General features: G+C 36.4%; 54 protein-coding genes (1 of these 54 running past the window's edge). 16 read left to right on the top strand and 38 right to left on the bottom strand.

The features are described 5' to 3' along the window. The 16 genes from D1003_RS06830 to D1003_RS06755 all read right to left on the bottom strand — a co-directional run. Window positions 1–1,398, bottom strand: partial view of a S9 family peptidase gene (locus tag D1003_RS06830; RefSeq protein WP_153936336.1) — the 5' portion only. It extends 651 nt beyond the left edge of the window; only the first 1,398 of its 2,049 coding nucleotides appear in the window; it begins with the start codon at window positions 1,396–1,398; its stop codon lies off the left edge, out of view. Between the two features lie 101 nt (window positions 1,399–1,499). Beyond that, window positions 1,500–2,243, bottom strand: coding sequence for a uroporphyrinogen-III synthase (locus D1003_RS06825; RefSeq protein ID WP_052910893.1), 744 nt, complete (start codon window positions 2,241–2,243; stop codon window positions 1,500–1,502). A gap of 20 nt (window positions 2,244–2,263) precedes the next feature. Then, window positions 2,264–2,908, bottom strand: coding sequence for a DUF4271 domain-containing protein (locus tag D1003_RS06820; RefSeq protein WP_052910894.1), 645 nt, complete (start codon window positions 2,906–2,908; stop codon window positions 2,264–2,266). 55 nt (window positions 2,909–2,963) lie between these two features. Continuing rightward, the gene (locus D1003_RS06815) at window positions 2,964–4,058 is read right to left on the bottom strand and encodes an acyltransferase family protein (protein WP_153936239.1); all 1,095 of its coding nucleotides are present in this window, start codon (window positions 4,056–4,058) and stop codon (window positions 2,964–2,966) included. 121 nt (window positions 4,059–4,179) lie between these two features. Next, window positions 4,180–4,509 carry a hypothetical protein gene (locus D1003_RS06810; RefSeq protein WP_153936238.1) on the bottom strand — a complete coding sequence of 110 codons (330 nt, stop codon included), beginning with the start codon at window positions 4,507–4,509 and terminating at the stop codon, window positions 4,180–4,182. Between the two features lie 86 nt (window positions 4,510–4,595). Beyond that, a complete protein-coding gene (locus D1003_RS06805) occupies window positions 4,596–5,450 on the bottom strand; it encodes a neutral zinc metallopeptidase (protein WP_153936237.1) in 855 nt (284 codons plus the stop codon). 18 nt (window positions 5,451–5,468) lie between these two features. Beyond that, the gene (gene ribH / locus D1003_RS06800; protein WP_052910904.1) at window positions 5,469–5,954 is read right to left on the bottom strand and encodes a 6,7-dimethyl-8-ribityllumazine synthase; all 486 of its coding nucleotides are present in this window, start codon (window positions 5,952–5,954) and stop codon (window positions 5,469–5,471) included. A gap of 28 nt (window positions 5,955–5,982) precedes the next feature. Further along, window positions 5,983–6,696, bottom strand: coding sequence for a hypothetical protein (locus D1003_RS06795; RefSeq protein WP_014937690.1), 714 nt, complete (start codon window positions 6,694–6,696; stop codon window positions 5,983–5,985). A gap of 67 nt (window positions 6,697–6,763) precedes the next feature. Then, a complete protein-coding gene (locus tag D1003_RS06790) occupies window positions 6,764–7,300 on the bottom strand; it encodes an adenine phosphoribosyltransferase (RefSeq protein WP_038693633.1) in 537 nt (178 codons plus the stop codon). 5 nt (window positions 7,301–7,305) lie between these two features. Continuing rightward, window positions 7,306–8,478 carry a hypothetical protein gene (locus tag D1003_RS06785; protein ID WP_153936236.1) on the bottom strand — a complete coding sequence of 391 codons (1,173 nt, stop codon included), beginning with the start codon at window positions 8,476–8,478 and terminating at the stop codon, window positions 7,306–7,308. Between the two features lie 85 nt (window positions 8,479–8,563). Further along, window positions 8,564–9,895, bottom strand: a complete 1,332-nt coding sequence (locus D1003_RS06780) for a hypothetical protein (RefSeq protein WP_014937693.1) — start codon at window positions 9,893–9,895, stop codon at window positions 8,564–8,566. A 14-nt stretch (window positions 9,896–9,909) separates the two neighbouring features. Continuing rightward, the gene (locus tag D1003_RS06775; RefSeq protein ID WP_153936235.1) at window positions 9,910–10,596 is read right to left on the bottom strand and encodes a cytochrome c; all 687 of its coding nucleotides are present in this window, start codon (window positions 10,594–10,596) and stop codon (window positions 9,910–9,912) included. After that, complete coding sequence (locus D1003_RS06770; protein WP_004916120.1) at window positions 10,589–11,110, bottom strand: DUF3341 domain-containing protein; 522 nt, start codon at window positions 11,108–11,110, stop codon at window positions 10,589–10,591. The genes D1003_RS06775 and D1003_RS06770 overlap by 8 nt, the downstream gene beginning before the upstream one ends. Then, the gene (gene nrfD / locus D1003_RS06765) at window positions 11,097–12,494 is read right to left on the bottom strand and encodes an NrfD/PsrC family molybdoenzyme membrane anchor subunit (RefSeq protein ID WP_004916117.1); all 1,398 of its coding nucleotides are present in this window, start codon (window positions 12,492–12,494) and stop codon (window positions 11,097–11,099) included. The genes D1003_RS06770 and nrfD overlap by 14 nt, the downstream gene beginning before the upstream one ends. A gap of 17 nt (window positions 12,495–12,511) precedes the next feature. Then, complete coding sequence (locus D1003_RS06760) at window positions 12,512–15,562, bottom strand: TAT-variant-translocated molybdopterin oxidoreductase (protein ID WP_153936234.1); 3,051 nt, start codon at window positions 15,560–15,562, stop codon at window positions 12,512–12,514. A 24-nt stretch (window positions 15,563–15,586) separates the two neighbouring features. Next, window positions 15,587–16,936, bottom strand: a complete 1,350-nt coding sequence (locus D1003_RS06755; protein WP_153936233.1) for a c-type cytochrome — start codon at window positions 16,934–16,936, stop codon at window positions 15,587–15,589. A 215-nt stretch (window positions 16,937–17,151) separates the two neighbouring features. Between D1003_RS06755 and D1003_RS06750 the strand changes: the two genes are divergently transcribed. Next, entirely contained in the window at window positions 17,152–17,688 is a 537-nt protein-coding gene (locus tag D1003_RS06750; RefSeq protein ID WP_153936232.1) for an SPOR domain-containing protein, read from the top strand. Between the two features lie 149 nt (window positions 17,689–17,837). Here D1003_RS06750 and D1003_RS06745 read toward each other — a convergent pair whose 3' ends face one another. The 4 genes from D1003_RS06745 to aroQ form a co-directional block, all read right to left on the bottom strand. After that, the gene (locus tag D1003_RS06745; protein WP_153936231.1) at window positions 17,838–20,201 is read right to left on the bottom strand and encodes a penicillin-binding protein 1A; all 2,364 of its coding nucleotides are present in this window, start codon (window positions 20,199–20,201) and stop codon (window positions 17,838–17,840) included. Between the two features lie 12 nt (window positions 20,202–20,213). Next, window positions 20,214–20,684, bottom strand: coding sequence for a gliding motility lipoprotein GldH (locus D1003_RS06740; protein ID WP_153936230.1), 471 nt, complete (start codon window positions 20,682–20,684; stop codon window positions 20,214–20,216). Beyond that, complete coding sequence (locus tag D1003_RS06735; protein ID WP_153936229.1) at window positions 20,671–21,945, bottom strand: regulatory iron-sulfur-containing complex subunit RicT; 1,275 nt, start codon at window positions 21,943–21,945, stop codon at window positions 20,671–20,673. Before D1003_RS06735 ends, D1003_RS06740 begins: the two co-directional genes overlap by 14 nt. 112 nt (window positions 21,946–22,057) lie before the next feature. Further along, entirely contained in the window at window positions 22,058–22,474 is a 417-nt protein-coding gene (aroQ, locus tag D1003_RS06730) for a type II 3-dehydroquinate dehydratase (protein ID WP_041320658.1), read from the bottom strand. Between the two features lie 108 nt (window positions 22,475–22,582). On the opposite strand from aroQ, the gene D1003_RS06725 reads away from it, so the two are divergent. Genes D1003_RS06725 through D1003_RS06715 form a run of 3 tightly spaced genes read left to right on the top strand, consistent with a single transcriptional unit; the run spans window position 22,583 to window position 24,301 of the window. Continuing rightward, window positions 22,583–23,062, top strand: coding sequence for a heme-binding domain-containing protein (locus D1003_RS06725; RefSeq protein ID WP_153936228.1), 480 nt, complete (start codon window positions 22,583–22,585; stop codon window positions 23,060–23,062). Window positions 23,063–23,068: 6 nt separating this feature from the next. Continuing rightward, window positions 23,069–23,476: a thiol-disulfide oxidoreductase DCC family protein gene (locus D1003_RS06720; protein ID WP_153936227.1), complete on the top strand. Its 408-nt coding sequence runs from the start codon at window positions 23,069–23,071 to the stop codon at window positions 23,474–23,476. A 27-nt stretch (window positions 23,477–23,503) separates the two neighbouring features. Continuing rightward, window positions 23,504–24,301, top strand: coding sequence for a GLPGLI family protein (locus tag D1003_RS06715; RefSeq protein WP_153936226.1), 798 nt, complete (start codon window positions 23,504–23,506; stop codon window positions 24,299–24,301). A gap of 225 nt (window positions 24,302–24,526) precedes the next feature. On the opposite strand, the gene D1003_RS06710 is transcribed toward D1003_RS06715, so the two are convergent. The 5 genes from D1003_RS06710 to D1003_RS06690 form a co-directional block, all read right to left on the bottom strand. After that, on the bottom strand, window positions 24,527–25,594 hold the full coding sequence (locus D1003_RS06710) for an FISUMP domain-containing protein (protein WP_153936225.1): 1,068 nt from the start codon (window positions 25,592–25,594) through the stop codon (window positions 24,527–24,529). 140 nt (window positions 25,595–25,734) lie between these two features. After that, window positions 25,735–27,339, bottom strand: a complete 1,605-nt coding sequence (locus D1003_RS06705; RefSeq protein WP_153936224.1) for an FISUMP domain-containing protein — start codon at window positions 27,337–27,339, stop codon at window positions 25,735–25,737. Window positions 27,340–27,521: 182 nt separating this feature from the next. Beyond that, window positions 27,522–27,908 carry a hypothetical protein gene (locus D1003_RS06700; protein ID WP_153936223.1) on the bottom strand — a complete coding sequence of 129 codons (387 nt, stop codon included), beginning with the start codon at window positions 27,906–27,908 and terminating at the stop codon, window positions 27,522–27,524. Between the two features lie 394 nt (window positions 27,909–28,302). Beyond that, entirely contained in the window at window positions 28,303–29,166 is an 864-nt protein-coding gene (locus D1003_RS06695) for a mechanosensitive ion channel family protein (protein ID WP_153936222.1), read from the bottom strand. Window positions 29,167–29,240: 74 nt separating this feature from the next. Then, window positions 29,241–31,361 carry a carboxy terminal-processing peptidase gene (locus D1003_RS06690; RefSeq protein ID WP_153936221.1) on the bottom strand — a complete coding sequence of 707 codons (2,121 nt, stop codon included), beginning with the start codon at window positions 31,359–31,361 and terminating at the stop codon, window positions 29,241–29,243. Between the two features lie 134 nt (window positions 31,362–31,495). Here D1003_RS06690 and surE point away from each other — a divergent pair, with 134 nt between their 5' ends. Next, window positions 31,496–32,263, top strand: coding sequence for a 5'/3'-nucleotidase SurE (gene surE, locus D1003_RS06685; RefSeq protein WP_153936220.1), 768 nt, complete (start codon window positions 31,496–31,498; stop codon window positions 32,261–32,263). 20 nt (window positions 32,264–32,283) lie between these two features. Here surE and D1003_RS06680 read toward each other — a convergent pair whose 3' ends face one another. The 5 genes from D1003_RS06680 to D1003_RS06660 form a co-directional block, all read right to left on the bottom strand. Next, window positions 32,284–33,186, bottom strand: coding sequence for a glycosyltransferase family 2 protein (locus tag D1003_RS06680; RefSeq protein ID WP_153936219.1), 903 nt, complete (start codon window positions 33,184–33,186; stop codon window positions 32,284–32,286). After that, window positions 33,186–34,148 carry a glycosyltransferase family 9 protein gene (locus tag D1003_RS06675; protein WP_153936218.1) on the bottom strand — a complete coding sequence of 321 codons (963 nt, stop codon included), beginning with the start codon at window positions 34,146–34,148 and terminating at the stop codon, window positions 33,186–33,188. Before D1003_RS06675 ends, D1003_RS06680 begins: the two co-directional genes overlap by 1 nt. A 9-nt stretch (window positions 34,149–34,157) precedes the next feature. Continuing rightward, window positions 34,158–34,577 (bottom strand): SufE family protein, encoded by a 420-nt coding sequence (locus D1003_RS06670; protein WP_153936217.1) that lies wholly within the window; start codon window positions 34,575–34,577, stop codon window positions 34,158–34,160. Between the two features lie 21 nt (window positions 34,578–34,598). After that, the gene (locus D1003_RS06665) at window positions 34,599–35,564 is read right to left on the bottom strand and encodes a Gfo/Idh/MocA family protein (RefSeq protein ID WP_153936216.1); all 966 of its coding nucleotides are present in this window, start codon (window positions 35,562–35,564) and stop codon (window positions 34,599–34,601) included. 73 nt (window positions 35,565–35,637) lie between these two features. After that, entirely contained in the window at window positions 35,638–38,142 is a 2,505-nt protein-coding gene (locus D1003_RS06660) for an ATP-dependent Clp protease ATP-binding subunit (RefSeq protein WP_153936215.1), read from the bottom strand. Window positions 38,143–38,287: 145 nt separating this feature from the next. On the opposite strand from D1003_RS06660, the gene D1003_RS06655 reads away from it, so the two are divergent. From D1003_RS06655 to rnr, 4 genes are all read left to right on the top strand, one after another. Further along, on the top strand, window positions 38,288–38,500 hold the full coding sequence (locus D1003_RS06655; protein WP_014937720.1) for a YgjV family protein: 213 nt from the start codon (window positions 38,288–38,290) through the stop codon (window positions 38,498–38,500). Continuing rightward, complete coding sequence (locus D1003_RS06650) at window positions 38,497–39,600, top strand: glycosyltransferase (protein WP_153936214.1); 1,104 nt, start codon at window positions 38,497–38,499, stop codon at window positions 39,598–39,600. Before D1003_RS06655 ends, D1003_RS06650 begins: the two co-directional genes overlap by 4 nt. 83 nt (window positions 39,601–39,683) lie before the next feature. Further along, window positions 39,684–40,115: a ribose 5-phosphate isomerase B gene (gene rpiB, locus D1003_RS06645; RefSeq protein ID WP_153936213.1), complete on the top strand. Its 432-nt coding sequence runs from the start codon at window positions 39,684–39,686 to the stop codon at window positions 40,113–40,115. A 65-nt stretch (window positions 40,116–40,180) separates the two neighbouring features. Next, on the top strand, window positions 40,181–42,346 hold the full coding sequence (gene rnr, locus D1003_RS06640) for a ribonuclease R (RefSeq protein ID WP_153936212.1): 2,166 nt from the start codon (window positions 40,181–40,183) through the stop codon (window positions 42,344–42,346). 78 nt (window positions 42,347–42,424) lie between these two features. Here the strand turns inward: rnr and D1003_RS11260 are convergent, their stop codons facing one another. Both D1003_RS11260 and D1003_RS06630 read right to left on the bottom strand, forming a co-directional pair. Beyond that, window positions 42,425–42,829 (bottom strand): hypothetical protein, encoded by a 405-nt coding sequence (locus D1003_RS11260; protein WP_260393349.1) that lies wholly within the window; start codon window positions 42,827–42,829, stop codon window positions 42,425–42,427. Window positions 42,830–42,853: 24 nt separating this feature from the next. Then, window positions 42,854–43,612, bottom strand: coding sequence for a helix-turn-helix transcriptional regulator (locus D1003_RS06630; RefSeq protein ID WP_153936211.1), 759 nt, complete (start codon window positions 43,610–43,612; stop codon window positions 42,854–42,856). 341 nt (window positions 43,613–43,953) lie between these two features. On the opposite strand from D1003_RS06630, the gene D1003_RS11255 reads away from it, so the two are divergent. Further along, window positions 43,954–44,154 carry a hypothetical protein gene (locus D1003_RS11255; RefSeq protein ID WP_260393348.1) on the top strand — a complete coding sequence of 67 codons (201 nt, stop codon included), beginning with the start codon at window positions 43,954–43,956 and terminating at the stop codon, window positions 44,152–44,154. A gap of 208 nt (window positions 44,155–44,362) precedes the next feature. On the opposite strand, the gene fabG is transcribed toward D1003_RS11255, so the two are convergent. The 3 genes from fabG to D1003_RS06610 are packed head-to-tail and all read right to left on the bottom strand — an operon-like array spanning window position 44,363 to window position 46,675. Then, on the bottom strand, window positions 44,363–45,106 hold the full coding sequence (gene fabG / locus D1003_RS06620) for a 3-oxoacyl-[acyl-carrier-protein] reductase (protein ID WP_153936210.1): 744 nt from the start codon (window positions 45,104–45,106) through the stop codon (window positions 44,363–44,365). 48 nt (window positions 45,107–45,154) lie between these two features. Continuing rightward, window positions 45,155–45,829, bottom strand: a complete 675-nt coding sequence (gene rsmI, locus D1003_RS06615; protein WP_153936209.1) for a 16S rRNA (cytidine(1402)-2'-O)-methyltransferase — start codon at window positions 45,827–45,829, stop codon at window positions 45,155–45,157. Between the two features lie 3 nt (window positions 45,830–45,832). Then, a complete protein-coding gene (locus tag D1003_RS06610) occupies window positions 45,833–46,675 on the bottom strand; it encodes a hypothetical protein (protein ID WP_153936208.1) in 843 nt (280 codons plus the stop codon). Window positions 46,676–46,738: 63 nt separating this feature from the next. On the opposite strand from D1003_RS06610, the gene D1003_RS06605 reads away from it, so the two are divergent. Together D1003_RS06605 and D1003_RS06600 are read left to right on the top strand one after the other, a co-directional pair. Then, window positions 46,739–47,326, top strand: a complete 588-nt coding sequence (locus tag D1003_RS06605) for a thymidine kinase (protein WP_004920607.1) — start codon at window positions 46,739–46,741, stop codon at window positions 47,324–47,326. A gap of 5 nt (window positions 47,327–47,331) precedes the next feature. Continuing rightward, window positions 47,332–49,776: a bifunctional UDP-N-acetylmuramoyl-tripeptide:D-alanyl-D-alanine ligase/alanine racemase gene (locus tag D1003_RS06600; RefSeq protein WP_153936207.1), complete on the top strand. Its 2,445-nt coding sequence runs from the start codon at window positions 47,332–47,334 to the stop codon at window positions 49,774–49,776. Between the two features lie 2 nt (window positions 49,777–49,778). Here D1003_RS06600 and D1003_RS06595 read toward each other — a convergent pair whose 3' ends face one another. From D1003_RS06595 to D1003_RS06585, 3 genes are read right to left on the bottom strand one after another with little or no spacing between them, the layout of a single operon-like run. Continuing rightward, on the bottom strand, window positions 49,779–51,086 hold the full coding sequence (locus D1003_RS06595; protein ID WP_153936206.1) for a GDSL-type esterase/lipase family protein: 1,308 nt from the start codon (window positions 51,084–51,086) through the stop codon (window positions 49,779–49,781). 9 nt (window positions 51,087–51,095) lie between these two features. After that, the gene (locus D1003_RS06590; RefSeq protein ID WP_153936205.1) at window positions 51,096–52,754 is read right to left on the bottom strand and encodes an MBOAT family protein; all 1,659 of its coding nucleotides are present in this window, start codon (window positions 52,752–52,754) and stop codon (window positions 51,096–51,098) included. Further along, window positions 52,754–54,097, bottom strand: coding sequence for a hypothetical protein (locus tag D1003_RS06585; RefSeq protein ID WP_052910939.1), 1,344 nt, complete (start codon window positions 54,095–54,097; stop codon window positions 52,754–52,756). The genes D1003_RS06590 and D1003_RS06585 overlap by 1 nt, the downstream gene beginning before the upstream one ends. Before the next feature lie 180 nt (window positions 54,098–54,277). Here D1003_RS06585 and D1003_RS06580 point away from each other — a divergent pair, with 180 nt between their 5' ends. The 4 genes from D1003_RS06580 to D1003_RS06560 all read left to right on the top strand — a co-directional run bounded on the left by D1003_RS06580 (window position 54,278) and on the right by D1003_RS06560 (window position 57,274). Next, a complete protein-coding gene (locus tag D1003_RS06580; RefSeq protein WP_014937735.1) occupies window positions 54,278–54,751 on the top strand; it encodes a glucosaminidase domain-containing protein in 474 nt (157 codons plus the stop codon). Window positions 54,752–54,823: 72 nt separating this feature from the next. Next, on the top strand, window positions 54,824–55,675 hold the full coding sequence (locus D1003_RS11250; RefSeq protein WP_260393347.1) for a carboxypeptidase-like regulatory domain-containing protein: 852 nt from the start codon (window positions 54,824–54,826) through the stop codon (window positions 55,673–55,675). An 8-nt stretch (window positions 55,676–55,683) separates the two neighbouring features. Beyond that, window positions 55,684–56,322 (top strand): MBL fold metallo-hydrolase, encoded by a 639-nt coding sequence (locus D1003_RS06565; RefSeq protein WP_014937737.1) that lies wholly within the window; start codon window positions 55,684–55,686, stop codon window positions 56,320–56,322. A gap of 727 nt (window positions 56,323–57,049) precedes the next feature. Beyond that, window positions 57,050–57,274 (top strand): hypothetical protein, encoded by a 225-nt coding sequence (locus tag D1003_RS06560; RefSeq protein ID WP_153936204.1) that lies wholly within the window; start codon window positions 57,050–57,052, stop codon window positions 57,272–57,274. Window positions 57,275–57,671 lie beyond the last annotated feature (397 nt).

Genomic DNA, 57,671 nt, shown 5'->3' with positions numbered 1-57,671 from the left:
GGAAAACGAAGCATCTATCGTATGCCCATAGCTTCCATAGCCATAAAGCAACAACGGCGTATCCTTAGAAAGCACCGTATCTTTTCTGTAAACTAAAGATATAGGTATTTGTGTAACACCGTCTCTTGAAGATGCCCATAACCTCTCCGAAGTATAGTTTTCTTTCAAGAATTTACCACCTAAAATTTCTTGCTCTTTAAGAAGTATTTGGGTTTGATGCGTCATATCAAATTCAAAAGTAGCAGATGGCTGAACAAGAGATGAATACCCATATCTTAATTTTGTTGAATTAAAATCTAAATTCAATCCAATATACGCCGTATAGGTTTCCTCTTGAAACGGAAGATAGTATTGTTCACCCGTTTCCCAATGCCTGATGCTAATTTGAAGTAAACCTTCTCTACGCTCTTCCACCACGAGGTAATCTTTGAAAATTTCAAAACCTTCTAACAAAGTATCCTCTCTGTGAGGAATTATCGTTTGCCAATTTTCTTTCTGCGGCTTAGCTACTGGTGTTTTCACTAATTTAAAATTGGTTGCTCCTCCCTCATTGGTAATGATATAAAAATGATTCTGATAATGCTCTACCGCATACTCTAAGCCTTCTTCCCTAGTTTGAACAATTTGCCACGGTGCAAACACATCATCAGCTGGAATAAAACGATGCTCATCTGAAACTGTACTAGAACTGGCAATAAATATATATTCTAAAGATTTAGTTTTAAATAAATTAATATCAAATGAAGTATCTTTTTCGTGGAAAACTAAAACGTCCTCGCTAGGAGAAGTGCCTAGTTTATGTCTAAAAATCTGATATGCTCTAAGACTTTTATCTTTTCTAATATAGAAAAAATGCTCGTTATCATTAGCCCAAACAGCTTTACCTGTGGTGTTTTCTATAACTTCGTTGGAGACTGCTCCCGTTTCCAAATTTTTAATAAAAATACTGTAAATACGTCTTCCTGTTTCGTCTGTAGAATAAGTAGCTAATTGATTATTAGGACTCACCGCCATACTTCCCACATCTAAAAACTTCTTACCTTCCGCTAGTTGATTGGCATCTAACAAAAGTTCTTCCTCCGCTTCTAAAGTTTGATACTTTCTGAAAAAGAGTGGATAATCTTTCCCTTTTTCAAATCTTACAATATACCAATACTCATTAAAAAAATACGGCAACGAAGCATCATCTTCTTTATACCTCGCTTTCATTTCCTCAAAAAGGTCTTTTTGAAAATCTTCGGTATCCTTTAATATAAATTCTGTATAAGCATTTTCTTGCTCAAGATATTCTAAAACCTCAGGAGCATCTCTTTGGTTCAACCAAAAATAAGGGTCTATCCTTTCATCGTTATGAATAACTAGCTTCTGTAGTTTTTTTATTGCTTTAGGTGGTTGCATCATTTTTTATTTTTACTAAAAAGGTCATCTTCATTTCGTTACATTGAAAGATGATGACCTTTTATAATGGGTTTAATATGTTATATTATCTATTTTATCTCCTACTTATTGGCTTTTTTGATGAAGTTTTCTAATGCCATTGTCATAGACGGATTTTCTTTGGTAGGAGCCATAATATCTACTGTTAATCCAGCTTTTTCCGCTTCTGCTTTAGTAGAGTTACCAAAAACAGCTACTTTAAACTTAGACTTTTTATAATCTTTAAAGTTCTCTACCAAAGATTTTATTCCTTGTGGGCTGAAAAATACTAATACATCATAGTTATTTATATTCAAATCAGACAAATCGCTATTAACCGTACGGTACATAATAGCTCTGGTCCAATCCACTCCAGATTCGTCCAAAACCTTAGTTATCCCATCATTGAGAATATCAGAAGAAGGTAAAAGATACTTCTCTGATGGATATTTCTTGAGTAAAGGAATTATATCTGTAGGCAATTTTTCACCAAAACTAATTTTCCTTTTTCTATAAACGATGTGTTTCTGCAAATAATTAGCGATAGCTTCTGACTGGCAAATGTACCTCATAGAATCTGGCACCGAAAAGCGCATTTCTTCTGCAATACGAAAGTAATGGTCTATGGCATTTCGGCTCGTAAAAATAACACCTGTATATTTAGAAAGGTCTATTTTCTGTGTTCTCAAATCCTTACCATCTGCCCCTTGAACATAAATAAACGGACGAAAATCTATTTCTATTTTTTCCTTTTTCGCAAGTTCTAAATAAGGAGACGACTCCGCAGGCTGAGGCTGAGATACTAGAATAGATTTAATTTTTGACATTTTAAAATCTTAAAATTTAATTAAAAGAATAAAAATTTCCAAACCACCAAAAAAGGCAAAATTTGGAGCGTGCAAATATACAAAATTTTATAATACCACTCATCTGGCAGTATAGCCTTATGATGAAATAGATAAACCAAATTTTTAAAAATAAAAGACATACAAAAAAAGACGATATACATATATATCACCCACGCTTTTTCTGTAAGCAAATAATTCTGAACAAACACTAGTCCTATTAGGGCTAAACTATAGCCTAAAAAGAATTTTGTAGTCAAAAAATAAAAACTTTTCCATCGCTCTACTTCCCCTATACTAGCTAAAAAGAAATAGGTAGATACTGTCCTAAAAAAAAACAGAAAAACTAATGCTAAAACAATACTGCCTACTTTATTAGGAGTATATCCAAAAATATTAAAATATTTGGCAAACAAATGTGGATTTATGGGAAGAATATCAGATAAAGCTACAGACGCCAAAATAGTAAACCCTACACTGGTTATAACCCAAGACTGAATAGTATTATTAGCAAATTCTTCTTTAAGAGTAAAAAATTTAATTAAACTTATATCTCTTAAAAGAACACGAAACATTACCACATACAAAAAACCAACTCCTAAAAGAGAGTATATAATCCAATCATTATTTTCTACAATTCTTATCAAGATTATTTTTTTGCAAAAATACTCTTTATTAGATTTCTACAAAAGTAAATTTTATTTAACCAGCACTTGCCGTCTTTCTTCTCAACCAAATTAAAGTATTCCAACCTAAAGCATCTATCTTTTTAAGTAGCTCTGCAATAAATATAGCCAAAACCACATTAACCAAATAAACCATTAAAATTAAAACTCCCCAATGGATATTATCCTGCAAAGAAACCACCATAAAATAAACCAATGATGAACTAATACCTTGTGCAAAATAATAAAAAATGGCATTCTTACCAATATAATTTATAAAATTATCCTTAGTGATTTTAAGCCTGTTATAAAGTACAAATACTGTTATCAAAGAAAGGAACGACCACACAATATACGGTATTCTTGGAGGAAATTTTTGTTTATTTATTTTATAAAAAATATCCGCTCCATAGAACCAAAACATCCATACTAAAATCAGAGCCAAAGCTCCATACAACAGCGGAATATAATTATTCTTTATCCTCTTACCTTTCATTTTATGAGCCACCAAAAATACACCAAGATAAAAAGAAACATATCCCACCTGACCCGTTGGATAATAATGTGGGAAAATATTAAACAATAAAGTTAAACCAAAACATAATATTATAAACCAATTGATATGTTGATGGAAAAACCTTAGTACTAACACTCCTAGTACCGTTAGAATATAATAAACTTTAAGATACCAAAAACTCCCCATAACTACTGGAAAAGTATCACAAGTAGAATATTGATGTAAATACCAATTTCCTAAATTTTCCCATTGAGGAAAATAAGCTATGGATTGTGGTACAAACTTGCTTCCAAAAGTAGCATAAAAACCTTTCAAACTCTCTAAACCAAAAAAGTAAAGCCCAAAAACTTTAAAGAAATAATCTACAAAAAACAATAGTGTTACAAAAATCATATAGGTTACTTGGAGTTTAAGTAGCCTATAAAGTGTTTTTTCTACATTTCCGCCAGAGGTAAGACCACTAAGTGCAAAGAAAATAGGAACATCAAATAACAATGACAGTACTCTAAGTTCCGTAGGAATATAATACTGTCCGCTCCAAAAAGTGGTATGTATAAAAATGATGGATAAAGTGGCTAATCCTTTAGCAAAATCAATGTATAAATCTCTTTTCATTTTCCAGTATTTAATTAACACCTCAAAGATACGTCTTAAAATACAGGAATGGAATAGATGTACACAAAAAAAGTTCGGATATTTCACAACCGAACTTTACTCTTTTTAAAGAAATAACTCCTTATTCTTTGCCTTTTTCTTTATCCTTAAAACGCTTATCTAGTGTGCCGTCTTTTTTAAGTTTACGGTTTTCCTTATAGCGTCTATCTAGCGTACCATCTGCTTTTAATTTTCCTTTATGTTCTCCTTTTTCAAAAGTCTTTTTTCCTTCTTTACCATTTTCAGCAGATTCAGAGTATTCCTTTTTAAAATCTTTTTTTGGGCTTTGCATCTTTTGCTCCTTTCTTATAGCTTTTTCTTGAGCTTTAGATGTTACTGAACCTTGTACTTGTTGAGAGTAAACTGTACTCAATCCTAGTACGAATGACATTGCGATAAGTATTTTTTTCATTTTAATATTATTTGTTCAAGCTAGTATCAAAAACCAGACCCACTTTACCCAAACAATACTAGGATTCAGTTAATATTTTCATAAAATTACTTTAGTAAAACATCAAAGGTATTTCCTTGGCGAATATCACCAGTTTGGTAACCTTTCAAAAACCATTCTTTCCTTTGTGCAGAGCTACCGTGAGTAAAGCTTTCCTGATTAATATACCCCTGTCCTCTTTTTTGAATATTATCATCACCCACAGCTTCAGCAGCACTAATTGCACTCTCTATATCTCCTGGCGTTAAAATACCTTCTCTTTCATCTGTTTTTTTTGCCCACAGCCCTGCATAAAAATCAGCTTGAAGCTCAGTAGCTACAGATACTCTATTCATCTCTGCTTCTGAATATTTCCCACTAGCTCTAAGCAAATTTACCTTTTGAGTAGTTCCCAAAATAGTCTGTACATGGTGCCCTACCTCATGTGCCAAAACATAGGCTACAGAAAATTCGGTAACCTTAGCACCAAATTTACTCTGAAGCTCCGAGAAAAAGCTCATATCCATATAGATAGTTTCATCTGCAGGACAGTAGAAAGGTCCCATATCAGACTGTGCTGTCCCACACCCTGACTGTGTTACGCTTTCAAAAAGTACTACTTTAGGCTTCCGATATTGCATACCATTTTCTGAAAAAATTTTCTGCCAAGTAATATCATTCTCAACAATTAACATCTTAATAAATTCTCTTACATGTAATTCCTCTTGGGTTAATTCTCTCTGCTCCGTTTGTTGAGTACTTCCTAGACTACCTCCTCCTATAATTGAAGAAGGGTCGCCCCCTAGAAAAAATACAATAGCAGCTATGATTAAGGTCCCTATGCCTAGACCACCACCTACAACCATTCCACCTCTTCCTCTTCTATCTTCTACATTATCCCCTCTATTATTAGTCCATCTCATTTTTAGTACTAATCTAAATTAAATATTTTTCTTAAAGTCTATCATTTTTAGAGCTGTAACAGCAGCCTCTACGCCTTTGTTACCTAAATCTCCTCCACTTCGTGCTATTGACTGCTCTCTAGTATCATCTGTAAGTACACAGAATATTGTGGGTGTATCTGTTTGTGTATTACACGCCGTAATACCTTGTGTAACGCCTTGGCAAACATAATCAAAGTGTGAAGTTTCTCCTCGTATTACGCATCCTATAGCTATAACAGCATCAAAATAGCGTTGTTTAGCACATAATCGCATCGCCGCATAGCTGAGTTCAAAAGCCCCTGGCACATAGTAAATCTTTATTTTATCTTTTTTAACACCTTCCTTAAGCAGAGTTTCCACAGCTGCATCACGAAGATTAAAGGTTACAAAATCGTTCCACTCAGAGACAACAATGCCGATGTTGAACTCATCGGCATTTTTAATATCGAGTGGCGTATAATCGGAAAGATTAATAGTTGCCATATTTTTTATTTTAGAGTTACAATGTAATTTAGTAATATTTTACCATTTCTATATAAGCATCTGAAGCTCCACCATCATAATCTTGATATTTCTCATCTATAGTCTCAAAATATTTTTTAGCCTCAGCATTTTTCTTTAGTGCAATTGCTACTAAACCTGCTTTTCTTGTAAAATAATAAGATGTAAATGGATCCTCAGAGATAGATGATGCTTTATCATACTGAACCATAGCATCATCAGCTTTATTAAGATTAGACAGACAATCTCCCATAGCGCCATATTTAAGTGCCATTAGTATCTTATTATCGGATTTGAAAGCTTCTAGTAGGTCATAAGCTTCTTGATACTTTCCTTCTTTGAATTTAAGTAGACCTGCATTGTATGCTGAAAGTTTTCCTGCCTTAGTACCTGAAAATTCTTGGTATGTTCCTAAAAAACCTGGGTTAGCTGCAGATTTACCTCCTAATGCAAGTTCGTTATTGCTTTCTGACAGGTTTTTCTGTGCTGCTAAATACCCTTTTATAGCCTCCTCATTCTTAGGTGCTACTATAAATTGTTGATAAGCAAAATATCCCAATATAGATACCAGTACCAAAGCAAATACACTAACCAAATGTTTAGAATATTTCTCCAAAAATTTTTCAGACTTTAGTGCAGTTTGATCCAATTCCTGAAATATTTCCACAGTCTCCTTTCCTTCTTTTATTTGCTCTTCACTTAATTTATTGTATTTTCCTGACATTTTGATTATTATTTAGTTCGCAAATTTAGTTTTTTCTTTTCTGATACACAAAACTTAATCCTTTCTTTTAGTATTCTAACACTTGATAAATTTCCGAGTTAAATTTCTTTAATTTATCCTCTCCTTTGAGAGCCTTAAGCCCAATTAAAAAACTAAACTGTGTTACCTTTGCGCCTTGTTTCTCCACTAGCTTTGCTGCAGCTTCAGTAGTTCCACCTGTTGCTAAAAGGTCATCGTGAATTAGAACTCTATCTCCAGCTTTTAATTGTCCTTCTTTCATTTCTATCTCTGATGAGCCATACTCTAAATCGTATTTTTGAGAAATAAACGGAGGTGGAAGTTTACCTTTCTTACGAATTAAAACAAAAGGAACTCCTAACTTTACCGCCACAGCTATTCCAAAAAGAAAGCCTCTGCTTTCTATACCACAGACTACATCTACCTTACCTTTACTGAACTCTACCAAATCATCTATGACCTCTTCATAAAGTTCTGGATTAAGAAAAATAGGTGTGATATCCTTAAACTGTATCCCTTCTTTAGGGAAGTTTGGAATGTTATCAATGGTTTGTTCTAATTTTTTAATGAGTTCTTGAGTTGCCATTAGCACTATTGTTTTTGTGTAGAATTAATTTTATAGTTTGTAATTTTCCAACTATTTCCGTCTGATTTAAGTGTATAAGTAACCTCTAATGCCGAAGTATTACCATTATTATCAGTTACATTGTAACTTGCATTTACTATTGCAGAGTTATCAGAACTAGATTGGGTTGAAATATTTTTTACTGTAATATTTTTCACAGATCCAAAACCAGATGTTGGATTAGAAAACTGGTCATAAGAACCCCATTTTGGATTTGAAGAAATCTCATAAGCTGCTCTTAAATTATTACTCCCCAAATTGTTTAAAAATTTGCTAACTACAGACTTAGGCTCAGCCTTAACTTTGGAAGTATTTTCTTTTGATTGAGTTATTGTTTCATCTTGTTGTTCTTGTATTTCTCCATCTATACTTTCTGTAGGTGTAGTTTCATCAACTACCGGCTGTTTTAAAACTTTAGAATTTATAGACATTCCTCGTCTTGCCATTTGTAAAAACTTCTGTGCCGTTCTTACAGTTACTTTAATATCTATTACTCCACCTGTTACTTTTTCTTGAGGGATAGATGCTAGGTTTACGTAAAAACCTTTAAAATTATTATCCGTCATCAGCCTTTTAGAAGTTAATAGCTTTATATCATTACTGTAAATCTCCAATGTTGTCTCTAACCCCGCATTAGAAAAGTCTACTAAATTACCTCTTGTATCTAGCAACCTTGGAACAACTTGTAAAGCCTTAGCTCCTAATACACTATCAACAGAAACAGGATTTATCTGTAAGCTAATAGACGAAGCCTTAACATCGTTGGGGTCTATAGCCGCAGGCTCTTGACTTTGGAAAATATTCATATTTCCTAAAGATGGCGGCGAGGTACTAGACCATTCTAACTCATTTTTAGCTGCTACTTCATTAGCCATCGCTAAAATTTCAGGCACTTTTTTACCATCAAGTAATTTTGACAATGCATTCAACTCTTGTATATCTCCATCTGCTTCTACTCCAAATGTTTTGAGAATGTAAAGTGCTTCATTGAACTTGACTTGCTCAAGCGTAGTTAAGGACGAGGACATATCATTGATGCTCGACTGAAATGCTCTTATGTTACTACCATCTACTTGCTCTTTTTTACAACCTGTAAAGAAGAGCAAGAAAAGTATTGGTAATAGTTTTAATTTATTCATTATTTAAGATTTATATCTTCACAAAAATAATAAAATCCCGACAAATACATCGGGATTTTCATTTTATTTTATAGTCCTTTTCTAATTAGAAAGGATATTCATAGATTTCAGATTCGTGTAAGTAAGGGTTTCCTTTAGGAATAAGTTTCATCTTAGAAAGTTGTGTCATAGTTACGAATACGAATAAACCTACTACAAACAAAACAGAACCTAAAACTAGCAATAGAACTGTAAAGTTATTCCAGTGAGGACCTACTGTTCCTGGCATTACCATATTGAAGTAATCCACAATGTGACCAATAATTACAACCACCGCCATAGTAGTTACCACTTTATAATTTCTCTTAATACTACTACTTACCATTACTAATAAAGGTATTAAGAAGTTAAGGATTAACATTGGCAAGAAAGTCGGTGCATAGTACTCAAATCTTCCAAAGAAATAATTTACTTCTTCAGGTACATTTGCATACCAATAAAGCATAAACTGTGCAAACCAAGTATAAGTCCATAGCATACTTGTAGCGAAAAGATACTTACCTAAATCATGTAAATGATTATCATTAAACTGAGGCAAGAAGCCTTTCTTCTTAAGGTAAACACTTACTAGGATAATAGCAGCTATAGCACTTGCTAAACAACTCACCATAGAATACCAAATATACATAGTAGAGTACCAGTGAGGATCTATAGACATTAACCAATCCCACGCCCATAATGCAGAAGCAAATCCGAAGAAAGCAATATAACCTACACTCCATCTATAAAGCATTTGGTAGTCTCTTAAAGATTTAGTCTCATCTACTTTCTTAGACATAGATCTAAGTTTCCAAGCGAAGAAAGAAGCTCCAAGTACATATATAATATTTCTTACAACATAGAAAGGAATATTCAAAAACTTCTTCTTTTCGTATAAAATAACATCAAAATGAGGACTGTTTGGATCTGTAAGTTCAGAATCCATCCAGTGAAAAAGATGCCCATTATGAGTTACATTTAAAATCATTATAATGATAAGAATCGCCCCACCGTAAGGAATGTAAGCTCCAATAGCCTCCATTACTCTAGTAATGATAATAGACCACCCTGCATGAGCCGCATGCTGAACTGAGTAGAAAAACATTACACAGCAACTAAGTCCGAAGAAGAAAACCGCCACAGAGTGAATAGCTGCTAAAGGCTGATTGTGCACTTGCATTTTTGCGTGTTCTAAATGAGTTGCATGATCCTGAGGACCTACAAGTTCACTAGAATGAGTAGGATTATGGTGACCTGAAGCATGTACTGCTTCCATCATATGCTCTATTTTAGCCTCATCTATTCCATGATTCATAAAATACCCTGCACCGAAAAGCACCAATCCCAAAATGATGAATACGATAGAATATAATCTTAATTTTGGTGAAAAACTATACATTTTCTTTAGTTTTATTATTTAGTATTGTTTTTTGTTTGATCTGCAGATGCTTCTGCAGGTGCAGGCAATGCTGCTCCTTTAAATGCATCCATTACATACATAGAAACTCTCCATCTATCACCTGGCTTTAGCTGCCCTGCATAAGACCCCATAGCATTTCTACCATAAGTTAATACATAGTGAACAGATCCTACTGTAATTTGTCTATCTGCATACTTAGGCACTCCCAAGTAAGCTCCAGATTGAACTATTGGTCCTTGACCATCTCCTGCTGTACCATGACAAGCAGCACAAGTTATTTCATATAAATGCTTTCCTCTTGCTAAATCTTTAGCTTTATTTGCTGGATTTAATGGAGACTCTACTATTGCTTTTGATGCATCATATCCTGCATTATACTCATCTGCCGTCATTGCAGCCCCAGGGGTGCTTTCTGCTAAACCTTCTGGATTTTGAGATACAGTTCCCTCTACTGTTGCTAAAGCCGTAGCACCGTTATTCTTAACAAAAGCAGGAATTTCATTCTCATGCTTAGAATAAGGATCTGCTGCTTTCATTAGCGGATCATAAGCCACTGGAAAATACATATCTGGGAAATACACCAACGGTGGATTTTCTTTAGGTCCGCAAGAATTCAAAACCATTGCTAACACACCAAAGATACCTGATAATTTAAAAATATTTTTCTTCATTTTAAGCATCTTTTACAGTTATTTCTTCTACTCCTGTATCTATAAGAAGTTGTTTAATAGTCTCTACATCAGAAGACACAAACTCCATCATAAACTTATCATCTGTCGTCCTTGGATCTGGGTTTTGTGGCTTAGCTCCTGGGTACATCTTATTTCTAAATAAGAAAGTAAGAGACATTAAGTGTGCCGAACAAAATACCATTAACTCAAACATTGGTACCACAAAAGCTGGCATATTATGAGCCCAGTCAAAAGCTGGCTTACCACCTATGTTTTGAGGCCAATCATGGTTCATAGTATACCACGTTGTAAGAGCTCCTATCATCACACCATAAACTGCGTAGATGAATGCGGCATCTGAAATTCTAGTTTTCTTTAAACCTAGTGCCTTATCTAAACCGTGTACTGGAAAAGGGGTATAAACCTCCTCTATTTCAATACCTCTTTCTCTGAAAGCCTTTACGCCGTGCATTAAATCATCATCATCGCCGTAAAGTCCGTATATTCTTTTAGTGGTGCTCATCTCCTTCTTTTGCTTTATAAGTTTCACCTGAAATTTTCAAAATACTCTTCAATTCAGCCTGCGCAATTACAGGGAATGTTCTAGCGTATAATAAGAACAATACAGAGAAGAATCCTATAGTTCCTAAATAAACGCCTACATCAATAATGGTTGGTTTAAACATTGTCCAAGAACCAGGTAGATAGTCTCTAGAAAGGTTAATAACAATGATATCAAAACGCTCAAACCACATACCTATGTTAATTACTAATGCAATAATAAATGTTGCAAAAATATTAGTTCTTACTCTCTTGAACCAGAATAATGCAGGAATCACTAAGTTACATATAATTAGTGCCCAAAATGCCCACCAATAAGGTCCTGTAGCTGCACCTGGCGTTAAGTATGCAAAGTCTTCGTAACGACTTCCAGAATACCAAGCGATGAAATACTCTGCTGCATAAGCCACAGTTACCATACCACCTGTAACGATGATAACGATGTTCATTATCTCAATGTGGTACATTGTAATGTACTCCTCTAAGTGGCATACTTTTCTAGCTACTAATAATAGAGTTTGTACCATTGCAAACCCTGAGAAGATAGCTCCTGCCACGAAGTAAGGAGGATAAATGGTTGAATGCCAACCCTTAATTACCGAAGTAGCAAAGTCAAAAGATACCGTAGTGTGTACCGAGAATACCAAAGGTGTTGCTAAGCCCGCTAACACAAGTGATAATTCTTCAAATCTTTGCCAGTGCTTAGCCTTACCACCCCAACCAAAAGCTAATATTGTATATATCTTCTTAGTAAATGGTGTTTTAGCTCTATCTCTAATCATTGCAAAGTCAGGAATAAGTCCCATAAACCAGAATACTACCGATACAGAGAAATAAGTAGAGATAGCAAATACGTCCCAAAGTAAAGGAGAGTTAAAGTTTGTCCAAAGAGAGCCAAACTGGTTAGGTAACGGGAACACCCAATAACCAACCCAAACTCTACCCATATGTATCACTGGGAAAATAGCTGCCTGAACTACCGCAAAGATAGTCATCGCTTCAGCGGAACGGTTCACAGACATTCTCCATCTTTGTCTAAATAGTAAGAGTACAGCTGATATAAGTGTACCTGCGTGCCCGATACCTACCCACCATACGAAGTTGGTAATATCCCAACCCCAGTTGATAGTTCTATTGAGCCCCCAAGCACCGATACCAGTACCAATGGTATAAGCTATACAGCCAAATCCATAAATGAATAACACTAAGGCTGCGTATAAAGACGCCCACCATAACTTACCTGCTCTTTCTTCTATAGGCTTTACGATATCTTCTGTAATATCGTGATAAGTTTTATGCCCTATAATTAAAGGTTCCCTAATTGGAGCTTCGTAATGTCCTGACATTTTTTACCTATTTATAATTAAATTTTATTTTCTTCTTCTTTTCTATTTCTAACTTTAGTATGATAGAATACATTCGGTTTAGTTCCTATCTCCTCTAGTAAGAAGTATCTTCTTTCATCTTTGAATAACTCTCTTACTTTAGAAGATTTATCATTCATATCACCGAAAGTCATAGCTCCTGTAGAACAAGCCTTAGAACAAGCCGTCTGGAACTCTCCATCTTGTACTTTTCTACCATCTTTCTTAGCTTCTAGAATTGTACTTTGTGTCATTTGGATACACATAGAACACTTCTCCATAACCCCTCTGGTTCTTACCACAACATCTGGATTTAGTACCATTCTTCCTAAATCGTTATTCATATTGAAGTCAAACTTATCGTTCAAATTGTAAGTAAACCAGTTGAATCTTCTTACTTTGTATGGACAGTTGTTTGCACAATATCTAGTACCAATACATCTGTTGTAAGCCATTTGGTTTTGCCCTTGTTTACCGTGAGAAGTCGCAGCTACTGGACAAACCGTTTCACAAGGTGCATGGTTACAATGCTGACACATCACTGGTTGGAAAATCACATCTGGACTCTCATTTGGTTGGATAAGAATATCATAAAGGTTAGGAACATCTAGACCTCTATCTAGACCTTCTTTAACCTCAATTTTTTCTTTTGCAGAGTAGTAACGGTCTATTCTCAACCAGTACATATCTCTAGACATTCTTACCTCTTCTTTACCTACTACTGGTGTATTGTTTTCTGCTTGACATGCAATTACACAGGCTCCACAACCAGTACAAGCATTTAAGTCTACTGATAAATTGAAGTGTGGACCATCTGTATCATCATAAGCGTCCCAAAGCGTAATTTTACCTGCTGGTAAAGCACCGTTGATAGTGTGGTATTCCAAAGGCTTATTCCAACCTTTAAGGTGGTCATCAAAAGGAACATTAAGGAAAGTATCTAAAGAAACTTCTCTAGCAATTTCATAACGCCCCATTAGAGTGTTTTGAAGCTGCATTCCAGCAAACTCATGCTCACCAGAAACTTTCTCTATTTTAACATTAGAAACCGCTAAGTTATATCCGTCAAATAAAGGATAAGCATTAACACCTGTCTCAGCTACCTTTCCTGAATCTTTTTTACCATACCCTAAAGCTAACCCTACAGAGCCATCAGCCTGTCCTGGTTGAATGAATACAGGTACATTTTCTATAGTAACTCCATTAACGGTAACATTAACTTTAGAACCGTCTAACTGCATTCTTCCGTTAAGTTCATTCTCTAATCCTAGTCTTTCCGCGTCTTTAGGAGATACCGTTAGATAGTTATCCCACGACAATCTAGAAATAGGGTCTGGTAACTCCTGTAACCAAGGGTTATTGGCTTGAGTACCGTCTCCCATAGAAGTTTTTGTATAAAGCACCAATTCTAAATCACTTGATTTGAATTGTGATAATTCTGCTACTGCTCCACTTGCATTACCACCTGCGTACGATAAAGTACTACCTACAGCAACACTATTAAATGCATTATATAAACCTTTATTGAAAGAAGTCTCTCCTAAAATAGTTGAGGCATTAGCCTTAAGATAAGCATAGTAGTTATTAGCAGGATGATTTTTACCATTAGTCCATACTAATAAAGACTCTTCTATTTGCCTTGATTTATAAATTTTCTGAATTGTAGGCTGCATTAAAGAGTATGCTCCTGTCTCAGGCATTATATCTCCCCAAGACTCTAGCCAATTAGCAACAGGAATAGCTGCTTTAGCTACTTGATACATCTCATCTTTCTTCTGTGTTACAGCTATATGATAAGGTACTTTCTTAATAGCTTCCTTAAGCTTAGCACCTGTTTTGTAAGAATAGATAGGATTAACATTATTAGAAATAAGCACCCCTACCTGACCAGAGTTAAGCCAAGTTACAAACTCATTAAATTTCTGAGTATTATATTCTTTTAGATAATTAGCCTTTCCTGTAAACGCTACAGAAGCTAATTTCTGGTTGATTAAATGGGCTAAAACATAAGCTGCTTTAGAACCATCTGCAAATACAACAGCTTTGCTACCTTTTGCCTTAAGTTCTGCAACAATCTTAGCAGCTACTTGGTTAGAAGTAGAACCATTAAGTCCGTTGTAAACCTCTACCAATGTCTTATACACTTCGCTAGGTTTCATTCTCAACCTAGTATCCGCGTTAGCTCCAGTAAGAGACATATTAGACTCCACCTGAATATGACGAAGCATATTAGCGCCTGGTTTTCTAGCAACTGCATAAGAAGTCTCTAAAGACCCTGCATTATAATCTCCTAAGAAATCTGCTTGGAAAGATACTACCAATTCAGTTTGAGACAAATCATAAACAGGTAATGCTCTTTGTCCGAAAACTTCCTCTGCGGCATCTAAAGCTGCTGCGTAAGGTATAGCATCATATGTTACTAATTCTGCATTAGGATATTTTGCTTTGAAATCGCCAAATAACTTCTTAAAAGTAGGACTCGCAAAAGAGTGAGATAGTAAAACAATTTTCTTGTTTGAAGCCTTAGCTTCCTCCAATCCTTTGATAACAAAATCATCTACTTTATCAAAAGTTTCATCTTTACCATCTAGCTTCGGCTGTTTTAATTTATCATTATCATACAGTGATAACAATCCTGCCTGAACTCTAGCGTTAGTTTTCCCCAAAGAACCTGCTACTGGATTCGGTTCTATTTTGATAGGTCTTCCTTCTCTTGTTTTTACCAAAACACTTGCAAAATCATATCCATCAAAGAATGAAGACGCAAAGTAGTTAGGCACCCCAGGAATAATATTATGAGGTTTTACAACATAAGGAATTGTTTTGATTACCGGAGACTCACACGCAGCTAAAGTAACCGCAGCAGTAGAGAATCCTAATAGCTTAAGAAAGTCTCTTCTACTCGTTCCGGAATTATTCATCTTATCATCATTGCCCAAGAACTCATCTACGGGAATTTCGTTCTGAAATTCCTTCTGAGCCAACTTATTATTAAGCGTTGGGTCTTTTAATTCGTGAATACTTCTGAATTGTATTTTATTTGAAGCCATTTTGATACTTCTAGTTTTCTGTTATTAATAATGACATTTACCACACTCTAGTCCACCGATAGCATCTACTGTAATTTTAGTGCCTTCGCCGTACTGCTTTTTCAACTTATCATGTAAGTTTTTGAAATACTCTTTGTTGTAATCGTTATTCATATCTACTTCTGTACTTCTATGACAATCGATACACCATCCCATAGTGAAATCATTTGCCATTTTAGCCACATTCATAGTATCTATAGCACCGTGACAGGCCTTACAAACCACATCTACATTTTTAGCCTTTTTAATCGCCGCTTCCCCTGCTACTACGTGCTGTGCGTGATTAAAGTAAACAAAATCTGGCATATTGTGAATTCTCACCCATTCCACAGGTTGAGTTTTACCTGTATAAGACTGAGTAGTTTCGTCCCAACCTACTGCAGCGTAAATCTTTTTAATTTCAGAAGTATAGAATTCTTTAGACTTACCTGGTTCAATGTAGCTACCTTTATATTCTGAAATGTTCTTATGACAGTTCATACAAACATTAAGTGATGGAATTTCTGAAACTTTACCATACTTAGCACTTGAGTGACACAACTGACAGTCTATCTTATTTTCGCCTGCGTGAATTTTGTGAGAGAAATAGATAGGCTGCTCAGGTTTATATCCCTTATAAACACCTACCCACATCAGCCAGTTCCAAACACCGTAAACCGCCAATATAGCCAGTACCGCTAAAACACCCTTACCTACATAATGATACTTCTGGTAAAGCTCTCCAAAAGATTGAGTTCTAGTCGCATTAAGTTCTGACAACTCGTCACTTTGGCTAAGTTTAACCAACTGTCTAAGTCTTAATAACAACCATACTAACAATGTCGCAATAAATAGTAATGATACCAAAACTATTGTAGAGTTAGTACGCTCCTGTTGTGCCTTCTTTATAGTATCTAAATTATTAGCTTCTGTTTCTGGACTAGGAGCAGGCTGTTCAGCCACAGGAGGATTTGTTGTATACGCTAAGATATCATCAATATCTTTTTCTGAAAGCCCTGGAAATGTAGTCATTTCCGTCTTGTTGAACTTTTCAAAGACTTCATTAGCATACTTGTCTCCCGATGCCCTGAGAGCCTTGTTGTCTTTTATCCACTTGTGTAACCAATCTGTACCTAACCCTTGTTCGGTCTGCAGTCTATCAACCACACCTCCCAGAGCAGGACCTACCATTTGTTTATCTAACGCATGACAGGCAGCACAATTGGTTTTAAAAAGCGTTTCCCCATTCTTTGGGTCGCCACTTGCAGCATCCTGTGAGTACACAGAAGCACTAGTTGATAGCAATAATCCTATGGCTATCAATCCCTTTTTGTAATGCTTTCTCCAACTAATCATTTATATAATCTTGGGTTATTAATAAAAATGAATTTTATATTCAGTTGGGCAAAAATAAGACATTAACACAAATTTAACAGACTAGAACTAATGCAAATTGTCATATTTAACTAATTTATAATTATTCTAAACTAATTATTAAGATTTAAGTGTAAGTTTTAGACTTGTATATTTTTTAGTTTTACTATTTTTGCCGAAGATTTTAACCAATTCAAATGAAAAGTTTAACGGATTCGATACTTTGTACCTCTTTATTTCTAGCATTTTCTTTTGGTAGTGCACAAAATACTATCATCAAAAAAGACACATTAGATGGTACAGAACTCAGTATTACTACAGATAAAAATATCAGCTCTCTTCTAGATAATTTGGAAAAAGGGTGTGCAACAAAGGAAGGTACGACGAAAAGAAATGAAAAATCTGATTACGCCTCCGCTTCTAACACGACAAACGCTAGTAGAAACCTATCTAACGCTGAAATTTGCAGAAAAAACCCTAGGATACTGGGATATAAGATACAACTCGTAGTAGTGAAAAGTAAGAACGAAGCAGACGAAGTAGCCCTATACTTTAGAAGAAGATTCCCATATATAAAAGTACAACTTGATGCTTCGCTTAGACCAAATTACAAAGTATTAGCTGGTAGTTATTTTACTAAAGAAGCTGCAGCAAGTGATTTGAGGAATATAAGAAGCTACTTTAAATCTGCTACTCCAGTGAAATACATGATTTTCTGTACTGACGCTCTTTAAAAAAGGTAATAACAAAATAAATAAAACTCGTTTTGAATAAGCTTCAAAACGAGTTTTATTTATTTAATAATAATCATTGTGTAAAGTAAAATGTTACTATATTACAAAAAAACGCCCCTTTTTTAGGAGCGTTTTTTTAAGATATTTTCTTATTGATTAAAATCTATTTCCTCTGAAGAGTTTAATTTCTCATTTATATTTTCTTCCCGCCCTGTAGAAGAGCCTTTAGGCTTAGCCTCTACTGGTTTAGGATTTCTTAACTCATCTAAAGTTTGTAGCCCTCCTTCGTCGCCATAGCCTCCCATACCTCTAAGATCATCACAACCATTCGTCCAATCCGAAGGTTTTACAAATTTTTCCTCTGGGGATATATTCAGACTCTTATTCGCCCATACTTTCTTCATAAATAGAGCCCATATAGGTAATGCCATCTTAGCACCTTGCCCTTCACCTGTACTCCAGAAGTGAGTATCTCTATCTTCCCAACCAACCCAAACGCCTGTGGCTAATTTCGGCACCATACCTATAAACCAACCATCTGAGTTATCGTTAGTTGTACCTGTTTTGGCTGCGATTTCAACACCTGCACTAATACCTTTTCTTCTTAGCTCTCCAGATGCTGTACCATAGGCAGCCACACCTTTCATCAAATCAATCATAGAATAAGCATACTTCTCATTCATTATTTCTTTTAACTCAGATTTTACTTCTGTTATTACCCTACCATTGGCATCTTCTATACGCCATATCATCTCAGGTTTCACATAGTTACCAAAGTTGGCAAAAGTACTATAAGCTCCTAGCATTTCGTATATTGTAATTTCGGAAGAACCTAGTGCAATTGTATTATTTCTAGGAATATCACTTTCAACCCCTAAATCTCTAGCTAACTGAATCACATTATCTACTCCCACAGATTCTATAAGCCTTGCAGCCACAGGGTTTTTGGAATGAGCTAAAGCATCTCTAAGAGTAAGCGAGCCTCCTGAACCTAACACTCTCCAACTTCCCTTTGTATATGTTGCATTGGAAATAGGAGTACAAGGCGTCATTCCCAAATTCATAATCGCTGCCGCATAAACAAATGGTTTGAACGTTGACCCCACCTGTCTTTTACCTTGTCTCACGTGGTCATACTGAAAATGTTGCCAATCTATACCTCCTACCCACGCCTTAATATCTCCAGTAGATGGATCCATAGACATTAACCCAGCCTGTGCAATTTGTTTATGGTAACGAATTGAGTCCCAAGGAGACATTTCAACTTCTTCCTCTCCATCCCAAGTAAATCTCGTTAGTTTAGTAGGCTTATGAAACTCCATAATGATGGAATCTTCTGGCATACCTGATGCTAAAAGCTGCTGATAACGTCCCGTACGCTTAACTGCTCTCATCATAATTCTATTTTGACGGTCTTTACTTACCTTATAGAACGGTCGACTAGGATTTCTTCTCTGCTCTGCATCAAAAGATTTCTGAAGTTGCGTTAAATGTTCTTTAATAGCTTCCTCTGCATATTTCTGCATTCTAGAATCCAGAGTTACATAAATCTTGAGCCCATCTCTAAACAAATTAACTGACTTACCTGTCTTCTTCTCATAATCTTTTAGATACTGAGCGATTTCTTTTCTAAGATAATATTTATAATAAGCAGAATTTCCTTCAGTAATATTTTTAATTGGAGTATAATTCACCACTAATGGCTGTGCTATTGCCTTTTCGTAAGTTGCTTGGTCTATATAACCCGTTTCTAGCATCTGCTTAAGTACCACATCTCTCCTCTTCTTAGCTCGTTCCTCATTACGAAGCGGATTATTAGCCACAGGTGCTTCCAACATCGCTACAAACATTGCTGCTTCTGGAAGTGTTAAGTCTTTAGTTTTCTTATTGAAGTAAATCTTCGACGCCATTTCTATACCATGAGCGTTGTATGTAAAATCAAACTTGTTGAAGTACATCGTAATAATTTCCTCTTTGGTATAGCGTTTCTCAAGGCTTACCGCCACTACCCATTCTTTTAGCTTCTGGGTAATCCTTCTAAACTTATTAGTAGACGCCTTTTTAGTAAATAAAAGTTTGGCTAATTGTTGGGTGATTGTTGAGCCTCCACCTCTATCACCTCCAAAACGAATAGCCCTAAGTATGGATTTTAAATCTATCCCTGAATGTTCCTTAAATCGCTCATCTTCTTTAGCTTGTAGAGCATAAATTAAATGAGGAGGCATATCCTTATAGGTAATAGGGTCTGTTTTCTCCATTTCAAATTTACCTAAAGTTACCCCATCTGAAGAGATAATCTCCGAAGCTACGTAAATATCAGGATTTTCTAAATCTTGTACATCTGGCATTTCTCCTAAAAGACCTTGAGAGGTAGCAAAAAATAAGCCTGCTACACCCACTACAAAGCCTACTAGACCTAGCCATATAAGTTTAACCCATTTTTTATATCCACTACTTCTCTTTTTTTTAGGCGGAAGAGGGAACGTCTGTTTTTTATTTTTATCAGAAGTCATTTTAATTAAATTCTATTTTGGTGATTGGATTGTTACCCCTATATCTTCTATTCCCTTTAAAGTATCTTTTCTCATCGCTTGTTTAAGCTCTATGTTATAGACTCCATTTTCGGGGAATTTATAATTAACTTTATATTGAAATAATGTTTCCTTTGTAGAACCAAAGCCACTACCTATCCACTCTCCAGTCGGCATTGCTAACACATAGTTTAGGGTATCTATTTGCCCTAAAACTTTATCCCCTTTACTCATCTTACTAATGAGGTAGAGGTTACTAAAAGGATAATCATTATTATTTCTTATAACAAAGATAATATTTTTAGGGTTCTGAGCATCTTTTATTTCAAATTCAAATTTCTGCGAGGTATTTTTGTGCCATACTCCACCAAGGCTGTTCATTCTCACTTCCTCATCTCCAAATAATGAGCAGGAAACCAAAGTGAATAACACCAACATCATCAAAAAAACATTAACCTTTGTCATTATCTGTATTCCTTGAGTTAGGTTTTCTTCTATTTTTATATTTTGAGCGAGTTTTCTTAGTCCCATCAGTTCCTACCTCTTTATTTGAATTATTTTGAGGATTTTTATTATTGTTCTGCGGTTTTATGCCTTCGTTATTTCTCTTCCTATTTTTTCGCTTGGCATTATCTTTCTTCTCAAACCTATCTATACGATCTTCTTGAATAAGATCTACATTGTGAACCTCTTTTGAATGTGTTTGGCTCTTCAAATCTTCCAGTGGTTGAGCTTGTTTCCCTTCTCTATTCTGCTTGATAAGCCTTTTAACTTCATCTACATCTAAATCATACCACATCATAGAGTTTTCCACATAAGCAAACCACATTTTCTTTTTGAAAACATCTATTTTTATACAAAATGCTTTACCTTTTTCTGTGTCAATAACAGTATTGGTAGAAGGGAATGCATCTAAAGCATCTAGATAGCTATCCAACTCAAAATTGAGGCAACATTTAAGTTTGCCACATTGCCCTGCTAATTTTTGGGGATTGATACTTAACTGCTGATAGCGAGCAGCATTGGTATTAACAGACCGAAAATCGGTAAGCCAAGTAGAACAACAAAGCTCTCTCCCACACGAGCCGATTCCTCCAACTTTAGAGGCTTCTTGGCGGTAGCCTATCTGCTTCATATCTATCTTAGTACGAAAGATAGTAGCATATTCTTTAATCAGTTGCCTAAAGTCTACTCTGCCATCTGCCGTATAGTAAAAAGTGGCTTTGGTACCGTCACCTTGGAATTCCACATCGGAAATTTTCATCTGCAACCTAAGATTTCTTGCTATTTTGCGAGCTTCTAGTTTAATCTCTTCTTCTTTATTTCTAGTGGATTGCCACACATCTATATCCTTCTGATTGGATATTCTGTATATTTTAAGGCACTCTTCAGGGCTAGCCTTCTTTTTTTTCATTTGGATTTTTACTAGCTCCCCTGTAAGGCTTACCACCCCTACATCGTGCCCTGGATTTGCCTCTACCGTTACCACACTCCCTATGCTAAGCGGGAGGTTATGAACATTTCTAAAAAAGCATTTCCTTTCGTTTTTAAATCTTACCTCTACAAATTCATTTTGGGAAGGTGCTGGTGGCTTTATATTTGAAAGCCAATCAAAAACACTTAATTTATAACTATTACCGCAGGTGTCTACACTAGCACACCCCGAGGCTGATTTTGTCCCACAAGTATGAGTAGAGTTTCCAGATGCTCCACATCCACAACTCATAATTTACATTTTTTAATTCCTGCAAATTTAATATAAATTTATTTCATAGCACTATTTCAGCTAGTAGCCCACCACATTTTTGGTGAAATACTAAAATTTATACAAGTGTAAGTTACATCAAATCCAAGACTGCCGCTACTGCCAGCTGATAGCCTTTAATACCAAATCCTGATAGAATACCATCTGTATAAGCTGCCGTAACGGACTTTTGTCTAAACTCCTCTCTTCGGTAGATGTTACTAATATGTACTTCTACTTTAGGCTTTCTAAGATTTTTAAGTGCATCGGCAATAGCATAAGAGTAGTGCGTGAACGCCCCAGGGTTAATCACCAAAGCATCGTAGTCTTCATTCTGAATTCTATTGATGATTTCTCCCTCTAGGTTAGACTGAAAATAATCTATTCTGTGTTTTACAAATTTTTCCTTCAAATTAGCCAATACTTCTGCCATAGAAGTATTGCCGTAAATTTCTGGCTCTCTAGTTCCTAAGAGATTGAGATTAGCCCCGTTAATAATCAATATTTTCATCATCATTCTAATTACTGGGGATAAACTTACAAAAAGTTTTTATAAAAACCATTTTACAGTATATTTTTTATAATTTTACCGCCTCAACTTATTAAAACTTATTATAGAATGAAAAAAGTAGCCTTAGCCCTGTTTGCTATAGGAATTATCCTTCAGTTTTTCCAAATAGACAAAACCAATCCTGCTGTGAACCAAGGAATGGATTTTACACAGATTAAAAAAATGCCAGAATCCACCGCAAAACTCCTTAGGAATGCGTGTTACGACTGCCACTCTAACGAGACCAAATACCCTTGGTACACCAACATACAACCCGTAGCTTGGTTGGTAAAAGAGCATATAGATGATGGCAGAAAACACCTCAACTTCTCCACATTTGCCACTTATAGCCCTGAAAAGCAAACCAGAAAAATAGAAGAGTCTATTGAAGAAATAGAAAAGGGAGGTATGCCACTAGAGTCTTACCTACTGGTACATTCTGAAGCAAAACTTTCTGATGGGCAAAAGCAAGAGTTGCTAAACTTCCTAAAGCAGTCTATTGGTAAGACCTCTGATACCAACACAAATGGAAACGAGGACGAAGATTAAAACGATATGAATTTAGATTTTTCTAAATATTACCTTTTTTACGACGGAGATTGTGGCGTCTGTAACCGATGGGTGCAATGGGTACTTAAGAATGACAAAAATGATAACTTTAGGTTTGTGGCACTGCAATCTTCCTTTGGGCAAAGTTTTTTAAAGGACAGAAATCTGCCTACCTCTAACTTTTCAACGCTTTATCTTTGGAAACCCAATGCATTTTACCTTACTAAGTCTGATGCCGTTATTAAAATAGGTCGTGTTTTGGGCGGTAAGTTTAGGCTGTTAAATATTGGCAAGGCTGTTCCCACATTCGTTAGGAACAAAATGTACGACCTCGTTGCCAAAAACAGAATGAATATTGCCCGTAAGCATTGTTTGCTCCTTTCTAGCGAAGAACAAAAGAAATTCATCAAATAGTAACCCCCTAAATCACAATTACACATTATGAGATTTTACCTTTTAATTCTAACATTAGCCACGCAAGTTTTGGTGGCACAAGCCACTCGTTTTGTTTATGAAATGAGTTTTAAACCAGATTCTACCAACAGAACGCAGACTAAAACAGAAACCGTATTTCTAGATGTTGAGGCTCAAAAATCTATCTTCTATTCCGAAAAAAGAATGCAGAGAGATTCGCTATTTTCTAGAATGAGAGAAACTAGAAATTTCAATTTTGATAGAGGAGCTATGGATAACTACCGCACCGCCGTCAATTTTTCCATAGAAAAAAATTATACCTCCCAAAACATCACCTTTAAAAACCGTATTGCTGCCGATACTTACAGCTATACAGAAAACAACCCTACCACTTGGGAAATTTTGCCCGAGACCGCTAAAATAGGTAATTATGAAACCCAAAAGGCAAAAACCACCTACGGTGGCAGGACTTGGCTCGCTTGGTTTACTACAGAAATCCCAATGCCCGACGGACCTTACAAATTTTTTGGTCTTCCTGGTCTTATTGTAAAGGTAGAAGATACCAAAGGAGATTATAGCTTTGACCTTAAGGAAAGTAAGAAGATAGCAGCTCCTGCCTCTTTCTCCTATCGTTCAGCACCGATAGAGGTTAAAAAGAAAGATTATCAAAAAATAGAACAAAGGTTTAAAGAAGACCCTCTCTCGTTCATTAACAGAAGTGGCGGACCAATAAGGATTGAAATGGACGCCAACACAAAAAGAAGAATGGAAGAAAAAAGCAAAGAAGAATCTGCAAAAAATAACAACCCGATAGAACTAAAATAAACGCCTGCCCAGGTTTCTGTAAAAACATAAGCAGGTTTTCACAAAAACGTAACTAGGTTTTGGGCAAAACGTAAGCATCTTTTTGGTAAAAGATGCTTACGTTTTTTAATACCCCTATTATAGGCACTTTGAGAGGGGTTGTAAATTGGGTTCAATCTCTCTTAAAAAAAGGCATAAATCTACCCAAATTGATAGGGTATTTTACCCAAAGCAATACCGCCTGTTCTAATTTTTGATGCATCTTACGCTGAAACCATTGGCTCTATATTCTATACGATTACTCTCTACACTACTCTCATTAAATTTGAGGCTATAAGCCTGGTCTATACTACCTTTATTGCTCCAATAATGCCCCACCAATCCTGTACTTCCCAAAGCAATGGACGAAGTACTCCAACCACGGAATCCCGCCACAGGCAATTTCATCGTGGTTTCACTCCACAGAGTGGCAGAAGCTGCTAAAGCCTGATACTCCGTATTGGTAGGCACACGATAGCCGTCGGGGCAAGGGTTGTTCTCACCATTTACTTCCCACAAATTATAAGGTCCAGCCATATTAACCGCATCTTTAACCCACGACACAAGAGTATAGTTCCCCATTGAGCGGTTGTCCCCAGGTATAGTCCACGAGGTAGAAGGCGTAGGGTTGTGCCCATACTTCATAGTCCCACTTGCCGCTCCACTCCAATTGACCAACTCGTGCCCGTCTGGTTTACGCTGCCACTGGAACAAAGAGCCGTACGCATTATGGTCGGTTTTGGAAGTCGCTTGTTTTGTCGGGTCAAATACCGAAGAACCCACTCGTGCATATTCTGCTCCGAGGTTATTGCTGAGCCATCTTCTGCCGTCCGGTCCTTGAATTTCACAGTATATAAAATCGTGTTCCCTTACATCGGCACCATAGCCCAAACATTCCAAAGTGGTCTTCCCGAAACAGCGGTCGTACACGAGGCTTAAACACTTTTCCGAAGGAGTAAACGCCACATCTACCTGTGTGCCGTTGGTGCATTTCCATACCGCCCCGTCGTACCAGTCGATGCAGTTTTTGGTGGTGTTATAAATCATTGTGCCTTCGGGTACATTTGTAAAGGTGTTCCGTTCTGCGGTACTGATATGAGGGAAAATAACGCCTTGAGGTTTATCCTTATTATTCTCATCAATCGGCATCTCTGCCACCTCCAAAGTGGCTTTGGGTTGGGCGGTGTTAATGCCCATACGCTTTTCGTACTGCCCGTATGCCCATAGGGCAAAGCCTAAGAAAGCCAAAAGGCTGAAGTGTTTCTTTATTTTCATTGTCTATTTCTGTTTTAACATTTATACTATTTCTTTTTTGGCACTCCTGCAGGTGTGCGGTTAGGCACCCGCTCCCTGCAAATTGTTTTCACGCGTCCCGTTTTGGGCAATGCCCCTCACAAGACAGGAAACGCTCTCGGCTAATCCTTGATACAGCGGACGCTAAAGCCGTCCGCACGATAGCTACCGCTACCCGCGCCGCTACCGCCGCTATTGAGCCATTGGCTCCACGAGTTGTTGCTACTGTACTGCTCGCTGCTCCACAAGTAGCCGGTGCTGCTCCGATTGCTGATCGCGGCATTGCCGGTGCTGCGGTAACCACTAGCAGGCAGGCGGAGCACTTGCTCGTTCCACATCTTATTAGAATTTGTAAATGAAGTACCTGCATCATAACCTAAAATCGCATTATGCAAAGCCATCTGCTCCGCGTGAGTAGGCACATGATACCCCACAGGACAAGGGTTATTGGATTGCCCTGACTGCCATAAGTTCTTATTAGTAGCTGCATTATTTAAGGTATTAGTAACCCAAGAATAATAATCTAAACCATTACCTATGATAGAATTCCTGTGCCCCGGGTTCGTCCAAGAATTAGATAAAGTAGTGGTAGTACCATATTTAGGCGTACCACTTGTAGAAGAGGTCCAGTTGATAAGCTCGTGCCCGTCTGCTTTCCGCTGCCATTGGAAGAGGGAGCCGTAGGCTTTATGGTCGGTCTTGGTGTAGGCAGCGTTCAAATCAAAGTCGTTTCCTCCAGCCTTGGCATAGTCAGCTCCCAAGTTCATATTCAACCATATTTTGCCGTCCCAGCCCTTTATCGGGACATACAGCATCTGATGTTCGTATTCATTGGCTGCCCAAGTAGAACTGCTTGCATCGCCTCCTGCATACGTATTGGTTTTCTTATCAAAATACCTATCAGGAACGGCGGCTATCGCCCTTAGCTCAAATCTTTCCGTTGTCCCCGGAAGTGGGAAGGACGCCATCAAATTACCGCTCATATCCGCTCCCAATCCGCCGTTGATGTCCAACTTCTTCACCAATAAATCGCCACCCAACGCCTTCACCGAAGCCGTAATCCAACGGGTACTCGTAGTAAAAGACTGCTCTCCCCAAGATAAAACCACCATTCGCCCCACTCCGTTTTGAGTGTACGCAGGAGAAACCCAAGTCCCAACGCTATAAGCCGGCAAAGTTCCCGAGCCCGTAGCTACCACAGGAATCTGAACCTCGTAGCCGCTGGTCGTTAGCTTCCCTTGATAATCAATCGTCATAGTTTCGGGTGCTCCGTCCGCAGGGATTGAGGTGTTCCAATTCGCCGCTTGCGTAGGGGTGCTGAACGGAAGAAAATCCGCATCGTAAACCGATGCAATCCGTTTATCAGTGCCTTTAATTTGGAGCACTGACGGAACCTCAACCACCGTAGGCGGAATATCGGCGTGAGTGCCGTCCGTGCAAGACCATTGGGTGCCATCATACCACTCAATGCACTTTTTGGTGAGGTTGTAAATCATCGTTCCTACCTTTGCATTGCTGGTAAAGGTATTGCGTTCTGAGGTTTCTAACTTGGGAAATATCACGCCCTGCACGTGACCATCGGGCAAATTTGCCAACTCTATTTTGGCTATTTCCAAAGTGGCTTGAGGTGTGGGTGTGTTAATGCCCACACGCTTCTCGTACTGCCCATACACCGACAGACCAAAGCCTAAAAAAGCCAAAACGCCCAAGGGTATTTTTATTTTCATTTTTCTATTCTTTATTTATGGTTTATACTTTATTTTATTGTTTCCTGTTTTTTCACGCGTGCCGTTTGGGAATTCCTACAGCCTAGACCTTAACCTACCTCCGAAAACGCCACGCTAATCCTTGATGCCACGCTCGCCGAAGCCGCTCACCGTAAGAGGAAGCTAAAGTTCAGCAAATGCAACTATTGTTTTGCATCATAAACCGAAATCGTCTGTTTATCTCCACTCTTAAAAGCTGACGATACAACTGGCGGAATATCGGCTTGGGAACCGTCCAAACAAGACCATTGGGTGCCATTGTACCAATCAATACAATTTTTAGTGGTATTATAAATCATAGTACCCGCCTTTACTCCAGTAAAAATGTTTCGCTCCGAGGTCTTAATGTTGGGAAGTATCACGCCTTGTGCCCGCCCCTTGGGCAAATTCGCCAAAGCTACTTTAGAGATGTCTAAAGTCGCCTGCGGCTCTATGGTGTTAATCCCTACACGACCGTTGTACTGCCCGTATACCGACAGACCAAAGCCTAAAAAAATAAATAATGAACCTTTAAAGGCTATCTTTTTCATATTTTTTGTTTATTAGTTATAAGTATCTTTTAAAATATTAGTCCTTCTTTACAAAACATCGGCCCCTCTTTCCCATAAAATAAGAGGAACACCAACAGGGTGAAAATCGTACACATTCACCAAACATAAAACTAACCTACATAATAAAAAACTAAGTATAAAGCCGTACAATACCATCGCTCCACACAATTGTATATAACAGTTGTGTGTGTGTGTGTGTGTGTGTGTGTGTGTTTACACAATTATTTGGAACTACCAAATTTTTACACCATTTTTTTTTACTTTTTTGCATATCGCTGATAGTATACCTCACAAATTAAAGCAAACTTATAACCTTTTTGAGAAGTGTGCAAATGTTAATATCAATTATTTTGTACCCAAGAACTGACCACCACTATAATTTGGGAAACTCCACTGTTCTAATAGGATAAGGAATGACAATGCCGTTCTCTCTAAACTTGGCTAAAATAAGCCTTCTGATTTCGTTTTTGGTTTGCGGAGCTCTGAACAACTCTTTAGAAAAGTAGAATAATTTTAAATCCAATGAGCTGTCCCCAAAGTTTTCTAACCGAACTACGGGTTGATATAACTCATTTTTGAAAACAAAATCGTTTTCCATAGCTGCTTCCATAAGAATACGGGTTGCAAGGTCTATATCCGTATCGTAATGCACCCCCACCTCTATATCAAAACGAACCATCTCATCTGTGTGCGAAAAATTAATTAGCTTTTCTTTGGTAAGCACCGAGTTAGGAAAAATCATACTCTTATTATCTCTTGTAATAATGGAGGTCGTTCTCATATGTATTTGGTCCACTCGCCCTACAATACCATCTATATCTATTACATCTCCCACCTTTATCGTCCTGTCCACTAGTATAATGACCCCAGAAATAAAATCCAAAAACAAATTCTGAAGCCCCAAACCTATCCCCACCAATATCGCCCCAGAACCTACCAACAAAGGAGAAATATTGATGCCTAAAGCCTTCATTGCAATAAAAAATGTAATGATAAAAATCGCATACTGCAATATCTGCGAAAACGCAAATTTCTTACCCAAATCTAACCTATCCGACCTATAAATCACCTTACGGGTAACTTTAACTATCAGAATCCCGATAAGTATCACGATAACTGCTGCCGCAATTTCGTAAACGCTTAAACTGTACTTTCCTAAAGAAAAAATCTCGTATTCTAAAATTTGTTTGAGTGTAAGATTTACATCATCTGTAATTTGATTGACATTTTCTCTCATATTTTATATTTTTATAAAAGCATAGGGGAGTAAAATGATATAATACTCCCCCATAGCAATTATCCTTAAAAAATTTATTTTATATCCAAAACGACGTTAACTCCCTCTTGCAAAAAGAGGTCTTTCTTTAAACCTTTGAGCCACGCATTACTCTTATGAGCAAAAGCGGTATCTTTTTTCCCTCTCATTAGTTCTTCTTTATGGAGGGTAAATTTCAGTCCATTATTATACTTATCCAATGCTTTAAAACGCTCGATTTCCTGCTTTCTTTTCTTCATCAAATCATTAAACTTAGATTGATTGATGGTAATAGATTTCTCTTTATCCAAACTTTCTTTCCATTGAGCAGACTCTTGTAGCAACTGATAAGTGCTGTTATTAGCCATTCTCTCTTGGCTTCGTTTAACTAAAGCCGCGATATTAAGCTGGTTAAGTGGTTTAAAATCTGTAGTCCCAATTTTATCCCACGCCAAAGCATAGTCCTGATAACGCTCCCCTATTTCGGCATAAGAGAAGAAGTCTTTAAGGCTAATATCCGAAGTAATCCCCTTACGCTGATTAGAAGCTCCGTCTATACCATAAAACTTCTGTATGGTAAGTTTCAATGCTCCAAAATCGTCAGAAGTGTTTAAAAATCTATTCAAATCTACAAAAGTTTGCACCGTTCCCTTTCCGTAAGAACTAGGCGAACCAAAGATAACTGCTCTACCGTAAGCCTTCATTGCTCCTGCCAAAATTTCAGACGCCGAAGCCGACAACTCGTTTTGCATAATTAACAAAGGACCGTCCCATACAGGAGCATTTGTTTTATTTTTATAAACTTCCGTCTTACCATTTCCATCTTTTATTTGTACTACAGGACCATTGTTCATAAACAATCCCATCATATCTACCACTTCAGAAAGTGAGCCTCCTCCATTATTTCTCAAATCCAAAATAAGACGAGCCACACCCTCTTTTTTAAGTTTTGTAATTTCGGCTTTTACATCATCAGATGCATTTCTGCCCTTAGCATCTCCAAAATCGGCATTAAAGCTCGGTAAATAAATATAACCTACTTTCTCGCCTTTAGCTGTATTGATAACTAAACTTCTAGCAAATGTATCCTCTATCTGTACCTCATCTCTAATAAGAGTAACATCTTTTATCGTTCCGTCTTTCTTTATTACAGTAAGCGTAACAGGTGTGTCTTTTTTACCTCTTATGTATCTTACTACCTCGTCCACCAACATACCATTAACACTAATAGCTTCCTCTTTAGGAGAAGGTTTTACTTTAATAAGTTTATCGCCTTCGGTGAGTTGTTTAGACTTCCAAGCAGGAGCTCCTACGGTAAGAGCACCAAGGAATATACCTCCTTTTTTCTCTTGTATCACCGCCCCTATCCCTATAAATGAACCTTTAAACTGCATATCAAAATCTTCTTTATCCTTAGGAGAATAGTAGTTAGTATGCGGGTCAAAAACTTCTGTGTAAGCATTCATATAAACAGAGAACCAATCCATTTTTTTTCTCTTTTGGAATCTCTTGAACATATTAGACATCAAGTCTTTAATCTCTTCAGTCGCTTTTATTTTTTTCTCTTCTAGAGAAAGAATCTTGAGTGTTACAGTGTCCTTCAATTTATTAGCAATAAGAGAGTCTTTGAGTTTTTTTCTTCGCTCCTCTCTATTGCTCATCACTTCCATTTCTTGTAGAATATTATATTTAATATACCTTTTCCATTCCTTAGCCAAATCCGCCTTATCAACTGGAGCCTCTTTATCTTTTGGTTCTAAAACTAACACCTCATTTTCATTTAGGTCAATAGGCTTACTAAAAATTTCTTGAGTAATCCCATCCAGCTCCTCCATACGCTGATAAAGACGGTCGGTAGTAAGTTTATAAAAAGTTAAATCTCCTTGGTTAAGATAGTCGTCTAGCTTAGTTTTATGTTTTTCAAACTCTTGCATATCAGACTTCAAGAAGTAACGCTTAAATGGGTCTATCTTTTCAAAATATTTATTATAAACATCTTGCGAATACGCATCATTGATAGGCTTTGGGCTATAATGCAAATAAGACAGTGTATTACGAACACTCATCATAATAGTCTGCATTTTCTCATCATCATTCTTAGGTGAGTTAAAGCAAAATATTAAAGTGGTAAGTGGAACAAATAATAATAGTGTATTAATTTTTATTTTTTTAAACATAAAACTATACTTTATTTTAATAATTAAAACAATCCTTTTTCCGCTACTGAAACGCAATAGGAATGCCAAATTTAATACTTATTTTTCATTGCTCTATTTTTTTTGGTTATTTTTGTGAAAATTTGTTACAAATTATGAAAAAGCCTCTTATATTGGTTACCAATGACGATGGAATTACCGCTCCTGGCATACGCAGCCTCGTTTCTTTTATGAACGAAATTGGAGATGTAGTCGTAGTGGCTCCTAATTCTCCTCAATCTGGAAAAGGACACGCCATCACTATCAACTCTACCCTTACCTACGAAGAAATTTCTATGGAAGGCCCACAGAAAGATTACGCTCTTAGCGGCACTCCTGTGGACTGCGTAAAATTCGCATTGGATAAGATACTTACTCGCAAACCTGACCTTGTGGTTTCGGGCATCAATCACGGAGCTAATTCTTCCATCAATGTGATATATTCGGGGACTATGTCTGCTGCCGTAGAGGCTGGTGTGGAGGGACTTCCTGCTATTGGGTTTTCACTTTTAGATTTCAGTTGGGAAGCAGATTTTTCTCAAGCTAAAGAATTTATACAAACCATCGTTAGAAAATCCTTAGAAAATCCTATGCCTAAAGGTATGGTATTGAATGTAAATATCCCTAATCTGAAAAAAGAGGATATAAAAGGTATTAAAGTTTGTAAACAAGCCCATGCAAAATGGGAAGAAAGTTTTGATGAAAGAGTAAACCCTCACGGTAAAAAATATTATTGGCTTACTGGCTATTTCAATAATATGGACACCAACAAAGATGCCGATGAAAACGCTCTAGCCGAAGGTTATATTTCTGTAGTTCCTGTGAAATTTGACCTTACTGCTTATGAGCATTTGGAAAGCCTAAAAGAGATACTAAACTCCTAAACTTCATAAATAATCCCTTCTTAAACGGAGGGATTTATTTTTTCTAATAATAAACCCAGTTTATACATATCTAGGTATCTAAGACTTACCTTTCCACTAAGCAATTTTTCTCGGAGAAATTCTTTTCCAAAAGATGAAAAAAGCCTTGATAAAAGGGAGTTCAATTTTAGTTTGTTTACCAAGTAGTACGCTTTGATAAGTTTAATATCTTCTACTCTTTTAGGAGAATTTTTTAACAAAAAACAAAGATTATCTATAGAATCTTCTATCTTTTTTAAATAGGCTTCATTGGTATCTAAATAAAAATTTAAAACAGGATTATCTATGTGAAAAATATTGACTCCTCTGTCTTTTAAATCTTTTGCAAAAACTATGTCCTCATATCCGTAGCCAGTAAGTTGTTCTTCAAATAAACACTGTGAAAAAATATCCCTATCTATTAGAAAATTATTGGTCTGAAAAGATAAACGCTTATTTCTTTTTCGTTGAAGCAAAGGCAAATTTTCTCGTTCATTAGCAAATTTCCATCTCAAATACTGCCCTGTTAAAGGTTTTTCTTTTTGAGTACCACCTCCGCCATAAACGACTTTTACATCTTTATTCTCTGTAATGATTTTTTGATAATTCTGAATGAATTGGTTAGATATAATTTCGCCATCACTATCTAAAAATAATAGATATTGACCTTTAGCATACTTCAAAAATAAGTTTCTTATTCTAGCTCTTCCCACATTTTTAGGAAGCCAGACCATTGTATCCACAGCAACTTCCAGCGGTTTATTTAGCCCACAGTAATACTCATCGGAAGCATCGTCTATTAAAACGATTTCTGCATTTAAATCGTTCGTTTTTATTTCGGATTTCAAAGCGGTTACTAGCGTGGTAACTTCAGTATTATAGATAGGAATACAAATAGATATCATTAAATTTTATCTACTATTTTTTGTATATCTATTTCTTCCAAACAAGCCCAATCGCCTCTATAGCAAGCTTTATCTCCAAAAACTGAACAAGGTCGACAAGTAAGGTCTTCCACTTGCACAATATCTTCTTCCTTTTGACCATACCCTAAAAAACCTGCAAAAGAGTGTGTAGCCGCCCATACCGAAATGCAGCGAGTGCCTACCAAACTTGCTAAATGCATATTAGCAGAATCCATAGAAATCATTACTTCTAACCCTGCAATTTTCTCTAATTCTTCCTTTAATGAAAGTCGTCCCGCAACGCTTTTTGTATTTGGGATTTCCTTTTCCCATTGGCTCAAAATCTCTACTTCCTTTGCTCCTCCTCCAAATAAGAAAAGTGGGGTTTGTTTTGCTATCATTTTTGCTAATTCAAAAGACTTTTCTAACGGAAGCATTTTCCCTTTATGCTGTGCGAATGGTGCAAAACCAATCCCCTTTTTATCAGCCACTAGAGCTTGATACTGATGAGATAATTTAACCTCAAAACCTATGGCTCTAAACACATCTGCATAGCGTTCTGTGGTTAATTTGAGTTGTCGTTTGTCTAAATTCCAGATATCTGTAAGTTTTTTCTTTTGTTCCTTACCTTTATCTATCTTGAATACAGGAACTCCTTTTAGCCTAAATAGTCGGTTCAAAATTTTAGACCTAATAACATCGTGTAAATCCGCTACAACATTTATTTTGTAAATACTCAACAGCTCTTTGTGAAGCTTATTTAATCCCCAAAAACCCTTGTATTCTTCTAAATTTGCTCCGTGAAATTTAAGCCTATCTATTCCGTTAAATAAATCAGCGAAGTTTTTACGAGAGACCATAATTACCTCTACTTGAGGATTTTGTTCTAAAAATTCTCTAAGCACAGGCACCATCATCGCCACATCTCCAAAGGCAGAAAAACGGTAAGCTAGTATCGTCATCTCTTTTTATTAGACCTTGGCTTGGAATGCCAAAGCATAGAATTTAATTTGTTTTATCATTGAGGCTAAACCATTGGCACGAGAAGGAGATAAAAACTCTTGAAGTCCTATCTCTGAAATAAATTCAAAATCAGAATCTAGAATTTCTTGAGGAGAGTGTTCATTATACACAGAAAGTAACATTGCTATAATCCCTTTAGGCAAAATACCATCTGAATCTGCCTCAAAAAAGACTTTCCCATCTTTGAAACAAGCATCTAACCATACCTTAGATTGACAGCCTTTTATCAAATTTTCCTCCTGCTTTTTATCTTCGGAAAGCCCTTTAAGCTCTTTGCCTAAATCTATAATATACTCGTATTTTTGCTCCCAATCGTCTAAGAAAGCAAACTCGTCTATCAGTTCTTGTTGTTTTTCCTTTATAGTCATATCACAAAGATAAGAAGTTTTTTATTTTGAGCTTCTATAGATGTTCTCCACCAAAGAAATTAAATTCTGATGATAAAGCATTTCTTCCAAATCACATTCTGTATCGGAAAGTTTTTTTAATGCATACTTTAAATTTAATTGCAAATTAGAACACTCATTATCAGTAATTTCATCTAAACTAAATTTGTAGTTTTTAAGATTACAAAGACTTACCTCATCAAAGTACTGCCCAGAAATTTTAACACTCCCATTTTCAGCAATGATATTCATAGAAGTTTCCATATTTTTATCCCAAACCGCCGTAGTGAAATTAAAATTAACTAAACCTCCCGTTGCCAACTTTAGAGTGAGTATTCCTGTATCTTCTATCTCTATCAAAGACTGATGTCTAAAGACACCCATATAACTTGACAGTAGCTCTGCCTTTCCGAAGGTAAAAAGTATTAAATCTAAAAAATGAAAAAACTGAGTGTATAAAGTGCCTCCATCTAGCTCTTTTTTACCCTTCCAAGATTGTGGTGTATAATATCTTTGGTCTCTATTCCAAAAGCAATTGACTTGAACAAGGTACGGCTGTCCTAAAATATTTTCGGACTGAATCCTTTTCAACCACGCCAAAGCAGGAGAAAACCTATTTGGAGTAGAAAAAAATATTTTCAGTTGCCTTTCTTGAGCGATTTTAATTAAAGCTTCCATCTCAGAACCTTTTAGACAAAACGGTTTCTCTATTAAAATATGATACCCATATTCTAAAAGTGCTTTTGCTTGGGGAAAATGAAGATAGTTGGGCGTTGATATTACCACTAAATCCACCTTAATTTCTGAACTTAAAAAATCATCTAAAGATTTAAAATAAGGTATATCCTCTATGTTTTCAGTAGCTAAACCATCTATGATTGCAGAAACTTGTGCTTCATCAATTCCCTCAATGGCTGTAAGGTATTTTTTTCCCATAAACCCCAACCCAAGAATAGCAATATTTATCATAGCTCTATTTCAAATTTCAAAAAGCAAAATCCACTAAACACAAGGTTTAGTGGATTTTACCTACATCAATTATTTAATTTTGTTTTTCTAAAGCGTCTTTAGCTTCATTTAGTTTTAAGACTACTCTTTCGCCTTCACTTAATTGTTTGGTCACCAAAAGCTCGGCTAGTAAATCTTCTATATACTTTTGTACCGCTCTTTTCAGTGGTCTAGCACCAAAGTCTTTATCCCAACCTTTCTCAGCAATAAAGTCCTTGGCTTCTTCCGTAAGGCTCACAGTATAACCCAACTTACTTAGCCTTTGGTAAAGTTTATTAAGTTCTAAATCTATAATTTTCTTAATATCTTCTTTCTCTAATGCGTTGAAAATAATAATATCATCTATTCTATTTAAAAACTCCGGAGCAAATGCTTTTTTAAGAGCCGACTCTATCGTACTTCTTGCGTGGGCATCGGTACTAGATTTTTTCGCTGAAGTTCCGAAGCCTACGCCATCACCAAAATCTTTCAGTTGACGAGTACCAATGTTAGAGGTCAAAATAACAATCGTATTTCTAAAGTCTATTTTTCTACCCAAACTATCCGTTACGAAACCTTCATCTAAAATCTGCAACAATAGGTTAAATACATCAGAGTGAGCTTTCTCTATCTCATCTAAAAGCACTACCGAATAAGGCTTTCTCCTAACAGCTTCTGTAAGTTGCCCGCCTTCCTCGTAACCTACATATCCTGGAGGAGCACCTACAAGCCTAGACACCGCAAATTTCTCCATATATTCGCTCATATCTATTCTTATGAGTGCATCTTCGGAGTTGAACAATTCTTTCGCCATTACTTTTGCTAACTCTGTTTTACCAACTCCTGTAGTTCCTAGGAAAATAAAAGTACCAATAGGTCGGTTAGGGTCTTTTAGTCCTGTTCTATTTCTTTGGATAGATTTCACTACTTTTTTAACGGCTTCTTCTTGACCAATCACCTTGCCATTAAGATTTTTGTCCATTTCGGCAAGTTTATCAAGCTCGTTTTTGCCAACTTTAGTTACAGGAACACCACTCATCATTGATACTACTTCTGCTACATTCTCTTCTGTAACCGTTTCTTTCATTTCCTTTACATTTCTATCCCATTCTTCTTGAACCAAATTAAGTTCTATTTGCAAACGCTCTTCTTCGTCTTTAAGCCTTCTCGCTTCTAGATAGTCTTGAGCCTTAACTGCTTTTTGTTTAAGGTCTTTAGCTTCTTCTATTTTGGCTTCAAAATCTACAAGCTCAGTAGGGACTTTCATATTTTTAATGTAAACCCTAGAACCCGCTTCATCCATAGCATCTATGGCTTTGTCTGGTAAAAATCTATCTGTGATATATCTAGAAGTAAGATTAACACAAGCCTTGATGGCATCATCTGTATAAATTACATTATGATGTTCTTCGTACTTATCTTTAATTTGATACAAAATCTGAATGGTTTCTTCTATGGAAGTCGGCTCTACCATTACTTTTTGGAAACGTCTCTCCAAAGCACCATCTTTCTCTATATGCTGTCTGTACTCATCTAAAGTAGTGGCTCCAATGCATTGTATTTCACCCCTTGCCAACGCAGGTTTGAACATATTAGACGCATCTAAGCTTCCCGTAGAACCTCCTGCTCCTACAATAGTATGCAACTCGTCTATGAACAAAATGACATCTCTATTTTTTTCAAGCTCTGTCATAATTGCTTTCATTCTTTCCTCAAACTGACCTCTGTACTTAGTCCCTGCCACCAAACTAGCTAAATCTAAGGTGATTACACGCTTATTGTACAATACACGAGAAACTCTTTTCTGATGTATCCTTAATGCCAAACCTTCCGCAATGGCAGATTTCCCCACACCAGGCTCCCCAATGAGAAGGGGATTGTTTTTCTTTCTTCTAGACAAAATTTGTGATACTCGTTCAATCTCTTTTTCCCTACCAATCACTGGGTCTAGCCTTCCTTCTTTAGCTAAAGCCGTTAAATCTCTACCGAAATTATCTAAGGTAGGTGTTTTACTTTTTGCAGTTCCGATATTACTAGTCGGTTTATTAGATTGCCCAAAACTCTCTCTTTCTTCATTATCGTCATAGGCACTACTCATTTTAGGCAAAATCCCGTTTTGCTCCAACATTGTGCGATATTCTTTAGTAACCGCCTCATAGTCCACATCATAACTTTCTAGAATTTGGGTTGTAGGGTCTTCCATTTTGTAAAGAATACCCAATAGTAAATGAACGGTATTGATATGTTCTGAACGATAACTTTTACTCTCTAAATCCGCTCTTTTAAGTGCATAATCCGCCATTTTAGTAAATGGTATTACCTCCATTTCTTTTGGTGGAAACACATTGGAACCTAAGGAGTTTAAAGCCTCTATCTTTCTTCTTATCTGGGTTAAATCTACCTGTAAATTCTGTAAGATTTCCTTAGCAGAATTATCCGTTTTGATAATCCCTAAAAGGAGATGTTCGGTATTAAGAAATTCACTTTCTAATCTTTTTGCTTCTTTAGCACTCGCTTTGAGGACTTTATCCAATCCTCCCGAAAATTTATTACTCATCATAATTGTTCGTCATTGATTCCTAAACAAACCCATTGATTCATTCTTCAAAATGTTTATTTAGACTTGTCCAAAGTTACAAATACTTTACCAAAGATAAAAAATGACTTTATGGCATATTTTTCTTAGTTTTGTAAAAATTTAAACTATGAATCCCGAATATATAGGCTATTTAGCGTCAGCCTTTGTTGCTATCAGTTTTTTACTAAAAGAAATTAACAAGATAAGAATGGTAAACCTCATTGGCTGTCTGCTGTTTGTAACCTATGGTTTCTTGATAGATAGCCTACCTGTAATTATCACCAATATTCTTATTTCTATAGTTCAGGTATATTATCTTTTCTTAGCCAAAAAGCAATGAAAGTAATTGTATCAGCTTTCAGCAATTTATATACAGACCAGAGGATAGAAAAAGTTTGCCAAACTCTCTATGACAACGGTTATCAAATAGAACTCATTGGAAACGATTGGGGAGGAAATGGAGCAATGGAGCGCCCTTATCCTTTTAGCAGAATACACATCAAATCGAAAAATCTCCGTGGAGCATACCTTGAGTTCAATAAAAAACTTTATACCGAATTATTGAAAAAGGCGAACAAAAACACCATCTTACACGCCAACGATATAGATGCAATACTCCCCAACCTTTGGGTTTCCAAAAAATTAGGTATTCCTCTTATTTTTGATAGTCACGAAATCTTCACCGAAATGCCAGCCATTAAAGGAAGATGGACGCAAAAAATTTGGCAATTGGTAGAACGATATTCGCTTCCTAAAATCAAATATATGATGACAGAAAGCGAAAGCTATGCCCAATGGTTTAGAGAACGCTATCCCGTACGTCCTGTAGTGGTGCGTAATATCCCTAGAAAAATCACCACACCTATCATTATAGCTCAAAACACTCCAAAAGTAATTTTATACCAAGGAGCCATCAACCAGTCTAGAGGCATAGATAAAGCTATACGAGCTTTAAACTATCTTGATAATGTCATTTTTAAAATTGCTGGAGATGGTCCCAAAAGGGAAGAATATGAAGCATTGACAAAAAAATTAAATCTAAACCATAAAGTTTCGTTTCTAGGAAAGTTACACCCCGCAGAGCTAAGGAAACTCACTCAAACGGCAGATGTCGGTCTTAGTATTGAAGAAAACGGAAGCGTAAGCTACCTCTACTCTCTACCGAACAAAGTGACAGATTATATACAGAGTAGAGTTCCTATCGTGATGATAAACTTCCCTGAAATGAAAAGGGTTTATAACGATTTTAAAGTGGGAGAAATGGTAGATTCTCACGATCCAAAAGTACTTGCCGAAGCCATAACCCGTGTGCTAGAAAAGGGACGATTGCACTACCAACCCGAACTAGAAAAAGCAGCAGAAGCCCTATGTTGGGAAAAGGACGAAGAGAAAATCCTTTCACTTTATCATCAAGTAATTGCAGAATCAAACATTATATAAAAACATTTGTACGATATAAATTCATAAGTTTTCATTTTTAAATGCTATTTTTGTGGGAAGTCTAATAAAAATTTATTTTAAAAATGAAAAAAATTGCTATCGCTTGCGACCACGCTGGGTTTGAATACAAGGAGTTTATCAAAAAAGAATTAGCCAATGAATACCATATTACCGACTTTGGCACAAATTCTGCTAACTCCGTAGATTATCCAGATTTTGTACATCCTGCAGCGAGTTCTGTAGAAAACGGTGAAAACGAAATGGGCATACTCATTTGTGGTAGCGGGCAAGGTGTACAGCTTACTGCTAACAAACACCAAGGCATCAGATGTGCGTTGTGTTGGATGCCAGAGCTTGGAGCCTTAGCTAGACAGCATAATAATTGCAATATGGTAGCCGTTCCTGCTCGTTTTATTTCAAAAGAACTGGCACTAGAAATCATCAAAACATTTTTAAATACCGAGTTTGAAGGAGGGAGACACCAGAATAGAGTGTCTAAAATAGCATCTTGCTAAAGTTTAACAAAATTTACCATCACGCCCCTCTAACAAATTCTTAATCATAAAAATACATATCAAAAATGGCAAAGAAAAAAAAATACATATCAAAAAAAAATGAGGGAAAATTAAAGGATTTAGGAAGGCAAATCCTTAGTTTTATGAACAAACAATCTGCTAAAATATATAATTATAAGCAGATAGCTGATGGTATAGACTACAAAAACCCTCGCCAGAGAGAACAGGTTATACAAGCCTTACACAAACTCTTAGCAGACGAGAGAATAAAAGAAGTAGAAAAAGGCAAGTATATTATAGACCTTAAAATAAAAGACACTCTTACAGGATTTATAGATTTTAACCACTCTGGCAATGCATATGTGAGAGTAGAAGGTTTAGAGGAGGATATTTTTATCCACTCCAAAAATGTAAAAGATGCCCTACAAGGAGACAAAGTTCTTATTGTAACCTATCACTTCAAATCAAAAAAGCTAGAAGGCTCCGTAATAGAAGTACTAGAAAGAAACCGTAAAGAATTTGTAGGAACTTTCGAGTTTATAAAGCATAAAGATTTTGGATTTGTGGTTTGTGATAAAAAGCAAATCAACACAGATATTTTTGTACCACGAAACAAAATCAACGGGGCTAAAGATGGCGATAAAGTAGTGGTAAAAATGGTAGAATGGAATCCTACCGAGAAAAATCCTCACGGAGAAATCGTTAAAGTGTTAGGAACTCCTGGTAGCCATGAAACCGAAATACATTCTATATTAGCAGAATATGGTCTTCCTTATGCTTTCCCAGAGGAAGTAGAGCAAGAAGCAGATGCCATAGACCGAGAGATAAGAGACGACGAGGTAAAAAAAAGATGGGATATGAGAGGTATTTGTACCTTTACCATAGACCCAAAAGATGCTAAAGACTTTGACGATGCTCTTTCCATAAGAAAGTTAGAGAATGGAAACTGGGAAATTGGGGTACATATTGCCGATGTATCTCATTATGTTGTTCCCAACACATTGCTAGACCAAGAAGCCTATCAGAGAGCCACTTCTGTATATTTAGTAGATAGAGTGGTACCTATGCTTCCTGAAGTACTTAGTAATGAGGTTTGCTCACTTCGTCCTAATGAGGACAAATACACCTTCTCCGCCGTGTTTGAACTCAATGATAAGGCTGAAATAAAGAAACAATGGTTTGGACGCACCGTAATACACTCCGACAGAAGGTTTACCTACGAAGAAGCTCAAGAACGTATAGAAACAGGCAAAGGAGATTTGGCTGATGAAATTTTAACCCTAGACAAACTCGCTAAAATCCTTAGAGAAGAGCGTATTAGAAAAGGGGCAATTACTTTTGACCGAAGTGAAGTCAGATTTAACTTAGACGAAAACAACGAACCTATAGGCGTTTATTTCAAGGTAAGCAAAGACTCCAATCATCTTATAGAAGAATTTATGCTCCTCGCCAACAGAAAAGTATCTGAGTTTATTTCTCTTAACAAAAAAGGGAGCCCTACTGGCAAAACCTTCATTTATAGAGTACACGACGACCCAGACCCAACCAAATTAGAAGCACTAAGGGATTTTGTAGCCACTTTTGGTTATAAAATGAACCTTGCTAACTCTCAAAAGGTAGCGGAGAATATGAACGAGCTTTTAAAATCTGTTAAAGGTAAAGGCGAAGAAAATATGATTGAAACCCTCGCAATGCGTTCTATGAGTAAAGCCGTTTATTCTACCGAGCCAATAGGACACTATGGTTTAGGGTTTGAGTATTATACCCACTTTACTTCTCCTATCCGCCGTTATCCCGACCTTATAGCTCACCGACTATTACAACACTATCTAGACCAAGGCAAATCTCCCGACAAAGCAGAATACGAAGAAAAATCTAAACACTGCTCTGCAATGGAACGCCTAGCCGCAGATGCCGAAAGAGATTCTATTAAATTTATGCAAGTTAAGTTTATGGAGAAACATCTTGGCGAGGTGTTTACTGGCGTTGTTTCTGGCGTTGCCGAATTTGGTTTCTGGGTTCAAATTCCTGAAAATGGTGCCGAAGGCTTAATAAAACTAAGGGATTTAATGGATGATTCTTATCAGTACGATGCCAAAACCCACGCCGTCTATGGTAGTAGAACAGGCAATAGTTATCAACTAGGAGACACCGTTAAAATTAAAGTAATGAAAGCTAATCTCATCCAAAAACAATTAGATTTTAAAATTATAGAAAAGGCTGAAAACTAATTTTAATACTAAAGGGTTATCTCTCCAATAATAAGATAGCCCTTTTTACTTTAAATATATCCCAAGTTTCTTCTACGACTATTTTTTGAGCAATACAAACTTAACTAGTCTATTACCCACCAATTCCTCCTTGTACAAACCAAAATCTTTAATTTCATATTTTTCTATATCGTTACAGATTTTTCCTTTGGCGTAGGCTTCGCTATGGTTCACACTATCTATAATGAATTTTCTATCTAAACATTCTAAAAGGATAAAATTACCTTCTTGCTTCCATTTTCCTGTAGTAATTTGAGCACACGAAGTTAATTTATAAATACCGTCTTGTTTCAGCTCGAGATTAAGGTCTAGCACAAAACTACCATACCTCATTTTATTGAAATAACTATTCTTAGGTGAGGCATATTCTCTAACCACCAACTGCTCAAATTTACTTGGCGAAGTGCAACTAAGTATTGTAAATAATAGTATAATAAACTTCATAAACTTGAAGATATGGGATTAAAATTATACTAATTTATTAATTTTAGCATAAGCAAGTGCCTCTGAAATGTTTTGAACATTCAATTTATCAAAAATTTTTCTTCGATGAAATTTTACGGTATCAGGAGTTACAAATAACTTCTCCGAAATTTCATTGATGGTAAAACCTCTGGCAGAGAGTTCCAACACCGTAACCTCTCTTTCAGAGAGTTTAACTTTTTGTTCCTTTTCCCAAATGTTTGTATCAATATTAAATTTCCAAAAATCTTCGCTTCCCTGTTTGCTTATAATGATATTCCCCTCAGTTTGGTTAGAAGAAAGAGATACAATACATATTGCTTTCCATATTTGTCCTTTTTCGTTGAGAAAGATGGGTGTAAGTTTGTGATTGATAAGCACGGGTCTATTTCTTTCATTGATTAAATGAAAATCATAGGAAATAGTATAAAGTTTCCTTTCAACTAAAGGAATTTTTTCATAGAATGAAAATCCTACATCATTGATTTTCATTAAAAGCTCTAAATCTTGTTTTTTTACATTTCTAAAATAAAAAGCATACCCTAATGCTTTAACCTCTTGAGCGGACAATCCGCACAGAAATAAAGGATTATCCGAAACATATTCAAAAGACTGAGTTTGATAGTCAATTACATAAATGCTTTTGTATGAAACTCTGGAAAAAGCATCTATCACAGACAAATAATTTTTTAATTGCTCTAAATCATTGGCTGATATATTCTTAACCGAATTTCTTTCATCAAAAAAACCGTCAAAATCCCCCATAGATAAAAACTACACTTTGGTTTAAAAAAAAGCAAATATAATAGTGGAAAAATATTATTTCTTTATAGGTGGCGTAAAGTTAAATAATGTGGTGTTACCCTGTGAAACAGCTCACATCATGAGGAGAGAAGACCCAACCGATACAGAATATGAAAAAATGATATCAAAATCATCAGCATCCTTGATATTATCAACCAATAATGTGATTACACTTTCAAAAACATTGAAATTAAATATAAATTATGAACTTACACCTACCAACAAAGATGGTTTACTAAAGCATTACACTAGACAAAGGTTGGATTTAACATTGTCTAAAAAAAATAAATTCCAATTTAAATATGATGTTTTTTGCTTACGATATTTTTAAAACAGATAGAGTATGGCACGAAACGACTGTTCCTAACTATTTTTACGGCAATAAAAGCTATGGAGATATGAGAGCATTTGGAATCATATTAAAGTGGAATATTACAGGTAAATCCTATAAGAGGGGAAACATTGAAGAAACGACGGATAATACTATAGATAGATTGAAATAAAGATGCTTTTATATTTATATTCATAAAAATTATAATGGAGATTGTTTTGCGTGAGGGCGAAGGGCATTGTGGGAGCTCATTTTACGATAAAGGTTCGGGGCAAAGCCCCGAACCTTTATCGTAAAATAGCGACTGCCCGAAGACCGACCCTAGCCTAGGGTAAAGCTAAGGAGAGGGGCACGCCCAAAATTTATTTACAAAAAACTTTCTAAGTAAGCATTCCGCCATCTACATTAAGCACCTGACCTGTAACATAACTAGATAACTCGCTACCTAGAAATACGCACGCATTCGCTACATCTTCTGGCTGACCTCCTCTTTTCAATGGAATGGTTTCTCTCCAGCCTTGTACTGTTTTTTCGTCTAACGCTGCCGTCATTTCGGTTTCTATAAACCCAGGAGCGATAGCGTTGCAACGGATATTTCTAGAGCCTAACTCTAACGCAATAGATTTAGTAAATCCGATTACCCCAGCTTTAGAGGCTGCATAATTCGCCTGACCTGCATTTCCTTTTATACCCACCACGGAAGTCATATTGATGATAGAGCCTCCTCTTGCTTTCATCATTGGTTTGATAACAGCTTTCGTTAGATTGAACACCGAATCTAAATTAACTTTGATAATGGTATCCCAATCTTCTTTGGACATACGCAACATTAGGTTGTCTTTGGTAATCCCTGCATTGTTAACCAAAATATCTATTTTACCAAATTCTGCTAAAACTTCTTCTACGAGCTTTTGAGAACCTTCATAATCCGAAGCATCGCTTTGGTAAGCCTTAGCTTTGGTTGTCTTATTAAGTTCTGCCTCTAGAGCTTGTGCCTTATCTACAGACCCTGCATAAGTGAATGCTACCTGTGCTCCTTGCGCTGCGAAAATCTCGGCAATACCTTTTCCTATACCTCTGGTAGCTCCTGTAATGAGGGCTACTTTTCCTTCTAATAATTTCATATATCTAATTTTATTTTTTGTTCTCTAATCAAATGTAATGATATTTTTCTAAATGCTATTATTGATAACTAAAACAATTTCTCCCTTTAAAGATTTAGATTGAGAAAAAGCTATCAGCTCGTCTATACTACCTCGCTTGGTTTCTTCAAACTTCTTGGAAATTTCTCTACTGAGGCTTACCCTAGTATGTTCTCCAAAAAAGGTTTTAATCTGCTCTAATGTAGTGTTAATTTTATGTGGACTTTCGTACAATACTACTGTTCTTTTTTCCTCTGCTAATTGCTTGAGTTTGGTTTGTCTTCCTTTTTTGGGTGGAAGAAAACCCGCGAATACAAATTCATTATTAGGCAAACCAGATACTACCAAAGCAGGTACAAACGCCGTTGCTCCAGGCAGACAAATCATTTCTATATTGTTGTCGGCACAGGCTTTTGCTAAAAGATAGCCTGGGTCTGATATACCTGGCGTTCCTGCATCCGTTATCAAAGCGATATTCATACCGTTTTGTAAGTCTTGTACAACTTTATCGGTCGCCTGATGTTCGTTATGTAAATGATAGGATTTTAGTGGTTTAGCTATCTCGTAATGTTTCAGTAACACTCCTGAAGTTCGAGTGTCTTCGCAAAGAATATAGTCCACCTCTTTGAGTGTTTTAATTGCTCTAAAAGTCATATCCTCCAAATTTCCGACAGGCGTAGGAACAAAATATAAAGTACCTGACATACACTACAAGAATTTATTCTCTACCAAAACCCACAATCTCTGAGCATACTCATCTACCTTACCCCAATTTCTTTCGTAGTAAACATCACTAAGGTATTCTCTAGCTTGTTCTATATCATCAAAAGAATTCAACTTTTTGATAACTTCATTCATATCTACTTGACTATTATCAAACAATACCTTTAGGAAAGCTAGTCGGTCGTTAAAATCAAGTTTAAAATCTTGTCTAGGTTTACTCGGTGTTGCCAAAAGCTCTACTTCTTCTGAAACCTCAGCTTCTTGTTTTGATTCTGTAATAGTTTCTTCATCAAATAAAGACTGCACCGAAAGCCCTTTAATATGTGCTAACTTTATTTTTTTATCTTGCTCTTCTGATATTTCCTCTTCTATTTCTTGATTTTCCTCTTGCTGTTCTTCTACACTTTGTGGTTCGTTATTTGCCACCGACTCCTCTAGCTCCAGTACCTCAAACTCTTCTTCCTTGGCATTAGCAAATTCAAATTTTAATTCTTCTACAACTTCAGTAGAAGCTGGTGTTTCTATTTCTAACTCTACTTCGTGTAACTCCTCTACTTCTGTATGATGATTAGTTTCATCTACTACAACAGGTAACTCTTCAAAAACAGTTTTTTCTTCCTGATTATCATCAATTTTATTAACCTCATTTAAACTTAATTCTACCTTATAATCTTTAAGTTTTTTGAGAAAAATAAGATTCTCATAGAGAGAAGATACTAAGTTTTCTTTTTCTAAAAAATCTTCGGAATTATTTATCGCTGATAGATTATCTAACAAGGCTTTACATTCTTCCCACACTTTTTCTTCCGTATAATTGAAGTTTACCATAATGTTTCGTTATTAAAAAATCCTTAATTTTGGGGTGCTTTATTTTTACGGCTAAAATAACAAATGTTTTTAGAAAATACAATCAATCACGCAAAACAAAGTGGATGGATGGAGGTCATCTGCGGTTCTATGTTTTCTGGAAAGACCGAAGAACTCATTCGTAGGCTTCGTAGGGCAGAGATGGCAGGACTTAATGTGGAGATTTTTAAACCTAAACTAGATACCCGATATTCCGAGGAAGATGTGGTTTCCCATAACAGAAATAAAATAAGAAGTACAGCGGTGGATACGCCCAACGAAATCTTATTACTAGGTTCTAATTGTGATGTGGTAGGCATAGATGAGGCTCAGTTTTTTGACCAAGGCATCGTGGAGGTAGCCAACCAACTAGCAAACAACGGAGTTAGGGTAGTAATTGCGGGGCTTGATATGGATTTTAAAGGCAGACCTTTTGGACCTATGCCCTATCTTATGGCAACAGCAGAATATGTTACTAAAGTACACGCCATCTGTAAAAGAACAGGCAACCTTGCTAATTACTCTATGAGAACTTCTACTAGTCAAGATTTAGTAGAACTAGGTGAAACCGAAAGCTACGAGGCTGTAAGTAGACGTGTTTTTGTGGACGAGTTTTTAAATAAGAAATCCTAGCACCTATGAACTACACCGCAAGGCAAATTGCCGAAATCACAGGAGCAAAACTTATTGGTGATGGCGACAAAATTATTAAACATTTTGCCTTTGATAGCCGCATTATCTATTCCCCTAAAAACACAGGATTCGTTGCCATTAAAACAAAAAAAAATAACGGCGAAAAATATATTGCTTCCGCGGTAGAAAAGGGCATAGACCTCATTGTTTCGGAACATAAAACTTTGGATAACGACCAACTCTCGTGGCTCATTGTAGATGACACTGTAAAATTTTTACAAAAATTAGCCCATCTACATCTTAAATCTCACAACATACAAACCATCGGAATTACAGGCAGCAACGGCAAAACCATCATTAAAGAATGGCTCTATCAATGCCTATCCGAAGACATTAGATGCGTTAAAAGCCCAAAGAGTTTTAACTCTCAAATTGGGCTACCTTTATCTCTCCTAAATGTAAAATCTGAACATAAAGTAGGTATTTTTGAGGTGGGTATTTCCGAGCCTAAAGAAATGAAAACTTTAGAAACAATTTTCTCACCGAAAATAGGCGTTTTAACTCACATTGGCTCTGCTCATATTTCTAATTTTAAATCTGAAGAACACCTTGTAGATGAGAAAATAAGTCTTTTTAAAGATTCTGAAAGCATCATATTTAATGGCGATAATACTCTAGTTAATAATAAAATAAATACACTATATTCAAGTAAGAATTTAATATCATACGGATTTAATAAGAATAACAATATCTACATTTCTTCTAATTGGAAAGACCGACAAGAACCCATTACTGTTCAATGCTTTGATAAATCTTTCTCCTTCCCTGCCCAGCAAAGAGACGAGGCTACTTTATCCAACGTGTTAGCCATTATAGCCGTAATGCATCTGTTGGGATTTTCTACGGAGAAAATGATAGAAAAAATTAATAATCTGAAAGCGGTGGAAATGAGGCTAGAGAGCGTTAATGGTATTAAAAATAACCTCATCATCAACGATTCTTTTAATTTAGATTTAGACTCTCTCAAAATCGCTTTTGAATTTATTAAAAGTTACCAAAAACCAAAGAAGTCTTTAATCATCACTGATTTTACAGAAAAATCAGACGCAGACAATCTATACCAAGAAGTCGCAAGTCTTATCAATGAGCAAAACTTTAATAAAGTTTTTTTAATTGGTGAGGAAATTAGTCAGTATCAACAGTTTCTAAATACTGAAAGTTTTAGTTTTAATACCACTAATGAATTATTTAACAATCAAGATTTTAAAGATTTAGAAAATGAGCTTATCCTCCTCAAAGGAGCAAGAAAGTTTGAAATAGAGCAAGTAAAAACTTATCTAGAACTACAAAAGCACGATACGGTACTAGAGGTCAATCTAAACAACCTACTCCATAACATCAATGTTCACAAATCATTGCTAAAGCCCGAAACTAAAATTATGGCAATGGTTAAAGCCTATTCTTATGGACTAGGTGGTCACGAAATAGCCGAGTTTCTGCAACATCACCATATAGACTATTTGGGCGTTGCCGTTGCAGACGAAGGTGTAGAGCTTCGTAAAAACGGAATTACGGTTCCCATCGTAGTAATGAACCCAGAGCAACATAGCTATAATACCATTATAGAATACAATCTAGAGCCTAACATATATAGCTTCAGAGTTTTAGAACTATTTCATAAGCAGCTAAAACAAAATGGCTACGAGGGAAGATATCCTATCCATATCAAGCTAGAGACAGGAATGCATCGTCTTGGTTTTAAAGAAGATGAGATAGACCAATTAAAAGAATACTTAAACCAAATGAATATAAAGGTAGAAAGTATTTTCAGCCATCTTTCTAGTTCTGACATTCCTCAGGAAAAAGACTATACCTTGGCACAGTGCCAAAAATTTGATAGACTTTCACAAAACATCATCAAGGACTTAAACTATAAACCATTAAGGCATATCCTCAATTCAGCAGGAATCACCAACTACACAGATTATCAAATGGATATGGTAAGAATTGGCATCGGTATGATGGGTATTTCCGCCTCACCCGAAATTCAGCCTTTATTAAATCCTGTAGTGGCATTCAAATCTGTTATTTCTCAAATTTCAGAAATCCAACCCAACGATAGTGTAAGCTACGGCAGACGCTATAAAGCCTCTAAAAATACAAGGATAGCCACCATACCTGTTGGTTATGCAGATGGCGTCCCTCGCCTGTTAAGTAATGGCGTGGGTTATATCGGCATCAAAAACACCTTATGCCCTATTGTAGGCAGTGTTTGTATGGATATGATGATGGTGGATATTTCTGACCTCCCTGCTAAAGAAGGCGATGAAGTAGTTATCTTCCACGAAAAGCCTTCTCTAGAAGACTTCGCAATGTATTCACAAACGATACCTTACGAAGTACTCACCTCTATTTCTAGACGAGTGAAAAGAGTTTATATTAAAGATTAACTCTAAAACAATGCTTTTAAAGCTGCGTAAATCTTTTGTGCTTGCTTTTCGTAACCCGCCTTCAAAAAGTGTACGCCGTCTTTATTAGCATCTTTATTGTTCAGTGCTTTTTGAAAATAGCTTCTTCCGCCCAACGCTTTATTCAAATCGTAAAACGCTACTTTTTCTTGAGTAGCAACTTGAGCAATCCACTTAGTGATAAGTTCTGCTTTATCACCTTTCAGTTTATTGTCTGGTGGTGATATTAACAAGATTGGGAGCTGCGTGTCTTTTCTTAGCTCGGAAATAAGATTTATTGCATTTCGCTTAAACTCTTCCTCACCTATAGTACCTAAAGATTCATTAGTACCTAAAGCTATAATGGCAATATCTGGTTGAATCGACTTTAACTGTTGCAACTGTAACGGATATTTTAAAAAATCAGCATAGGTAGCTCCATTAACGCCTACCGTATTAAATACAACCCCTTTGGTATTGTTATTCAAAAATTGAAAGCCATAGAAAACATTACCATTTTTAGCATTAGTCTTCAACAAAAGGCGAGTATTTGGTTCAGACAAATTCACGACTGTATTTAGTTCACAAAAGGTAAACTTTGATAAACTTTTTAGCTGATTTTCAAAGGAAAAGTCATAACTAATCCCTACTTGCTCCACAGAATAGGACTGATTAGCAATAGGCTTTTTGTATTGATTGAGCTGATTTAACCTTGTGGTGGTGGTATAGAATTTAGAAGCTATCTCTGGGAATGTATCCTCTGTTTTTACGATATAAGGGAATACTTTTTTATCCTTTTTTATAAAACTCTTTAAACTTTCGTTAGATTTCATTAACTCAAAAGGCTCTCCCTTCATTATACTATCATTGAATATAACTACCTTAGTGAATGCATCTTCGGGTCTAAGATTTATTTCCAAAATAGAAGATTCTTTATTCCCAATCACAAATCCTGAAGCACCTATTTTCGGAAAAACATCTTGTTCATAAACTAATCTAAAGTTCTCCCAAGTCGTATTACTGTACGCCGATATATCTTCTGGACCATTAGAATTAGCTACCGCATAGGGAAACACCAGACCTCGCCCTGCATTGCCATATTCTTCTTGAAATTTATTACGAAGGTATCCTGTGAGCCAATCGGCTTGTATATGCGAATCACCGATAAATAAAATCTGTGTTACGGCTTCATTTCGTTTTAGTTTGGTTACAAAAGGTTCTAAATTTTCAGCATTGGTTATTTGGGCGTTTACCCCAAACCATATTGAAATAGCACACAAAAAGTATAAAAAACGATTTTTATTTTTACTCATTTTCTGTCTTTAAAATTGTAAATAAATCGGCATTACCTGCTCCGAGGATTTAAAAAAGCCATAAAGCAACAGAAAGCAGAAAAACACCATTATATAAAACACCAAAGGAATTGTTTTGGGCTTGTCTAGCAACTTATCTACCAACCCATCAGGTATTAGATGAATGAGCATCGCAAAGCCAATCATCCAAAGCACTTCTTGATAATTTTCATAGAAAGGCATAAAGACAGAAACATCAAAATTATAGAAGATTTGGAATAACATCGCCTTTGCGATTTCAAAGTCTTCCGCCTTAAAAAACACCCAACCAAAACACACAAAATGGAAAGTTACCAGCCCCATAATTACCTTATAGATAAAGGTATTATTAACCTTTTTAAGAGCTTTGCCTGTAAGTAACATCCATATTTTATGAATACCCAAACCTACTCCGTGAATGGCTCCCCAGATAATAAAGTTCCAACTCGCTCCGTGCCAAAATCCCCCTAAAAGCATTGTGGTCAATAGATTAAAGTTAGCCGCAATACCCTTAGAATCTCGAGTAATGAGTGCAGGCAACAAAAAGATGAGTAACATCGCTGCGGATAATCCACCGGAATAAGCATAAGATAAGTGGAACAAATTCACTCCCATTAGAAATACTCCTATCAAAAACAACGAAACAAATAGAAACGATGCTACGGAAAACTTACGATTACCACCCAACGGGATATAAAGATAATCTTTAAGCCAAGAGGAAAGGGACATATGCCAACGTCTCCAGAACTCTGTAATATTTTTACTTTGATAAGGCGATAGGAAATTCGGTGGTATTTTAAAGCCTAGCCACAAGGCTATTCCTATGGCAATATCACTATATCCGCTAAAATCACAATAGATAACCATAGCGTAACCATAGACCGCAAAAAGGTTTTCTAACCCTGTATGCAGTGCAGGATTATCAAAGACATAATCTACAAAATTCAGCGTGATAAAATCTGAAATGATTAGTTTTTTTATCAATCCAGAAATAATCAGATAAAAACCTTTAGCAAAGTCTTTTTCGGAAATTACATAAGGCTCGTTGATTTGTGGTACAAAATCGTGAGCTCTTACAATAGGTCCCATCATCAGTTTTGGGAAAAATGCCAAAAACAAAAGGTAATCTGAAAATTTGGAGGCTGGTTTAAAATCGCCTCTGTAGACATCTATGGTATAACTAAGGTTTTCAAAAGTATAAAAAGAAATCCCTATGGGAAGCAAAATATTCAGCGGATTAAAGTCTGTATTAAGCCATTCATTAGAAATGCTAATAAAGAAATTGGTGTACTTAAAGTAAAACAACATTCCTAAATTGAATATAATACTAAGAACAAGTAAACCCGTTTTAGCCGACTTCTGTTTCGCTTTATAAATAGCATTAGACAAGAAAAAATCTACAATAGCAGACAAAATAACCAACCCTACAAACCAACCACTGGCTTTGTAGAAAAAGTATAAAGAAAACAAACAAAATACATAACGCCTTGCTTGATGCTGATGCCTTAGAGCAAAGAACAAGAGTATAAATAATGAAAAAAAGTAAACGAAAAACCCATTATTAAACAGGAGCGGATTTTTACTATCGTATAAAAATTGATTCCCAAAAGCAGCCCAATCAAAGGACGCTAAAAACTGTTCTACATTCATTATTTATCCCTTTTTCTATTTTTTTGATAATCTTTTATAATGGCATCATATAGCTTTTGTCCCAATACTTCTGCACCTTTAGCATTAGGGTGTATATAATCTTTGTTTGCCAGTGGTGGTGTAGCATTAGCCCACTTAACAATACTATTTTCGCCCCCCATAGTCGCAAAATTATTATAGAAAGCCATATTGTACTTTAAAGCGAGTTCTGCCTGAAGTTTCAGCAAGTTAGGCAATCCCACCGCTGTTTTGTACTCCCCATTATACCTAAACGCTCTGTCGGCACTACCTATTAACAGAAACTCGGTATTAGGCATCTCTTTTTTCAGTTTTTCTAATACAGGCGACATCATTTTCTCGTAATATTCATAATTGGTATCCTTTGGGCGGAACATTAAATTCACTCCATATTGAAGAATTACCAAATCATAAGGATTATTCTTCTGAACGGCATTATATATTTCCTTATCTATCTTCCCAAGCTCAACCCCAGTAATCCCTCTAAACGAGAAGTTATCTACAAAAACACCATTTTCGGACTCAAAACTAACCCCGAATAAAGGCAAAGAGCTTGTTTTAGACTGTACCGATACTCTACTATTGTTATCATTAGAAAGCACTATACGATTGACCTTATCTATTCCAGACAACACTAATGGAGTACCGTTGGCAACTATAGCAGCATCATTTATTTTCCCAAATAGCAACGCCTTAGTTACTACATCGGTACTTTGTATTGTTTTATCCTCGTAGGAACCCGTACCTAATCCTTCGAACCTATGCCCCGATAAGTAGAGGTTATCCGCTCCTTTAATCATAAAATGAGTGTCTTTCCAGCCTTTTCCAGACACCATTGCTGTTGTTCTGAACCCTGCAACATTGGAGTACATTGGCACAAAGCCTACACCTTTACCTCCGAACTCGGTTTGTAGGAGCCTCCTTAAAGTCTGTGTCATTAGATCTCCCTCTATCATACTATCCCCAAAGAACGCAATTCTTACTTTGCCTTTCTTCTGTTTCTTCAGTTTCTCCAATTTTTCCACAAACTTTGGGAGTGCTGGTTGAGGAGAGTTGGCTAAAAAATTAGTAATTAAATCTGGCTTTTGATACAAATCCAAATTCACTTCTTGTATTTGCGGAGTGGCCGCAGGCGAATGATGGACTTCCTTTTGTCCCACACGCTCTGTTGCTTTTTCAGAACGGAACAACTCCGAAACCAAGTTTATATTATCCAAAGGTTGCCAATGAAAACCTGTGATTTTCATAACTACCGAAGCCGACAAATAGATTACAAAACTTGAAAAAACTAATCTAAAAACTCTATAATTTTTGTTTGATTTCAAAATAAATTTTATTAAAAACGGGGGCTAATTTAACACATTTATAACACATTCACAATGTTGTATCATCAATTTTTCAAAAAGAATCTCTTTATTATTTTATGTTAAAAATGTTATTTTTTTGTTAAAAAACAAGCTCCTATAATTATAGATTAGTACCTTTGCCCGCAAATAATTTGTATTATGAAACAGCACATAGGTTTTATTAAGACTATTATTGTAGGAACATTCTTATGTTTATTTTCAGTATTCGCAAAGGCACAGACCTCGCATCAGTACATCAAAAGCAATAAAAACTTAGCCACAGAATTATCAAAAAAATACGAGATACCTGCCTCTGTAATTATGGCGATTGCCTTCGTAGAAACAGGAGGAGGGAGCTGCAAAAACTCAAAGCAACTCAACAACCACTTCGGGATTGTGGGCAAAAACCACCAAAAAGCCACTAAGTACAAACAGTTCAGCTCTAAAGAAGAAAGCTTTGATGCTTTTTGTAAGATGCTCACCCGTAAAAAATATTACGCTGAACTAAAAGGCAATAATGATTTTGCTCTATGGATAAAAACCATTGCCAACAACGGCTATTCTACACAACCCAAAGAGTGGATTCGTAGGCTTACACTTATCTACAACAAATTCAACCTTACAGACCTCTAAGATATACAAGCCACTCAAACTTTGTGTGGCTTATCATTTTCCCCTAAAAACTAAAGATTCACAAGCGGTTTTATGAGAAAGTTTTGGTTGCTTCTGATGGTTTTGGCTTCAAATATTTATTTTTCACAAACCGTTACAGGGAATATTCTTTCCAAAGACGATGGGCTACCTATTCGGTACGCTAAAATTGGCGTTGAAGATATTGAAAAAGGAGGCTTTAGCGACGATAAGGGATTTTTTTTGATAGACCTAACGAATATAGATAGAAACGCTAACATAAAAATTGAAGCGGCAGGTTTTGAACCTTATAAAAACACCGTAGCCGATTTTATAAAAAGCCATACAAAGGTCATACTAGCTCCTAAAACTACAGAAATACAAGAAGTTTTAATAGCTTCCAAAAAGTACATAACAAAGAATATTGGGTATCACTCCAAGTCTAGAAAGATTTTTTTAAACTACCTTTCCAAAGATTCTAAAACACTGGCACAAGCAGAAAAAGAAAAACCACAGGCAGAAATTGCGGTTCCTATCCAAGTTAAACACAAATCCAAAATCACTAAAATCAACCTCAATTTAGCTCAATTCAATGTGAACAAAGCCATTCCTGCAAGGTTCATTATTTATTCTGAATTAGATGGCAAGCCACACCATATTTTAAACAAAGAAGACTTAATCTTTGAGATAAGTAGTGAAAACTTAAAAGACAACACCTTTAGTTTAGAAGTTTCTGATAAAAACATTTGGTTTAGTGGAAAGATATTTGTGGGCTTCCAGCCTTTGGATAGAAACTTTACAGGCAGTTTTAGTATCAGTGCTGGGCTTTTCGGGAGGTCTTTTATGAGGAGTTTTGTTGAAAAATGGAGAAAACTCCCCGCAAGTATCGTCCCTGCAATTAACCTAGAGATTAAAACAGAAAAATAAACTTCGCTATGCTTAGTATCAAAACATTTACCTTCAATCCCTTTTCAGAAAACACCTATGTAGTTTATAACGAGGCGAAACAAGCCTTCATTATAGACCCAGGTAATTTTACCGCAAACGAAACTCTAGCGTTATCCGAATTTATAACCTCACAGAACTTAACTGTTAAAAACATTCTGCTCACCCACGCCCATATAGACCATATCGCAGGGCTACAATGGGCGTTTGACACCTACCAAGTTCCTGTGCTAATGCACCAGCTAGACCAAGAACTTCTAGATAGAGCTCCCCTTACCGCAAGGCAGTATGGATTTAATATGCTTCCCTTTGTAGGGCAAACGACCTTTATAGACGAAGGCGAAACTCTACAGCTAGGAACAGATACTCTACACCTATTACACACGCCGGGGCATTCGCCGGGGAGCATTAGCTTCTACCATAAGGAGCAAAACTGGGTGATTTCTGGCGATGTACTTTTCCAAGGGAGCATTGGTAGAACCGATTTATATAAAGGTAATTACGAACAACTCATTGAAAGCATCAAAACCAAGCTACTCACCTTACCATCAAACACCCAAGTTTATAGCGGACACGGAGCGAGTACCAACATCGGTTTTGAACAACAATACAATCCGTTTTTAAAGTAACTCCTTAAAACACCACAAAAACCTAACTAGATTTTAGGCAAAACATAAGCATTTTTTAGGGTAAAAGGTAACGAGGTTCTTAACGCCGGCGGGCTTAGAGGTCGGATATACTATATATATTATAAGCACTCCTCTCCTAAAGACCATTTTAAAACTGCCTTTAATTATCACCACTTCGCTATTATCAACGCTTTGCCGAGCAAAGGTAAGTTTAGGGACTGCCCCCGTAGCGGTATTGGGAGCGATAGCTTCCAAATAGCAGGAGGCTGTCCCGTGCCGTAGGCAAACCTAACCTTTGCTCTTGAATTTTTCGTCCTTTTGGCTTCGCCGAACCACTTCGTTAGGTTTGGGTCAAGCCAAAAGGACAAGCCTACTATCATCAAAGACCGTTTAAAGCAATACTAAATTATCACCACTTAGCTATTATCAACGCTCTGCCGAGCAAAGGTAAGCTTAGGGAATGACCCCGTAGCGGCATTGGGAGCGATAGCTTCCAAATAGCAGGGGGCAGTCCCGTGCCGTAGGCAAACCTAACCTTTGCTCTTGAACTTTTGGTACTTTTGGCTTCGCCGAACCACTGCGTTAGGTTTAGGTCAAGCTAAAAGTAATTAGTTCTTTTGTCTTGAAACAAAAGAACCAAAAATTCAAGACTGTAACCCCTTTGGCTAAACCTCATTACTAAAGGCTAAAATCCCCAAAACTCGCTCCAACGCTTCTGCCCACACCTTTGCTCAAACAGTGGGTATTTTTTAACGCCTTTACTAACGAGGTTCTTAACGCCGTCGGGCTTAGAGGTCAGATATACTATATATATTATAAGCACTCCTCTCCCAAAGACCATTTAAAACTGCCTTTAATTATCACCACTTCGCTATTATCACCGCCCTGCCGAGCAAAGGTAAGTTTAGGGAATGACCCCGTAGCGGCATTGAGAGCGATAGCTTCCAAATAGCAGGGGGCAGTCCCGTGCCGTAGGTAAACCTAACCTTTGCTCTTGAACTTTTGGTCCTTTTGTTTCAAGACAAAAGGACGAAGACAAATATACTATGTAACGACTGTCCCCTCCGACCTAAGGAAACGGAGGCGTTAAGAAAATGGGGCGTCCATTCGTTAAAAAAGCCCTATTGTCTGAACAAGCGTCGGCTTTAGCCTTGGCGTGAGTTCTAGGGCTTTTAGAATGGGCGACACATTTTTAGCCGTAGTTTTCTAGTCTTGAACTTTTGGTACTTTTGGGTCAAGCCAAAAGGACATACACACATATTTATCACCAAAGACCATTTAAAGCAATGCTAAATTATCAACGCTCCATTCTCCGACCTAAGGAAACGGAGGCGTTAAGAAAATGTGTT

Origin of the sequence: Riemerella anatipestifer, assembly GCF_009663465.1 — a bacterium.
GTDB lineage: Bacteria > Bacteroidota > Bacteroidia > Flavobacteriales > Weeksellaceae > Riemerella > Riemerella anatipestifer_C.
This window is presented reverse-complemented; position numbering and strand designations above follow the sequence as displayed.

Bases quoted from the DNA above. Each gene is read 5' to 3' on its own strand.
- nrfD (WP_004916117.1), bottom strand. From the start codon at position 12,494: ATGTCAGGACATTACGAAGCTCCAATTAGGGAACCTTTAATTATAGGG.
- D1003_RS06680 (WP_153936219.1), bottom strand. From the start codon at position 33,186: ATGATATCTATTTGTATTCCTATCTATAATACTGAAGTTACCACGCTA.
- D1003_RS06695 (WP_153936222.1), bottom strand. From the start codon at position 29,166: ATGAGAGAAAATGTCAATCAAATTACAGATGATGTAAATCTTACACTC.
- rsmI (WP_153936209.1), bottom strand. From the start codon at position 45,829: ATGTCAGGTACTTTATATTTTGTTCCTACGCCTGTCGGAAATTTGGAG.
- D1003_RS06795 (WP_014937690.1), bottom strand. From the start codon at position 6,696: ATGTCAGGAAAATACAATAAATTAAGTGAAGAGCAAATAAAAGAAGGA.
- D1003_RS06720 (WP_153936227.1), top strand. From the start codon at position 23,069: ATGAATTTAGATTTTTCTAAATATTACCTTTTTTACGACGGAGATTGT.
- rnr (WP_153936212.1), top strand. From the start codon at position 40,181: ATGGCAAAGAAAAAAAAATACATATCAAAAAAAAATGAGGGAAAATTA.
- D1003_RS06690 (WP_153936221.1), bottom strand. From the start codon at position 31,361: ATGTTTAAAAAAATAAAAATTAATACACTATTATTATTTGTTCCACTT.
- D1003_RS06715 (WP_153936226.1), top strand. From the start codon at position 23,504: ATGAGATTTTACCTTTTAATTCTAACATTAGCCACGCAAGTTTTGGTG.
- aroQ (WP_041320658.1), bottom strand. From the start codon at position 22,474: ATGAAAATATTGATTATTAACGGGGCTAATCTCAATCTCTTAGGAACT.
- D1003_RS06810 (WP_153936238.1), bottom strand. From the start codon at position 4,509: ATGAAAAAAATACTTATCGCAATGTCATTCGTACTAGGATTGAGTACA.
- D1003_RS06565 (WP_014937737.1), top strand. From the start codon at position 55,684: ATGCTTAGTATCAAAACATTTACCTTCAATCCCTTTTCAGAAAACACC.
- D1003_RS06725 (WP_153936228.1), top strand. From the start codon at position 22,583: ATGAAAAAAGTAGCCTTAGCCCTGTTTGCTATAGGAATTATCCTTCAG.
- D1003_RS06710 (WP_153936225.1), bottom strand. From the start codon at position 25,594: ATGAAAATAAAGAAACACTTCAGCCTTTTGGCTTTCTTAGGCTTTGCC.
- D1003_RS06760 (WP_153936234.1), bottom strand. From the start codon at position 15,562: ATGGCTTCAAATAAAATACAATTCAGAAGTATTCACGAATTAAAAGAC.
- D1003_RS11250 (WP_260393347.1), top strand. From the start codon at position 54,824: ATGAGAAAGTTTTGGTTGCTTCTGATGGTTTTGGCTTCAAATATTTAT.
- D1003_RS06600 (WP_153936207.1), top strand. From the start codon at position 47,332: ATGAACTACACCGCAAGGCAAATTGCCGAAATCACAGGAGCAAAACTT.
- D1003_RS06660 (WP_153936215.1), bottom strand. From the start codon at position 38,142: ATGATGAGTAATAAATTTTCGGGAGGATTGGATAAAGTCCTCAAAGCG.
- rpiB (WP_153936213.1), top strand. From the start codon at position 39,684: ATGAAAAAAATTGCTATCGCTTGCGACCACGCTGGGTTTGAATACAAG.
- D1003_RS06670 (WP_153936217.1), bottom strand. From the start codon at position 34,577: ATGACTATAAAGGAAAAACAACAAGAACTGATAGACGAGTTTGCTTTC.
- D1003_RS06785 (WP_153936236.1), bottom strand. From the start codon at position 8,478: ATGAATAAATTAAAACTATTACCAATACTTTTCTTGCTCTTCTTTACA.
- D1003_RS06705 (WP_153936224.1), bottom strand. From the start codon at position 27,339: ATGAAAATAAAAATACCCTTGGGCGTTTTGGCTTTTTTAGGCTTTGGT.
- D1003_RS06750 (WP_153936232.1), top strand. From the start codon at position 17,152: ATGAAAAGTTTAACGGATTCGATACTTTGTACCTCTTTATTTCTAGCA.
- surE (WP_153936220.1), top strand. From the start codon at position 31,496: ATGAAAAAGCCTCTTATATTGGTTACCAATGACGATGGAATTACCGCT.
- D1003_RS06755 (WP_153936233.1), bottom strand. From the start codon at position 16,936: ATGATTAGTTGGAGAAAGCATTACAAAAAGGGATTGATAGCCATAGGA.
- ribH (WP_052910904.1), bottom strand. From the start codon at position 5,954: ATGGCAACTATTAATCTTTCCGATTATACGCCACTCGATATTAAAAAT.
- D1003_RS06610 (WP_153936208.1), bottom strand. From the start codon at position 46,675: ATGGTAAACTTCAATTATACGGAAGAAAAAGTGTGGGAAGAATGTAAA.
- D1003_RS06815 (WP_153936239.1), bottom strand. From the start codon at position 4,058: ATGAAAAGAGATTTATACATTGATTTTGCTAAAGGATTAGCCACTTTA.
- D1003_RS06665 (WP_153936216.1), bottom strand. From the start codon at position 35,564: ATGATAAATATTGCTATTCTTGGGTTGGGGTTTATGGGAAAAAAATAC.
- D1003_RS11255 (WP_260393348.1), top strand. From the start codon at position 43,954: ATGATGTTTTTTGCTTACGATATTTTTAAAACAGATAGAGTATGGCAC.
- D1003_RS06700 (WP_153936223.1), bottom strand. From the start codon at position 27,908: ATGAAAAAGATAGCCTTTAAAGGTTCATTATTTATTTTTTTAGGCTTT.
- D1003_RS06825 (WP_052910893.1), bottom strand. From the start codon at position 2,243: ATGTCAAAAATTAAATCTATTCTAGTATCTCAGCCTCAGCCTGCGGAG.
- D1003_RS06775 (WP_153936235.1), bottom strand. From the start codon at position 10,596: ATGCTTAAAATGAAGAAAAATATTTTTAAATTATCAGGTATCTTTGGT.
- D1003_RS06605 (WP_004920607.1), top strand. From the start codon at position 46,739: ATGTTTTTAGAAAATACAATCAATCACGCAAAACAAAGTGGATGGATG.
- D1003_RS06740 (WP_153936230.1), bottom strand. From the start codon at position 20,684: ATGACAAAGGTTAATGTTTTTTTGATGATGTTGGTGTTATTCACTTTG.
- D1003_RS06655 (WP_014937720.1), top strand. From the start codon at position 38,288: ATGAATCCCGAATATATAGGCTATTTAGCGTCAGCCTTTGTTGCTATC.
- D1003_RS06735 (WP_153936229.1), bottom strand. From the start codon at position 21,945: ATGAGTTGTGGATGTGGAGCATCTGGAAACTCTACTCATACTTGTGGG.
- D1003_RS11260 (WP_260393349.1), bottom strand. From the start codon at position 42,829: ATGAAGTTTATTATACTATTATTTACAATACTTAGTTGCACTTCGCCA.
- D1003_RS06630 (WP_153936211.1), bottom strand. From the start codon at position 43,612: ATGGGGGATTTTGACGGTTTTTTTGATGAAAGAAATTCGGTTAAGAAT.
- D1003_RS06745 (WP_153936231.1), bottom strand. From the start codon at position 20,201: ATGACTTCTGATAAAAATAAAAAACAGACGTTCCCTCTTCCGCCTAAA.
- D1003_RS06780 (WP_014937693.1), bottom strand. From the start codon at position 9,895: ATGTATAGTTTTTCACCAAAATTAAGATTATATTCTATCGTATTCATC.
- D1003_RS06580 (WP_014937735.1), top strand. From the start codon at position 54,278: ATGAAACAGCACATAGGTTTTATTAAGACTATTATTGTAGGAACATTC.
- D1003_RS06790 (WP_038693633.1), bottom strand. From the start codon at position 7,300: ATGGCAACTCAAGAACTCATTAAAAAATTAGAACAAACCATTGATAAC.
- D1003_RS06590 (WP_153936205.1), bottom strand. From the start codon at position 52,754: ATGAATGTAGAACAGTTTTTAGCGTCCTTTGATTGGGCTGCTTTTGGG.
- D1003_RS06650 (WP_153936214.1), top strand. From the start codon at position 38,497: ATGAAAGTAATTGTATCAGCTTTCAGCAATTTATATACAGACCAGAGG.
- D1003_RS06595 (WP_153936206.1), bottom strand. From the start codon at position 51,086: ATGAGTAAAAATAAAAATCGTTTTTTATACTTTTTGTGTGCTATTTCA.
- D1003_RS06805 (WP_153936237.1), bottom strand. From the start codon at position 5,450: ATGAGATGGACTAATAATAGAGGGGATAATGTAGAAGATAGAAGAGGA.
- D1003_RS06770 (WP_004916120.1), bottom strand. From the start codon at position 11,110: ATGAGCACCACTAAAAGAATATACGGACTTTACGGCGATGATGATGAT.
- D1003_RS06675 (WP_153936218.1), bottom strand. From the start codon at position 34,148: ATGACGATACTAGCTTACCGTTTTTCTGCCTTTGGAGATGTGGCGATG.
- fabG (WP_153936210.1), bottom strand. From the start codon at position 45,106: ATGAAATTATTAGAAGGAAAAGTAGCCCTCATTACAGGAGCTACCAGA.